Genomic DNA, 57,671 nt, shown 5'->3' with positions numbered 1-57,671 from the left:
CGGTCTTCTCCTTGGCGGCGAGCGCGTCCCGCCGGTGCTCGATCGTCGAGAGCTCCTTGCCCGACGCGATCCACCGCTGCACGGTGTGGAGCAGCGTCGTCTTGCCGGGCGCCGGGATCGCCTTGAGGAACGCGGCGATCGAGGGCTCCTCGTCGAGGAGCCGGGCGATCCGCGCCGTGTTGCCCGACTCCGCGGTGGGCGACGCCTTGATGATGGCGAGCCCGGTCGGGAACAGGCTGGCCTGGGCCTGATCACACGCCTCCGCCCGCCCGACGTCCGGCGGCTCCTCCGCCAGACAGTGCTCGCGGTGCGCGTCGATGCCGTACGAGACCGCCTTGGCCAGGTGATCGTGGCGCTCGTCGACCCTCGAGATCTCTTCGTTGAAGGCCGTCATCCCGGCCGACACGCCCGTCTTGGTCGGGCGAACCGCCAGCACGGCGCCGTGGACCTCGGCCACCTTGTCGTGCAGCCCGGCGATCTCCGGGATCGACAGGAACAGCCGCTTCCGCTGGGCATCCTCGATCCACGGAGCGACGAGGGCGACCATCTCTTCAATCATCAGGTGTTTCAACATGGGACAGACCTCCACGTGGGGGACAGCGTGTCGTGCCAGGGAAGCGCCGGTCTCGTGTCCTGTCGATGACACCCGATTACAGGAGCAACCGCGGAGCGCGCAGCGCGGCCCCAGGGCGCGCCTCGGGGTGACCGACGCGACGTGACGGCCCTCACCGGCGCCCGTCATGGGCCGAGGCTCACAAAAGCCGGAGGAAGGCGGCCCCGATCTGGCGCGGAGCGTAATTTTGAAGGGAAGCCCAGGTGTGGACCTGGGCTCCGCGAGCCTGGCAAGGTCCTGGGAAGGTCGCGATCTTGCCGGCGCGTCGAGCTCCTGCGCTCGGGCAGATCGCGACCTGGGCGAGCGCCTGACGACGTGCGTCAGCTCAGGTCGCGTTCTCGGCGGGACACCCGAGCTCGAGCGTCCTCCCAGATCGCGACCTGCCGGAACGCCGGACGGCGAGCGTCAGCCCAGGTCACGTCCTTGACGGCGGGTCGCTGTCGACCGCTTTCCCAGATCGCGACCTGCCGGAACGCCGGACGACGAGCGTCAGCCCAGGTCACGCTCTCGACGGCACATCGATGTCGAGCGCTCGCCCAGATCGCGACCTGCCGGAACGCCGGACGGCGAGCCCTCGGGTGGATGGAGGGGGACTCCGGCCAAAGGTAAGGTCTTTTGAACCGCCAAGAGACGCCCAAAGACGCCAATTTTTTGTGTTTTTCTTGGCGTTTCTTGGCGTCTCTTGGCGGTTCCATCCTCACGGCTTCGCGGAGCCCGACGCCGACCACGGCCCGCACGTCGGCAGGCCCACGGTCTTCTGGACGCACGCGGCCGTCACCGGCGACGTCACGACGGCCGCGATCTTGCCGGCGGCCACCTGATCACAGACGGCGGTCGGCAGCTGGATCCGCCCGTCCTCCGCCACCCGGAAGCCATCGGCGCTGCCGGCGTCGAGCGCCACAAGGCAACGGTCGGCGTCATCGCAGATCCCGTCTCCCGCGGCGGTCTCCAGCGCCACGTTGAGCGGGACCCCGCCCTCGCCCGCGATCGAGCACGCCGCGTCGACCTCCGCAGGCGTCGTGCCCTGGAAGCAGGCCGTCACGTCGAAGCAACCGCCGTCGCCGTCGCCGTCGCCGCCGCCATAGACGTCCCCGGGCGCGTAGTCGGGGAGCGCGCCCGCGTCGACCTCGCTCGACGCGCACGCCCCCGCGACGCAGGTCTGCCCCTCCGAGCAGTGCTTGTTCACCACGCCGCCGCTCTCGTCGCTCTCGCCCGAGTCGTCGCAGAGGAAGTTGAGCGGCAGCGTCAGCAGCGCGACGCGGTTCTTCGGGATCCTCGTGACCGCCTCGCGCAGGATGCGTATCGCGCCGAGCTCGTCCCCGATGAGGGCGCTGACCTTGATCCGGATCGAGTCGCCCCCGCCGCTCGAGGAGTAGAAGCCGATCGTCGCCGGCAGGCGCGCGGCGGCGTCGGGCTTGCCGAGCCGCTCGTAGGACGCCGAGAACTTGGGGGTGCCGCCCTCGAACACCTGCACCTGGAGGGCGCTGAAGTCCTTGGGCACCTCGAGATCCGTCGAGACGGCGAGCATGATCTCGTCCGGCGGAGAGCACCCGCAGGCAGCGACGGCGGCGAGCGCGGCGAGCGCCGCCCGGGCGGCGGCGCTCATCGGCCACCCCCGAAGGGGATCGTGAACGTGGCGCCGCCCTTCCGGGCCAGGGAGACCGAGCCGGGCGACGTGCGGCCGTCGACCGGCGGCTCCGGGCCGAAGACCCCCGTGGCGACCAGGACCGCGCCCGCGACCACCAGCACGCCGCCGCCGATCCAGAGCCAGGTCTCGACGTTCCCTTGCCTGGGCTGCGGGACCAGCGTGACCTGCACGCGGCGCGTCTGGTCGTCCTGGATCATCACCTCGGACTGGTGCGTCACCATGCCGGACGCCGTGACGCGGAGCGCGTGACCGCCGCTCGGCACAGGGCCGTCGTAGCCGCCGCGGCCGACCACGCGACCGTCGATGGAGATGACGGCGTCCGGCGCCGCCGTGACGATGAGCCGCCCCTGATGGACCTCTTTCACCAGCGTGGCCGTCACCGTGACCTCGCCGCCGCCCGTCACCTGCTGGGAGACCTCGACGTCCTTGAAGCCCTTCTTGGTCACCCGGATCTTCCGGGTGCCGACGTCGAGCAGCACGGGCTCGCTCAGCGGCGTCTTGCCGACCTCCTCGCCGTCGACGAAGACCGTGGCCCCCGCCTCGCTGGCCTTCAGATCGAGCCGGCTCACGTAGGCCTTCGTCGCCTCGATGAGCGCGGCGGCGTCCTGGCGATCCTGCTCCCCGAGCTGGGGGCCGGCGTCCCTGAGGAGCCTCTCGACCGTCCCGAGGAGGCGCGCGTAGCGCTTCAGGTTCTTCTGGCAGAGGGCGATGTTCCAGAGCAGCCGCGGGTCGCCGGAGAGCTCGAAGGAACGCTCGAACTTGATGATGGCGTTGCGGTAGTCGCCGTCGTTGAAGAGGATCCGCGCCGCCTCGTACTCGGCCTTGGCCTCGCCGGTGAGCGTCGCGGACAGCGGCCCCTGGACGGCAGGCGCGCCCGCGGCGGGCGCCGGCTGCGCCCCCGCGGGCGCCGGCTGCGCTCCCGCAGGCGCCGGCTGCGCCCCCGCGGGCGCCGGCTGCGCCCCCGCGGGCGCGAGGGCCGTCAGCACGGCGCCGCCGAGCGCGACCGCGGCGCCGGTACGCCGGCCCCTGCGGCTCCACAGCGGGAGCCGTTCGCTTCCTGGCCAACTCATCTGGGCTTACCTTTGTCGTTCAGCACATCGAAGATGCTCCCCGGCTGCGCGGCAGTCGCGGTCGCGGTCGCGGTCGCGGTCGGCGCGGCGGTCGCGGCCGGTGGGGCCGAGGGCGCGGCGGTGGGCTTCGGCCGAGGGCCCGTGGCGACCGGCGTCGCGCTCGCCGGCGTCTTCGGCCCGGCGGTCGGCAGCGGCGCCGCGGTGGCCACCGGCGCGGCGGTCGCCACCGGGGACACGGTCGCCGACGGCGCAACGGTCGCCGGCGGCTGCGGCTCCGCGGTCACCTCCGGAGGCGCGACCGGCGGGGGCGGGGCCGGCGTCGCGGGCGCCGAGGGCTCGGCGGAGGCGGTCGCCGTCGCGGCGGACAGGTCGGCGGGAGGAGCGTCCGCGCCGCCATGGAACGTGACGAAGCGCAGGACCCCGCCGATCACCACGGCGGCGCCCACCACGGCCAGCGCGAGCACGACGCCGCTCCGCGCGCGCGCCCCGGGCGCGGTGCCCGCCGGGCCAGCCGTGTGGCCGGCCGCGCCGCCCGCCGTCGCGCCGGCGGGCGGCGCCGCGCTGTGCCGCGCGGTCGCCGCGGGGACGCCGCTCACGCGCTCCTGCGACGTCTGCCAGGGGGGCGGCGTGCTCATGCGCTCGCGCACGGAGCTCGCCCGGTCCCGGAAGGAGACCGCGGGGACGAGCCCCAGCGTCCGCTCGATCCGCTCCAGCGAGGCCAGCGCGAGCGGAGGCCCGAAATCGACGATGGCGCCCGCGAGCTCGGCGACCGACTTGAAGCGCTTCGTGACGTCCCTCTCGAGGCAGCGCAGGATCGCCGCCTCGAGGCCCGGCGGCAGGTCGCTCCGGAACGTGCTCGGGGGCGGCGGCGGCTCGGTGTTGATCATCAGGATGAGCTCGGACAGCGAGCTCGCGTCGAAGGGGACACGCGCCGTGACCAGCTGGTAGAGGATGGCGCCGAGCGACCAGATGTCGGCGCGCGCGTCGACCGAGCGCGCCGAGCGCATCTGCTCGGGCGCCATGTAGAGGGGCGAGCCGAGCACCATCGCCGTCTTCGTCAGCCCGAGCTCCGGCTCGGCCCCGGCCGTCGACGGGTCCGCGAGCGCCTTCGAGATGCCGAAGTCGAGCACCTTCACCATGCCGCTGCCGTCCGCCGCGCGCGTGAGGAAGAGGTTCGCCGGCTTGAGATCGCGGTGGATGATGCCGGCCGCGTGCGCCTCCGCGATGGCCTCGCAGGCCTCGAGCACGTAGCCCACGGCCTCCTCCAGCTCGAGCGGGCCGCGCTGCCGCAGCGTCTCCTGGAGGTCGCTGCCGTCCAGGTACTCCATCACCATGAACGGCGCGCCCGTCTCGAGCGTCCCGACGTCGAGCACGCGCGCGACGTGCTCGCTCTTCAGGCGCACCGCCGCGCGCGCCTCGCGCACGAAGCGCTCCACCATCTCGTCGTTGGCGCCGGGATGGAGCAGCTTGATGGCGACCCGCTGGTGGAGCTGCTCGTGCAACGCGGCGACGACGACGCCCATGCCCCCTTGCCCGAGGATGCGCTCGACCCGGTATTTCCCCGATAGAATTTGACCTTCGGTGACCGGTGAGCTCACGGACGCTCCCGCGCTGGGGCTGCCTCCAGGGCGCCACCACCGCCACGTTATCCAGGGGGCCACCTTATGCGATCCGGCGCTCGCGTCCAAGGCCATTGCCGGGTCGCCCGTCACGTCATCGGGATCACGCCGCTTCCCTTGCCGCCGAGGGCGACTACCCTACGCGCCATGCCCCGCATCGCCAACGTCGAGCGCAAGACGCGCGAGACCGACATCCGCATCGAGATCGATCTCGACGGCCAGGGCCGCTCGGAGATCAAGACGCCGCTCCCCTTCCTCACGCACATGCTCGATCAGATCGCCCGCCACGGCCTGTTCGACCTCGCGATCCACGCCGAGGGCGACGTCGAGATCGACGGCCACCACACGACCGAGGACTGCGGCATCACCCTGGGCACGGCCGTGCAGAAGGCGCTCGGCGACAAGGCGGGCATCGCCCGCTACGGCGAGGCGACGCTCCCCATGGATGAGGCGCTCGCGCAGTGCGCGCTGGACCTCTCCGGCAGGCCCTACTTCGTCTGGCGCGTGCCGCTGCCCAAGGCGAAGCTCGGCACCTGGGACGTCGAGCTCGCCCCGGTGTTCTTCGAGGGCTTCGCGCGCGGCGTCGGCGCGAACCTCCACGTCCGCCTCATCGAGGGGGACAACCTGCACCACATCGTCGAGATCTGCTTCAAGTCGTTCGCCAAGGCGCTGATGAAGGCGACCCGGTTCGAGCCGCGCGTCGCCGGTATCCCGTCCACCAAGGGGAGCCTCTGAGCCATGCAAGCCGTCGCGCTCGTCGATTTCGGGATGGGCAACCTGCGCTCCGTGGAGCGGGCGCTCCAGAAGGCCGCCGAGGACGCCGGCGCGCCGTGCGCGGTGACGCGCACGGGCGACCCGGAGATCATCGGCCGGGCCGACAAGGTGGTGGTGCCCGGCCAGGGCGCGTTCCGCGACTGCGCCGCGGCGCTGCAGCGCGGCATCGGCGAGGCGCTGCGGGGGCAGATCCGGAAGGGGACGCCCTACCTCGGCATCTGCCTCGGCATGCAGGCGCTCTTCGACGGGAGCGAGGAGGCGGAGGGCGCGCGCGGGCTCGGCGTGTTCCCCGGCACCGTCGAGCGCCTCACCGCGCAGCCGAGCGCGGCCGGGGCGGACGCGGCTCCCGGCGAGCCCTGGGTCGGGATCAAGATCCCCCACATGGGCTGGAACCGCATCGCGTTCGCGCGCGAGGTGCGGGGCCCGCTCGCGGTGTTCGCGGGCGAGCGCCCCTTCGTCTACTTCGTCCACAGCTACCACGCCGTCCCGCTCGACCCCGCGCTTGTCGCGGCGACGACGGAGCACGGCCCGCACCGCATCACCGCCGCGATCGAGCGGGACAACGTCACAGCGACGCAGTTCCACCCCGAGAAGAGCCAGGCCGCCGGCCTGCGCCTGCTCGCCCGCTTCCTGAACGGCTGACCCGCCCGCGCGTCAGTGCGGGCGCAGCAGGCGCTGGTGCACCTGCTTGACCTGCGCGAGCTTGAGGTGCGCGCCCAGGGGAAGCTCGGACGCGCGCGGCGCGCCCACGCCGCGCCCGCGCCGCGCCCGGCGCGGGCGCGAGGGGGGAACCGGCGCGGAGATCGGCGAGGAGCGCCGCGCCGCCCTCCCCCGCTGCGGCCGCCGCGGGGCGAGCGGGAGATCGACGATGAAGGCCGCGCCGCAGCCGAGCTCGCTCTCGACCCGGATCGCGCCGCCGTGCGCGCGCGCCGCGACGTGCGCGATGTACAGGCCGAGCCCCAGGCCGCCGAAGCGCTCCACCGGGACGGCCCGCTCGAAGCGCGCGAAGATCCGCGCCTGGTCCTCCCGCGCGATCCCCATGCCGCGGTCGCGCACGATGAGCCGCGCCCGCGCGCGCGTCGCGCGCACCTCGATCGAGATCGGCTTGCCCTCGCCGAAGGTGAGCGCGTTCTTGATCAGGTGGAACGCCATGCGCTCGAGGTGAGACCGGTCCCACCAGCCGATCACCGGGCCCTCGGCCGCGACCGAGATGGCGCCGCACGCGGCCGGCCGGTGCGCGACCGCCGTCGCGATCACCTCGCGGATGAGCCCGACGAGATCGACCGGCTCGCGCGCCGGGGCGCCGCGGGCCAGGCCGCCGTGCCTCGCCTGGAACATGTCGTCGCAGAGCCGGGCGAGACGGCCGAGCTGACGGTCGAAGACGATCAACATCGCCGCCGCCCACGCCGGGGTCTTCTCCGGCTCCTGCTGGCTCATCCGCTTCGTCAGCTGGAGCTGCAGGAGGAGCGATGTCACGGGCGTCCTGATCTCGTGCGCGGCGAGCACGAGGAAATCCTCCCGGATCCGGGCGGTGTCGTCGCGGATCGGGACAGCGGGGAGAGGAGGGTCGAAGTCGTCCAAAAACGCGGTCATGGCAGAGCCTGCTGGGCGGAGTTGTGGTGTGCCTCCGCGCCCGCGAAAGCACGGGGTGTGCCGCCCCAGGATGGCCCGCAGATTGCCACTTCTGGCGGCAGGCGAGCGCCCCATCTGCCGAGCGGACGCGCGTCAAGGCGTCGCATCGCGCCGTCCACTGCGCAAAAAACCAGCGAAGGTGAGCCGAGCCGCCTGGGCCGTTCTGCAGCGGGCGGCGCCTCGGGTCACGCCGGAGCGCCGCCAGGCCGCTGCGGTACACGGGTCAGGGTGCGCCCCTGCTTGCGGGGCAGGGTCCGCGGAGCAGCTTTGTCCGCATGCAACACCAGAGTGGAGAGCAACACCGGAGTATGGAGCCGGGGGCCAGGGCTCAGGTACGCGGATCCATGAGCGAGCTGCACGCGCTGCTCAGGGAGTTCGACACCGCCATGCTCGTCACGATGACGCCGGAAGGGCTGATGCGGGGGCGACCGATGGAGATCCAGGAGCCGGCCGAGCTGATGGATTGCGATCTCTGGTTCGTGACGGAGGACGAGGCGGCGAAGACAGGCGAGATCGCCCGCGAGCACCAGGTGGCCGTCTGCTGCTACAGGCCGCGGGATCGGGCGTACATCTCGATCTCGGCGCGCGCGACGATCGAGAGGAACGAGGAGAAGATCCAGAGCCTCTGGAAGCCCTCGTGGAAGGCGTGGCTGCCGGCCGGCCCCACCCACCCGCACGCCGCCCTCCTGAAGCTCTATGTCGAGCGCGCCGAGTACTGGGAGCCCGAGGGCGGGCGGCTGCGGGTCCTCTACGAGAAGGCCAAGGCGCTCGTCCAGCGGAGGTCGGCGGAAGACAAGCTGAACCCGCCGAAGCACATCTGAGCCGCGCCGCGCCTGCGGCGGCGATCGAGCAGGCGTGACCCGGAGCGAGAGGGCCCTTGGGCTGGAGGAACCTCGGATGGATCAGCCAGGCGGCGGCGTGGCGTCGGCCGCGCGCTCCCCGCCAGGGGCGCTGCTCTCGAGCGCCGCGCAGATCTCGGCAAAGCCGTCAAAGGGTGTGCACGGTATCCCGTCGCGGGAGCAGAGCACGTCGAGGGCGCTGTCCCGCACCGCGAACACGCGATCGCAGCGCCGCGCGGCGGGGTAGTCCAGCCGGCCGTCGCCGATGTAGACCGTGGAGGTCTCGCCGGTGGCCGCCTTCAGCTGGTCGAGCACGCGGATCTTGAAGTCCTCGCCGGGGCCGAGCGGCACCGTCTCGGGCACGGTCACGCGCCAGCGCCCATCGAAGACCGCATCGAAGCAAGAGAACGCGGTGCCCGGCGGCAGGAACTCGCGGATGTAGAACGGCAGGCCGTGGCTGATCACGTGGAACTCCCACGCGCGGCGGGCGCACAGGGCCAGAAGATCCCCGAAGCCCGACCGCAGCTCGGCGTGCGGGCGCAGCGCGGCCAGGAGCTCGGCGGCCGGGCGATCCACGTCGGCGTAGCCGCGGCGGAGGAGCTCGAACGGCGTGATCTCGCCGCGGGCGGCAGGCGCGAGCAGCACCTGCCGCCAGTCATAGCGAAGGTGGGCGTCCCAGATCCGGTTCGTCAGGTCGTCGCGGGTGATGGTGCCGTCGAAGTCGCAAAGAATGAGCACGACCGCTCATTTGCACGCCGCCACGCCGGACGCCACCGCCGTGCTGCCCTGGTCCGACCAGCGCCCGTCCATGACCGCGGCCGCCGATCGCGCCGGGGGCCGCGGCCGTCACAGCGCGACAGGGAACGGGTTGCGCTCGCTGAACCCGGTCTGGTGAAAGTAGGGATAGGGCAGCTTCGCCTTGCTCGCAGCATCCAGCTTCGCGATGTGCTCCGGCGCGAGGTTCCAGCCGACGGCCCCGAGGTTCTGTCGGAGCTGCTCCTCGTTACGAGCGCCGATGATCACGTTCGCGACGCTCGGCCGCTGCAGCAGCCAGTTGAGCGCGATCTGCGGGACGGTCTTGCCCGTCTCCTTCGCCACCTCGTCGAGCGCGTCGACCACACGATAGAGGTACTCGTCGTCGATCTGCGGCCCCCCCTCGACAGACAGCTTGTTCCGGAGCCGGCTGACCTCCGGCAACGGCTGCCCGCGCCGGATCTTCCCCGTGAGCCGCCCCCAGCCCAGCGGGCTCCAGACCACCGCGCCGACCTTCTGATCGAGCGCCAGCGGCATCAGCTCCCACTCGTAGTCGCGCGCCACCAGCGAATAATAGGCCTGGTGCGCCACGTACCGGGAGAGCCCATATTTCTCCGACACCGCGAGCGACTTCATCAGGTGCCAGCCGGAGAAGTTCGAACACCCGAGGTAGCGGATCTTCCCCGCTCGCACGAGATCGTCCAGCGTGCCGAGCGTCTCCTCGAGCGGCGTGACCGCGTCGAAGCCGTGCAGCTGAAAGAGATCGATGTAATCCGTCTGCAGCCGGCGCAGGCTCCCCTCGATCGACCGGATCAGGTGGTACCGCGACGAGCCGACGTCGTTGGGGCCCTTGCCGCTCCGGAACGTCGCCTTGGTGGAGAGGATGACCTTGTCGCGCCTGCCCTTGATCGCGTGGCCGAGGATCTCCTCGGCGAGCCCGTCGGAGTAGATGTCGGCCGAGTCGAACATGTTCATCCCGGCCTCGAGCGAGACGTCGACCAGCCGGGTCGCCTCGGCCACGTCGCTCGCGCCCCACCCCCGGAAGAACTCGTTGGAGCCACCGAACGTCCCCGTCCCGAGGCTCAGCACCGGTACCTTGAACCCTGACCCGCCGAGCTGTCTGAACTCCATGAATCGCCTCCGCGCCAAATGGGGACAACCTCTGAGCGCAGGGGGAGGAGCGCCGGACATCAGGCTCTCGCCCCCTTGCCGCGGTCGTGGAGGGGTAGGAACTCCAAAGCGATCCGGAAGTCAAGCACCGCCGTGGCCAGCGCGCGGCGCTGCAGGGAGCGCCGCAGCGGCCCGCCAGCACGGCCCGTCTGGCGCGCTCCGCGATCACAGCCCGAGATCGAACCGGAACGCCCGCAGCGCCTCCGCGCTCGCAGAGCACCGGAGGCGCTCGTCACGAGGCATCTGCCCGAGCGTGCGGGTGTGCCCGGCCGGGATGAACATCGGCTCCCAGTGGATGCCCTCGTCTCCCCGCTGCTCGACGGCGATCTCGCCGGGGACGCTGCCCGTGTAGACACGCAGCGTCCGGCCGTCGCAATAACACACCTTCTGGACCACGTGCGCCGCGCGCGACTGCCCCGGTGGGATGAGGGAGCAAATCCGGTCCTGCAGCCGCTCCCAGAACGGCATCGCGAGCGGGCCCGGGAAGCCGTTCAGGTGCTCGATGAAGAGGCCGCCGTGCTCGACGAAGAGCGGCACGAGGGAGAGCCGGTAGGCGGCGAGGGCCTCCTCGCGTACGACGGTGTCGAGATCCGAGGAGAGGATCTGGGGCACGTCGAGCCGGAGGACGCGGAGCGGCGTCGGGGCGTCCTTCCATACATAGGTCATGTCCGCGAGCTTGCGGTGGTTCGAGGAGACGAAATAGACCGTGACCATCGCCGTCACCCGTCCCCTCGCCCGTCCAGAGCGTCGAGCAGGGCCACGACGCTCTTCGTCTTGTCGTTCGGGTCGAGCTCGATCACGTCGATGTGCCAGTCCTCGAGCAGCGCCGGCTGGACGAGCCCGGCGCCGAAGGTCGCCCAGTAACCGCGGCGGTTCGACGCGCGCCTCGCGAGCTGCGGGCTGCCCTCGATGCGCATCTGCTCCATGCGGTACCAGATGTACCGGATGTCGACGTCGCCGAAGCTGTAGCCGAGGAAGAGGAAGCTGTTGCTGAGCAGATCGGCCCGCAGGCGCTGATCGGGCGCCGCCTCGAGCCGGAGGCGGCTGAAGTACTGCGATTCGGTGAGCACCACCGTCTCGGGCCAGTCGAGATCTCCATGAAACTTGATGACGTGGCACGCCCCCTGCGCCGGGCACCGCGCGAAGTCGTCGAACCTGGCGAGCGCCACGGCCTCTTTTCCTGCGTCCCGCAGCGCCTCCTCGATGTGGTGCTCGAAGTTGGTCGTGTAGATGGTCGAGAAGTCGCGGCGCGCCAGGGCCTTGTGCTGGCAGGAGCTCCTGCGCCGCTCGTCGACCTCGCGCGCGTGGAAGCGCGCGCGCATCTCGGCGATGAAGCTGTCGAGGCCGCCCGCGCACTCGCGGGCGAAGAAGCCGGCGAGCTGCGGGGGCAGGCCGTGCAGCTCGAAGAGCGCTGGCTCGAACCCGAGCGCGGCGCCCATCCACCCCATCAGCTCCTTCCACATCGGCAGCCGGAGCGGGGCAGAGAAGCCCGCGCCCAGAAAGGGAATGAGGCGACGTTCCCGGTACGCCTGCCGGAGCGGGATCGCCGCTTGCTCGAGCGTGAGTACAGCCATCTTCAGCGAGCGATGGTATCTGCCCGACGACCTCGCGCAACCAGCGCCCGCCGGGCCGGAACGCCTCGCCCCGAGCGGATGGCGGCCGGCGCGCCAAGGACAGAAGCCGCGATGCAGCGGGACGCACGCGGCAGCACGCGGCAGAGCTCGGCGCTGCGGAGGAGGGCGCCGGTCGCACCTCGCTCCCCACGGCGGCAGAGCGGCGTCGAGCGGGCCCTCTCGCGAGGCGAAATGTCAGTAGAATCCCGCGCATGGAGATCCTTGGAATGGCCGCCTGGCGTCCGCTGCGCGCGGTGCGGTCCGCGCCGGTCGAGCGCCTCGGAGCGCGGCGCTGATGCAGATCGCAGCGTCTGCCGTGGCGACGTGGACGGGGGCATGCCTCGTGATCGGGGGCTGCACGGCGATCGCGGGCGTGGACAAGCCGTACCACCTGGCGGACGGCGGAAGCGGAGGCGGCGCCGAGACGTGCGCGCCGGAGGAGGTGCGGTGCGCGCAGAACAGGCCGCAGACGTGCGACGAGGCCGGAGCGTGGCAGGAGGAAGCCGAGTGCCCGGCGGAGGCGCCCCTGTGTGACGGCGGGCGCTGCGTCGTCCCCCGGAGCTGCGCCAAGATGGACGCGATCTGCGGGCCGCGCGGAGACGAGGGCTGCTGCGGGAGCCTGGCGGTGCCCGGAGGCACGTTCGATCGGGGCGACGCCGAGCCGCGCCTGGCGACGGTGAGCGACTTCCGGCTGGATCGGTTCGAGGTGACGGTGGGGCGGTTCCGCGCGTTCCTGTCGGAGTACCCGGCGAGCTGGCCCGTGGTGGGGGCAGGAGCGCACCCGAAGATTCCGGACAGCGGGTGGCGCGCCGCGTGGGACGCCAACTTGCCCGTGGACCGGGCGGCGCTCTCGGCGTCGCTGCACTGCGAGGATCCCTATTTTTCATGGACCGACGAGGTGGGCGAGCACGAGCTCCTGCCCGTGGCCTGCGTGAGCTGGTACGTGGCGTTCGCGTTCTGCGCGTGGGACGGCGGCCGGCTGCCCACGTCAGCAGAGCGGCGCCACGCGGCCGCCGGCGGGGACGAGCAGCGCGCGTATCCATGGTCGAGCCCGGAGAGCGCGCCGGAGCCCGACGAGAGCTACGCGGTGTACGGTTGCGGCCTCGACGGGTCGTGCGAGATCGCGGACCTCCAGCCGGGCGGGTCGAGGTCGCCGCGGGGCGACGGGCGGTGGGGACACGCGGATCTGGGGGGAAACGTGTGGGAGTGGGTGCTGGATTCGTTCGCGGCGGACGACCCGATCGCGTGCGACGACTGCGCCGTCCTCACCCCCGACACGAACCACATGATCTGGGGCGGGGGCTGGCGCAGCGGGAAGGAGACATTGCTCACCTCCGCCTTCCAGGAGCGCTCGCCGGAGGGCCACTTCGCCGGCGCGGGGCTGCGGTGCGCACGAGCGCGGTGATGCGCGCAGCTGGGCATCGCGGCGTCGCGGCCGCCGCTCCGCGCGGCGCGCGCCGCCCTTCGGGGGTCCCTGGAACCTTGACGCGACAGCCGCCGCGCGCGACCCTCCCGCCGTGTCGGGCACGCTCGCGGACGGAACGGTCTTCACGCACCGCTATCGCGTGGCGCGCCTCCTCGCCGTGGGCGCGATGGGGTCCGTCTACGAGGTGGTGCACATCGAGACGAACCGCCGCCGGGCGCTGAAGGTGATGCACGCGTACCTCTTCCAGAGCGAGGAGATGCGCAGCCGCTTCAAGCGCGAAGCGCAGATCACGGCGGACATCGAGAGCGAGTACATCGTCGACGTCTTCGACGCGGGCATCGACGAGGCGACAGGCATGCCGTTCCTCGTGATGGAGCTGCTCCGCGGCGAGGAGCTCGGCCAGCGCCTCAAGCGCCTCGGCAGGCTGCCTCCCGGCGAGGTCGCGACGTACCTCCAGCAGACCGCGTCGGCCCTCGATCGGACCCACGCGGCGTCCATCATCCACCGGGATCTCAAGCCGGAGAACCTGTTCGTCACCCAGCGGGACGACGGGACGCCCCGCATGAAGATCCTCGACTTCGGCGTGGCGAAGCTGCTCGCCGAGGGCGGGACGGCGGCCGGCATCACGCGGAGCCTCGGGACGCCCATCTACATGGCGCCCGAGCAGTTCCGCACCGACACGAAGCTCACCAGCGCCGTCGACATCTACGCGCTCGGGATGATCGCGTACACGCTGCTCGTGGGGGCGCCGTACTGGAGCCCGGAGGCGCTCAGCGCGAACGACGTGATCGCGTTCGCGCTCGTGGCCGTCCAGGGGCCGCAGGAGCCGCCGGTCCACCGGGCGATGTCGCAGCGGGTGGTGCTGCCGCAGAGCTTCGATGGCTGGTTCGCTCGGGCCACGGCCGTCGATCCAGCGGCGCGGTTCCGCCTCGCGAGCGATGCGGCGCAGGCGCTCTCCGAGCTGCTCGGCCTCGCCCCGGCCAGCAGCGGGCGTTCGCCCCGCCCGACCACGCCGCCCTGGGCCCTGGCGAGCCCCTCGGCGCACGCGCTCGCCACGCCGGCGCCCGCGCTCACCGCGCCCGCGCTCACGGCGCCCTCGATGATGCCGCCGGTGGCGACGAGCGTCGGCCCGATGGGGCCGGAGCACCCGTCTCGCTCCCCGGTCGCGCCCCTCGCGGCGACCATGGAGACGTCGGTGACGTCCGTCCCTTCAGGGAACATCACACCGATCGCGCCAAACCGAGCCCCGCTCGTCGCCGCCGCGGTCGTCCTCGGGCTCGGGGTGCTTGGCGCAGGGACCTGGCTCCTGATCCACGCCGGGGCCCAGGCCGATCCGGCCGTGGCCGCGCCGCCTTCGGCCCCTGCGCCGGACGCCGCCTCGGCGAGCGCCGCCGCCACCGCTGCGCCGGACGCCGCCTCGGCGAGCGCCGCCGCCACCGCTGCGCCGAGCGCGACGCCGCCGGCAGCGCCGCCCGCGCCGCCGCCCAGCGCCTCCGCGCCAGCGCTCGCCGCGGAGCCCACCCAGCCCGCGACCAGCGCGAGGCCGGCCGCGCGCGGGGCGGCGGGCGCTCCCCCGAAGGCGACGCCGAGGCCCGCTTCGACCGGGCGAACAGGCGCCGCCGCTCGCCCCAAAGTCCCTTTGCTCGGACGAGATTGAGACCGATGTCCGCCGCGCCGCCGGTCCGACCCTCGCCGGCAGCGGTTGACACCTTCGCCCGTGGATGCCCCAGAACATGACACGTCGCCTGCGCCGGATGGCTCCCCTCGCTCTCGTCCTCTGGCCGCTCGCCGCCGCGACGCCCGCCGCGGCGCAGGACAGCGCGGCCGCGGAGGCCCTCTTCGACCGGGGCCTCGCCGAGATGGAGGCGGGCCGGTACGAGACCGGCTGCGACGCGATCGCCGAGAGCCATCGGATCGAGCCCAAGCCGGGGGCGCTCTTCACGCTGGCCGTCTGCGAGTCGAGGTGGGGCCGCGTCGCGAGCGCGTTCACGCACTTCGGGGAGTACCTCGCGCTCCACGAGCAGCTGACGCCGGAGCAGAAGCGCCGGCAAGGCGAGCGGCCCAAGGTCGCCAAGGAGGAGCGCGAGAAGCTGGCCCCGCTCGTGCCGGAGCTCGCGCTCTCCCTCCCGCCCGGAGCCCCCGCGGGGACGGCGGTGAAGCGCGACGGTCGCGCGGTGGACAGCGCCGCGCTGGGCGCGAGCGTGCCGGTGGATCCGGGAGAGCACGTCGTGTCGACGCAGGCGCCGGGAGGGCCTGTCCAGGAGACGCGGATCCACCTCGCTCACGGCGAGAAGAAGCGCGTCGAGCTGCGGGTGAGCAGCGCGCCGGCGCCGTCCGCCGAGGGCCTTTCCGGCCGGCGGGCGGCCGTCTACGCGGCCGGCGGCGTCGGCGTCGCGGGGCTCGTGCTCGGCGCGGTGACGGGCGCGCTCACGCTCGGCAAGAAGAGCGCCGTCCGCGACCACTGCGGCAGCGGGATCGGCCTGAGCGACCCGACGGCCTGCGACCCGACGGGCCTGGACGCGGCGGAGAGCGCGAGCACCACAGGGCTCGTGAGCACGATCGGCTTCGGCGTGGGGCTGGCCGGGCTCGGGGCGGCGGCGGTCCTCTACCTGACCGAGCCGAAGCAGAGCGACATGACCGCCGGCGCGCCGTCAAGGCGGATCCGCGCAGGGGTGCTCGCGGCAGGCCCGGAGGGGGTCGTGCTCGGGGCGAGCGGGTCGTGGTGACGCGGCGGCGCCGCGGGCCGTCGCCGCCCTCGCCGCCTCTACCCGCCGGCGCGGAGGCGCGCTAGACCCGCCGCGTGCAGCTCATCCCCGCCATCGATCTCCTCGGAGGCCAGGCCGTGCGCCTCCATCAAGGGCGCTACGATCAGGTCACCGTCTACGACCAGGACCCGGCGGCGCTCGCCGCGCGCCTCCGCCGCGCCTGCGCTCGGCTGCACGTGGTCGACCTGGAAGGGGCCCGCGCCGGCCTGCCCGTCCAGGCCGACGCCGTCCGCGCCGTCATCGCGGCCTTCGGCGCGGAGGGCGGCAGCGTGCAGGTGGGCGGCGGCATCCGCTCCGCCGCCGCGGCCGAGAGCTACCTCGCGCTGGGCGCCGATCGCATCGTGCTCGGGACCGCCGCGGTGAACGACCCCGCGCTCGTGCGCGACCTCGCCGGCCGCTTCCCGGGGCGCGTCGTGGTCGCCGTCGACGCCAAGGACGGGCGCGTGGCCGTGCAGGGCTGGGAGCAGGTCTCCTCCGTCACCGCCCTCGACGTCGCCCGCGCGCTCGCCGGCGCCCCCGTCGCGGCGCTCCTCTACACCGACGTCTCCCGCGACGGCACGCAGGTCGGCCCCAACCTGGAAGCCACCCGCGAGCTCGCCGCCGCGTGCGGCTTCCCCGTCCTGGCCTCCGGCGGCGTCGGATCGCTCGCTCACCTGCGCGCGCTCGCGCAGATCCCCGGCGTCAGCGGCGTCATCGTCGGCCGCGCGCTCTACGAGGGGGCCTTCACGCTCGCCGAGGCGATCGAGGCGGCGAGCGCCTGACGGCGTGTGTGGGTTTTCGTGTACGATCCCCCCGACAATGCACGAGCGCGACGACCCACGGCCCTCCACACGCGAAGTCGCGGCGGAGGAGTTCCTGTTCCACCTGCACCGGGGCAGCGAGCTCCTGCAGGACAACCGGGTCCACGCCGCGAAGGCAGAGCTCGAGCGCGCGCTGTCGCTCCAGCCGAGCGATCCCAAGGGGCAAGACCTGCTCGGGATCGTCTACTTCCGGCTGGGGCTCTACCCGCGGGCGATCGCGATCTATGAGCGGCTGATCCAGGCCCACCCGGATGCGGTCGAGCCGCGCATCAACCTCGCGCTCTCGTACCTCAAGACCGGGCAGCCGGCGCAGGCGCGGGCCGAGCTCGAGAAGGCGCTCGAGCAGAACCCGAAGCACCAGCGCGCGTGGGGCTACCTGGGGCTCGCGTTCCAGCGCATGGGCGACTACGAGCGCGCGAGCCACGCGTTCGCGGCGGGCGGCCACGACGCGATGGCGCGCCGCCTGCTCGACATGACGAGCGGCGCCGCGAGCCGCTACGCGATGGATCCGCCCGACACCGAGGATCAGCCGCCGATAGAGGCCAAGGCCGAGGTGCAGCGCGCCGCAGGCGAGGCGGTGCAGGCGCTCGATCGCGCCGGCGCTGGCTTCCGGCACGACTCGGATCTGCCGCGCATCCCGTCAGGGACATGGTCGGCCATCGAGCCTGGCCGCGAGACGATGCCGACCATCCCGGCGCCGCCGTCGTTCAAGAGCCTCGGGGCGGACGGCCGCGCGGGGGGCGCGACGAGCCCGCCCGGCGCGGGCAAGGCTCCCGGCCCGAGGGTCGGCGCGGCGCCGACGGTCCCGTCGATGCCGGCGGTGCAGGCGCCGCTGGGAGGGAGCGTGGCCCCGACCGTGCGCCGCAGCACGGTGGCGCCCGAGGAGCCTTCCGCGACGGGCCGCTTCGCGATCGCCGTCCCCGCGGCGACGGACGCGGCGGCGGCGAGCAAGAAGGCGGCCGGGCGGACGTCGTCGTCCTCGCTGCCGCCGGCCGCCGCGGCGCCCGCCGCGCCGCCGCCGGCCGCGGCGCCGCCGCTGGAGACGCTCTCGGCGCTCGCGCGCGAGCGGCTGCTGGTCTTCCCGCGCGAGGCCGCGATCACGCGGCACCCGACCGGCGTCGTGCTCGTGCAGTCGTCGAAGGGCTTCGTCGCCCGGCTCGACGCGCTGCGCACCATGAGCGTGCACTCCGGGACCGCCACGCATGTACTGAAGCGGCAGGCGCGCGGGCGCATCTTCGACGAGCCGCTCGGCGGGCCGAGCACGCCCTTCATCGAGATCGGCGGGCGCTGCGAGCTCGTGCTCGGCGCGCCGGAGGGGCGGCGGCTCCACCCGGTGACGCTCGGGGAAGAGTCCATCTACCTGCGCGAGGACGTCCTCGCCGGCTTCGATCTGCCGATCGGCTACGAGAACGGCCGCCTGCCGGCCGGCGAGGGCGAGGCGGTCGCGATGGTGCAGCTCCGCGGCCGCGGCCACATGGTCCTGTCGGTGCCCGAGCGCGCCGCCGCGCTGGAGATCACCCCGTCGCGGCCGACGTCGATGCGCGCGACCGCGGTGCTCGGGTGGATGGGCCGGCTCCTGCCGCGCACGCTGCCCGCCTCCGAGGCGCCCGGAGGGATGCAGGGCTTCGTGACGTTCGGCGGAGAGGGGATGGTTCTGGTCGATGGTCGCTAGCGCGGGCACGTCCCTGCGGGGCATCAAGGCGCAGCGGCGGCGCACGCTCTGGGAAGACGCGCGGAACCTCCCGAACCTGCTCACGTTCGCCCGGATCCTCATGATCCCGGCCGTCCTCTTGCTGCTGTCGAGGGGCGCGCCGCGGGACTGCTTCTGGGCCGCGGGCGTCTACTCGCTCGCGGCGATCACCGACATGCTCGACGGCTACCTGGCGCGGCGGCAGGGCCTCGTGAGCGTGCTCGGCAAGTTCCTCGATCCGCTCGCCGACAAGCTCATCGTGGCCGCGACGCTCGTGTGGCTCGTGCCGATGGGCCGGATCCCGGCGTGGGCGGTGGTGCTGCTCATCTCGCGCGAGATCACGATCACGGCGCTCCGCTCCATCGCCTCGACCGAGGGGCTCGTCATCGCGGCGGGCGACGGCGGGAAGATCAAGACAGCGCTGCAGATGATCGGGATCGTCTGCCTGATCCTCGGCTACCCGTACCACATCCACCTCGGCGTCGACTTCGGAGAGGTCGACGTGGTGCACGTCGGACGGCTGCTCATCTATCTATCGCTCGTCTTCTCGATCACGAGCGCCGCGCAGTACATGGGCCTGTTCATCGACGCCATCGACGCCAAGAACCGGCCGGCGCCTCCGCAGTAGATGGGCAATAGGCAAGCCCGCCTGGTTCTGCTAGACCAGCGCGCGTGAAAGCCTCGAAGACATCGCGCAACGCCTTGCGCCCCGCGCTCCTCCTGGCCGCGCTCGCCGCGGCGCTCGTCGCCTCCGCCGCGAGCTGCAGCCGGCAGCAAGAGGGCGAGCCCTGCGAAATCGCGAACGGCAACGATGACTGCGCCGATGGCCTCGAGTGCATGGGCATCGGTCAGCAGCAGCAACAACATCGTTGCTGCAGACCGGATGTGATCACGCAGGTCTGCGATCCCAACCAGAATCCGACGACGAGCGGCACGGGCGGCAGCGGCGGTGGCGCGGGCGGTGGCACCGGCGGCAACGGAACGGCCGGGGGCGGCGGTACAGGCGAGGGCGGAAGCGGGGGCGGTACGGGTGGCGCCGGTGGTACGGGCGGAGGCGGGGGCGGCGCGGGTGGCGGCACCGGCGGCGCGGGCGGCACCGGCGGCGCGGGCGGCACCGGCGGCGCGGGCGGTACCGGCGGCGCGGGCGGGCGCTAGCGCAGCGAAGACAGCCCCCGCATCCCACCCACAGAAGCGACAGGCGCGAGCGCTCCACGCCTCGCGCTTGCGTGGAGGGCAGGCGCCACGGCGGCGCGCGTCGATGCGCCGCCCGCCGCGCGACGCCAGCGGCCTCAGGCCCTCAGGCCGTCACTTCAGCCCAGCGCGCGACCCGCACGCGCACGCCGCCTGAGCACGGCAGCTCCGGCGAGCGCGACCCCGGCGAGCGCCGTCCACGGCGCGACGGGCGCGCTCGGCTCACCGGCGCGGCAAGCGCACCCCACGACCTCCGGCTCGGGATCCTCGACCGGATCGATCGGATCCGGCGTCGCGCCGCCCGCGGAGCCGGCGGGCTCCGGCTCGACGGGCTCCGTCGGATCGACCGGCGGCTCCACCCCGAGATCGTCGCTCTCCACCGTCACGGACGAGGACGGACAGTTCTTGTGACCGATCACCAGGTAGTACGTCCGCGTGGGATCGAACGGCGGATCGGAGGTCTCGTCGATGACGAGCTCACCGCTCGTCTCCGTGATCCCCTCGACGCTGTAATCGTAGTTCGTGGCCTCCGGCAGGATCTCGCCCAGCGTGAAGCCGACGTGCCGGCCGGCCCTCACGTAGATGCTCCACTCGACGTCGTTGCCGCGGTCGGGCTCGAGCTCCACGGTGAAGCGGACGCCCTTCGCGGCCCGATCCGGCTTGCTCTTGAAGTGAAAGAGGCTCTGCAGGCTGAGCTGCGAGCGGTAATCCGCGCACGACGCCCCCGAGCCGAAGACCAGCGAGTCGATCCCGAACATGTTGGTCGTCTGCGACTTGCCCCCGGTCAGATCGAGCACCTCCTCGCAGTCGTCGAGTCCCCGGCTCTCGATCAGCGCGTCGACGGCGCCGGCGTCCGCCTCCGTGAGCTCGCCGGCGGTGACCAGCTTGCCGGTCGCCCTCTTCAGCGCCTTGGCGAAATCGCCGAACGAGGCGTTGGGGGTCAGCAGCGTCACGGTGCCCCAGACGAGCTTGTCACCCACCTTGGCCCCGAATTTCTCGCGCAAGGACCACGCGAGGCTGCCGATCAGCTCGCCGTCCTCGTGCACCTCGCCCACCAGATCGCCGGGGCACGTCTTGGTGTCCTTCGCGAGGTCGCGCGCCATGCCGAAGGGCGCCAGCGTCGCCTCGCCGAGCGTGGAGTCGCCGTTCACGGTGCAGGCGAAATAGTCCGCGATGCCCTCATCGATGCTGCCGGCCCAGGGGGAGAGGCCATATTCGTTGATCGCGAACTGGCCCCCATTGTAGCCGACCGCGTTGGCGGAGACGTAATGGGTGAACTCGTGGAGGAACACGTCGGAGTCGTCCGAGAAGTCGAAGAACGAGCCCTGGCCGATGGCGATGAGGTTCGGCGCGCTGAAGGGCTCGCCCACGCCCTCTCCCGAGAAGAAGGCGTTGTCCATCGGCCGGCCCGCCTCCAGCATGTTGGCGACCGCGACGAGCTTCCAGCCAGGCGCCCCCATGTCGATCTGGTGGGTCGACACGAAGTAATCGCGCATCCGGGTGAGGTGGTAATAGATGCCGACCTGCGCGAACTGGTCGTGCGCATCCTCCGCGCTCGTGGGCGGGTCGTAGAGGAAGTCCTCCCCCGCGTTCGGCCCGACGCTCTGCTCCAGGGTGAGCGGGACGCCGGCGGTGAGGTTGCCATCCACGTAATTCACCACCTTGAAGTTGCCGTTCCAGCCGCTCAAGGTCTGGGGGTCCGCCGCGTCGAGGCTGCTGAGCTCGAGATCCTGGACCTCGGGCGTGACCGCCGAGCTGATGGGGTAAACGCGCCCTCGCGCGTGCACGGCCAGCGAGCGCCTGTGGACGACCTTGCCCGCGTGCGCGTCGACGAGGTAGCGCTCCCCGCCGCGATCCGACCGGACATCGACGACCCAGACGAGCTTGCCGCCCGTCTCCGCCTCGGGAAACACCGCGAGCGCCGCGCTCGGCCGCTCCGCGAGCGTCATCCCGTAGGTCGCCTCGACCGCGCGCAGCGCGGCCTCCTCCCCGTGAGTCGGCGTCGTCGCGACCGACAAGCCCCGCGCCACGTCGAGCACCACGACCTCCGCGCGGTTGTCCCGGGTGAGATCGATCGCCACCGCGGCGCCGAGCACGGGCAGTCCGGCGTGGACCTGCGCAAACCGGACAGTGCGGTGATCGCCGTCCACGAGCTCGCTCTGGTAACGCAGCGAGACGCCCTGGAGGCGGAGGTCTGAAGCGGCGTGCTTCAGAGCCGCCTCCGCCGCGCCCCGCGCGCCATCCGTGCCGCGGAAGGACAGCGCCGCTCCTGGCGAGCCCTGCCGTAGCGTGTGCCACTCCGACGCGGCGGCGGGCCCCGCAGCGGCCAAGGCTGCGAGTGCGGTCAACGGAAGCAAGAGCGGCAGTCGTCTCATGGGTTCATCTCTCCGGCTGAATTTCTGCTGGCTTTCTGCAAGCAGCGCTCGCGTGAGGCGCGGCAGGGCCGGACCGACGAGCGCGACCAACGTAACGAGTTGCGTTGGCTCATCAAGGAGAAGCGACGCGACGTCCTCGCGGAAAATCAAGGAGTTGTGGCCGCGATTGCCTCGTTACGTGACCTCCCTGGTCAACCTGCGTGGTATGTCTCCGGCACCTTCAACGCAGGCTGCCGTGGCTCTCTCTGAAACAAACACCTCCATTGGATTCCCGGCGACGTTCGCCCCGAGCGACATCGTCTCCGCCTGTTCCCCGCGCCCCGCCGGTCCCTCCGGTGCGCCGCTGCCCCGACGGGTTCGCGTCGGCGGCCGCGTGCTCGAGGTCGCGGAGGGCGCGATCGTCGTCGGCGACGCGTTCAGCGCGCTGCGCGTCGCGCTCGAGGGCACGCCCGCGCCGTCGCTCGAGGTCGGCGATCTCGCGATCGTCGAGGGCGCGCCGGCGCCGGCGCCGGCGCCGGTCAACTGCGCGCTCGCGTCCGCGCGGCTCGTCGAGCGGATCGCGCCCCGGAGGCCGCCGCGGGCGCGCGCCGGCGCCGCGGCGCCGCCGTCGAGCGAGACGGAGCGCGCGCTCCATCGCGGGCGCGGCGCGGCGCTCGCGCAGCGCGCGGCGGCGCTCGCCGCGGTGCGGGCGCTGTTCGCCGAGCGCGGCTTCCTCGAGGTGGAGACGCCGAGCATGGTCCCCTCCCCCGGGCTCGATCTGCACCTCGACGCGTTCGCGGTGCAGGCGGCGCGCCCGACGTTCCTGATCACGAGCCCGGAGTACCAGATGAAGCGGCTGCTCTCGGGGGGCGTCCCGCGCTGCTTCCAGCTCGCGCGCTGCTTCCGGCGCGGGGAGCTCGGGGACAGGCACAACCCGGAGTTCACGATGCTCGAATGGTACCGCGCCTTCGCCGGCGTGGACGAGGTGATGGCCGACACCGAGGCGATCGTGCAGCGCGTCGCGGGCGCGCTGGGCGGGGAGGGCACGATCTCGACGTCCGCCAAGCAGGTACGTTTGGAGCGGCCGTTCCCGCGCATCTCGATCGGCGAGGCGTTCGCGCGCTGGGCGGGCGTGCCCGCGGACGACGCGATCGCGCTCGCGTCGAGCGACGAGGAGCGGTTCTTCCGCCTGCTCGTGGACGCGGTGGAGCCGGCGATCGCCGCGCTGCCCCACCCGGTGTTCCTTGTCGATTTCCCCGCGCCGCTCGCGTCGCTCGCGCGGCTCAAGCCGAGCGATCCGCGGGTCTGCGAGCGGTTCGAGCTGTATGTCGCGGGCGTCGAGCTCTGCAACGGCTTCGGCGAGCTGACCGACCCGGTCGAGCAGCGCGCGCGGCTCCTCGCCGATCAGGCGGCGCGGGCCGCCCAGGGCAAGCCGGTCTATCCGATCGACGAGCGCTTCCTCGACGCGCTCGAGGAGGGGATGCCGCCCGCGGCGGGCAACGCGCTCGGGGTCGATCGCCTCGTCGCGCTGTGCCTCGGCGCCGCGTCGATCGGCGACGTCCTCGCGTTCCCGCACGGCTGGCTGTGACCGGCGCGGGGGTCCCCGACGGCGACGCGCGCCTCTCCCCGGAGGTCCTGTCGCAGCTCGCCCGCAAGTACCTCACGCTCGCGGAGCTCCGGCGCGCGCGGGCGGCCGGGGAGCCGATCCCCGGCAAGGAGGTGTTCCGCGCGCTCGCGGGGGAGTTCCCCGGCGCGCTGAACGAGCTCGACAACCTGCCCTTCGACGAGATCGAGCGGCGCCGCGACGCGCTCTCACGGGCCCTCGCCGGGGGCCCGGAGGAGCGCTGGATGGCCTGGATGCACGGCTATCACGCGCTGATGCGGGCTGCGCTCTACGTGAAGATCCGCGTCGCACGGCGGGAGGAGCTGTCCGACGCCGCCGCGGCGGCGCTCGCCGAGCGGGCGGCGAGGCACGCCGGCGCGCCGATCGACGCCGCGTTCGTGATCGCGGTCAAGGCGCCGCCGGACGGCCGGCTGAACCGCCTCGTCCTCGGCCGGCTCGCGGCGACGTTCGGCACGTCGATGGCGGAGATCCGGGGGACGATCTTCCCGCGGCGGCGGGCGGAGGGAGGCTGACGCGCTGCGCGCTCGGCCGAGCGCCCCCGTGACGAGCTCCGGCCATCGGCTAAGCTCCGCGCCCGATGGAACGTCTCTTCTTCCTGCTCTCGGGCGTTTACGGGTTCCTCGCGGTGGCGCTCGGCGCCTTCGGCGCCCACGGGCTCAAGGCGACGCTCGACGCGGCGCCGGACGGCGCGCTGCGCCTCTCCTGGTGGCAAACGGGCGCCCAGTACCACCTCGCCCACGCGCTCGCGCTGGCGCTCGCCGCCCACCTCGCCGCGCGCACCGGCGGCGTTGCGGCGACGGTCGCCGGCTTCTGCTTCGCGGGCGGCGTGCTCTTCTTCTCCGGCAGCCTCTACGTGATGACCGTGACCGGCGTCCGCGTCCTCGGCATGGTCACGCCGTTCGGCGGGCTGCTCCTGCTCGCGGGCTGGGGCGCGGTGGCCGTGGCCGCGCTCGGGCTCGCGAAGGGCTGAGGCGCCCGGCAGCGGGCGCCGCCGCGCCTACGTCGTCCTGCGCGCGAAGAGCCGGCCGAACCGCGCCGACGCGCGCTCGCGGAGGGATGCCATGCGGGACCGGACCCGCCCCCAGCGCTCGCTGCGCGCGAGATCGTCGAGCAGCGAGTACGAGACCGGCGTGACGATCAGGGTGAGCAGCAGGCTCAGGGACTGGCCGCCGATGACCACCACGGCGATGGTCTGGCGCTCCTCGGCCCCGGGCCCCGTGCCCAGCCAGAGCGGGAGCATGCCCGCGACCAGGGCCAGCGTGGTCATCAGGATGGGCCGCAGCCGATCGCGGTTCGCCTGGAGGATCGCCTCCTCGCGCGGCACGCCCTCGCTCCGGAGCTTGTTCATGTGGTCGACCTGGAGGATCGAGTTCTTCTTCACCACGCCGAACAGCACGAGGAAGCCGAGCGCAGAGTACAGGTTCAGCGTGTTCCCGGTCGCCCACAGGCTGAGCAGCGCGAACGGCACCGACAGCGGCAGCGAGAGCAGGATCGTCACCGGGTGCACCAGGCTCTCGAACTGCGACGCCAGGATCATGTACATGAGCACGATCGACAGGAGGAACGCCCAGATGAACTCGCCGAACGTGCGCTCGAGCTCCGCGCCGCGGCCGCGCACGCTGGTCGTGTACGCCGCGGGCATGTCCATCTCCCGGGCAGCGCCGCGCAGCGCCTCCAGCCGGTCGGCCAGCGCGTAGCCGGGGGCGACGCCGGCGCGCAGGCTCGACACCCGCTGGCGATCGAGCCGGTCGATGCGCGACGGGCTCCTCGCCTCCTCGATGCGCACCAGGTTGTCGAGGCGCACGAGGTCGCCCCGGAGCAGCGGCGTCGCGGCCGAGGGCGCCGCCGCGCCGCCCGGCTGCGGCGCGGCCGGCGCGCGCGCCGTCCGGGGCACGTACAGGCGGCGGACGGCCGCCACCCGATCGCGATCCTCCTCGATGACGCGCAGCTGCACGTCGTAGTTCTCGTTCTCGGCCTCGTCCCGGAAGCGCGAGACCGCCTGATCTCCGCCCACCATCAGGCGCAGCGCGGTCGCGATGTCCTGCGTCCGGACCCCGAGCTGCGCCGCGCGCTCGCGCTCGATGAGCACCCGGAGCTCCGGCCGGTCGATCTTCAGCGTCACGTCGGCGTCCACGATGCCGCCGAGCTGCGCGGAGCGCTCGCGGAGCTCGTTCGCATAACGCTCGAGCTGCTCGATGTCGGGGCCCTGGATCGCGAAGTCGATCTCGAAGTTCCCGCCGCCGATGTTGAACGACGGCACGTTGCGCACCGAGATCCGGAGATCGGAGTACTTGCGCAGCTTGCGCCGCACCTCCTGCATCACGTCCTTCTGCGAGTAGTTGTCCTTGAAGGCGCGCCATGGATGGCCGTAGAGCGTCTCCCGGAGCAGCCGCGTCAGGGAGAACGTGCGCTCGTCGTGCGGGGCGATCCGCACGAAGGCCTGGCCCGCGCTGACGCCGCCCACGAAGCCGCCGCCCGCGGTGGCGAGCACGCTCCGCACCCCGCGCACCCCGCGGACGTCGTCGCCGATCTGCCGCATCACGTCGTCCATCGCGCCGATGCTCGCGCTGAGCGGGGCCGTGACGCGGATCTCGAACTGCGCGTCGTCCGCGCCCGAGGGGATGTACTCCTGCTTCACGAGCCCGTAGAGCGGCACGGCCGACGCCATCACCAGCGCGCCCGAAGCGGCGACGAGCGCCCGGTGCCGCATCGCGAACGCGAGGGCGCGCGTGTACCTGGCCTCGAGCCTCCCGTAGAAGCCCTCCCGCGTCGCCGCCTCGCCCCCGCCGCCCGGCCCCCCCGCCTCGCCCGCCCCGTGCGCGCGGGCGCCCTCCTCGCGGAGCAGGCGCGCGCTCATCATCGGGGTCAGCGTGAAGCTGACGAGCAGGCTCACGAGGATCGCGACCGTGGCCGTGATCCCGAACTGGAACAGGAACCGCCCCGAGATCGACGACATGAACGACACGGGGACGAAGATGACGACGAGCGACAGCGTCGTCGCGAGCACGGCGAGCCCGATCTCCTGCGTCGCGGCCCTGGCGGCCTCGAAGGAGTCCATCTTCTTCTCCTCGACGAAGCGGAAGATGTTCTCGAGGACGACGATGGCGTCGTCGATGACGATGCCCACCATCAGCACGAGGGCCAGCATCGTCACGCTGTTCAGCGTGAAGTCGAGCAGCCACATCATGCCGAACGTCGCGACGACCGACGTCGGGATGGCGACGCCCGCGATGATCGTGGACCGCCACGACCGCATGAAGAGCAGGACGACCGCGCACGCCAGGATGCTGCCGAGGACGAGGTGCACGTTGATCTCGTGCAGCGCCGTGTAGATGTAGCCCGACTGATCGCGGATCACCTCGAGCCGCACGTCCTCGGGCATCTGCTCGGAGAGCTTCGCCAGGTTGGCCTTCACGGCCTCGATCACCGCGACGGTGTTGGCGCCCGACTGCCGCACGACGTCGAGGACGACGGTGGGCTTGCCGTCGAGGCGGGCCAGCGAGCGCTGCTCGTAGGTGCCGTCCTCGGCGCGGCCGATGTCGCGCACCCGGACGGGCCGCCCGTCGACGGTGGCGACGACCAGATCGTTGAACGCGCCCGCGTCCTCGATGCGGCCCATCGTGCGCAGCGTCCGCTCCTCCTCCTTCCCCGTGACGTTCCCCGCGGGGATGTTCGCGTTCTGCTGCACGATCGCGTCGCGGACGGCGGTGATCGGCAGGCCGTACGCGGCGAGGCGGTCGGCGTTCAGCCAGATCTTGATGGCGCGCTCCTGCCCCCCCACGACGCGCACCTCGCCGACGCCCGACGACCGCTCGAGCTGGACCCGCACGAGCTTGTCGGCCACCTCGGTGAGCTCCCGGATCGAGCGATCGGCCGAGAGGGCGATCGACATGACCGGGGTCGAGTCGTTGTCCTGCTTCGCGATGACGGGCGGGTCGGTGCCCACCGGGAGCCGGCGCAGCGCCGCCTGCACGCGATCGCGGACGTCCTGCGCCGCCGAGTCGATGTCCCGGTCGAGGTTGAACGTGGCGATGACGACGGAGGTGCCGCTCGTCGAGATCGAGCGGAGCTCGGCGATCCCCTCGACGGTGTTGACCGCCGCCTCGATCTCCTCGGAGATCTCCGACTCGACGTCCTCGGGCGCGCCGCCGGGGAGCGTGGTGCGGACCGAGACCGTCGGCAGGTCCACGGCGGGGAAGCGATCCACGCCGAGCTTGAAGTACGCCACGGCGCCGACCACCACGAGGGCGAGCGTCAGCATGGCGGCGAACACGGGCCGCTGGATGCAGATCCTGGCGAGCGCTTGCACCCTAGCCCCCCTCCACCACGCGCACCGGCTGCCCCTGCTGGAGCGACCCGGGCCGGGCGACGACGGACTCCCCCGCCGCGACGCCGGACACGATCTCGATCCGATCCCCCGACGTCTTTCCGGTGGTGACCTGCTTCTCCTTCGCCTTGCCGTCCTCGACCGTGATGACCTTCGCGAGGCCGGCGAACCGGACGACGGCGGTCGCCGGCACGGTCGGCACGGGCCTCGAGCTCACGACGATCTGCGCGCTGACGAGGCTGCCCGGCCGCAGGTGGCCGGGGTTCTTGATGTCGCTCTCCACGAGCAGGGTGCGGCTCTGCGGGTCGAGCGCGGGCGCGAGGCGCGCGACCGTCCCCGGATAGGTGGCGCTGTCTCCCTGGAGGGTCACGCGCACGGGCTGGCCCGCGCGCACGCTGGCCGCCTCGAGCTCGGGGATGGCCACGCGCAGCCTCAGCGGGTCGATCCGGACGACGTCCACGATCGGCGCCCCGGCGGCGAGGTACTGGCCGACGTTCGCTCTCCGCACCTGGACGACGCCATCGAGCGGCGACCGCACCAGGGTGTCGGCGAGCTGCTGCCGCGCCATGCGCAGCTCGGAGCGCCGCTGGCGGACGGCGGCCTCGCGGATGCGCACCTCCTCCCGCGCCGACTGCACGGCGGCCTCCGCGCGGACCGCCGCCGCCTCGGCCGCGTCGAGGTCCATGCCCGACATCAGCCCTTCCCTGGCGAGCCCCCGCGCCCGGACCTGGTTGGCCTGCGCTTCCTTGAGCGTCGCGAGGGCCTGCCTCACGACCGCCGTGCCCTCGATATCGAGCTCGCTGCCTGGCCCGTCCGGGGGCAAGCCGAGCTGGGCGCGGCTCTGCGCCAGCGCGGCCGTGGCCTGCTCGATGCGCAGCTCGTAGTCCCGCGCCTCCAGCTGAGCGATGACCTGATCTCGCTGGACCGGGCTCGCCAGGTCGACCGAGATCGAGGCGAGGCGCCCGGCCACCTTGGCCCCGAGCGTCACCTGCTCGTCGGCGTCGAGGGTCCCCGAGATGTCGATGGCCTGCTCCATGACGAGCTCCGTCACGGGGGCGAGCGTCACCTCCTTGACGCTGGCCGCAGGCTTCTCCGCCTTCGCGCCGCCGGGCTGGGACGCTCCCTGATTGCACGCGAGGCAGTGCAGAGCGACCGCGAACGCGACCGCCGATGCCCAGAGCCCCCTTGGCGGGCCGGAGGCGCGGTGACGGGAGTTTTCGGGCTGGCGAAGCTCGGAAAGGACGGTCCACATGGCGGCGGCCTCAGATGACCAGGAACGCCCCCCCGAGCGCGTGTTCGCCGCAGGATATTGGACGCATCAGGGTTGGAGCGCAACGTGCGCGTGGGCACGCCGCAGCGGTGTCCGCTTCGCGAAAGTGGCTGGGATCGGGCTCTCGACGTGTCGGATCGCTCTGCCGTCCTATCGGATCGCGCTCCTGGCGAGCCCGATCGCGCTGCCAGCGTGTCCGATCGCGCTACCGTCAGGTCGATTCAGGCGCAGGCGCTGCGGGTGTCTCGATCAACGAGATCGGTGTCCTAGTTCCGCCCGCCAGGGATCCGGAGAGAGAATTCAACGCAAAGGCGCAAAGGCGCAAAGGCGCAAAGCGCAAACGAAAGAACAATCGTCGTGCATTCTTGCGTCTTGGCATCTTGGCGTTGAATTCTCTCCGCTGGCGAGGCGAGGCGAGAAGGCTGGGTCGTCGCCCTCACATCGCTGCTCCCGCGGCAGCGGACATCGCCTCTGCCGGCGCGGCCGCAGCCGCGGCCACGGGCAGGAGCGGCACGCCGTCGCGGTAGATGACGACGTTCCCGAGCGCGGCCGGCACCCGCGGCCCCGGCGTGACGATGCCGACCAGGTTCAGCGGGTCGCACGCCGAGAGCTGCACGATCTCGCCGGACAGGGGCTCTCGCCGGACGGCGCGGAGCGCGTCGAGCGCCTCGGGCAGCGCGAAATGCTCGCCCACGAAGCCGGCGACGAGGTGCCCTCCCCGGAGCTGACCCGCCATCTCGAGCCGCCGGTAGACCCGGAGGAGGTCGCGCCACGCGGGCGGCCGCGGCTCGCGCGCGAGCAGCTCGCGACAGACCACGCCGTAGCGGCGGAGGTACTGGTGCGCGAGCGCCTCGACAGCGTCGGGGCCCTCGACGCCCTCGCCGGCAGCGGGCGCGAACGCGTCCGGGCGCGATCGCAGGAGCGACCACCTGCCCGACGCGACGGGGCCGCCCCGGCGCGCCCCGCCGCGCAGGCGGCCCGCGCCCAGCGCGACGGCCGCGCCGCCGAGCAGCGAGCGCAGCGCCGCGAAGCCGTCGCCGGTCACGAGCCCCGCGGCGACGAGCTCCCAGAGCGCCTCCTCGACCTCGTCCCGGGAGCGGCCCGCGCCGCCCGCGCCGCCCACGCCGACGGCGAGGTCGTCGAAGAACGACGCGCCCGCGCGCGTCAGGAACGACAGCACGCCCTGCGCCGCCTCGGAGAGCGACGCCGGCGGCGGCGCGCCCTCGGCCTCCCGCGGCGCGAGGAGCCACGGGAGATCGCGGCGCAGCGCGAGCGTGATCGGCGCAGCGCGCGTCGGCGCCGCCGCGTCGCGCGGGACCACGCGACCCCACGCCACCTCGCCGGACAGGCAGAGCGCGTCGAGCAGCCCCTCGTCGTAGCCGGCCACGCGCGCGGGCAGCACCGCCTGCTCCCACGCGCCGGCGGCGAGCTCGAAGCCCTGCAGCTGCTCGATCACCCGCCCGAGGCCCCCCGGCCCGCGCGCCTGCGTGCCCGGCCGCACGCCCTGCCACGCCAGGAGGAACCGGAGGAGCTCCGCCGCGGTCGCGGGCTCGATCGCCTTGCGCAGGCCGGTGACGGTGCGGCGGTGGATGCGGGCGAGGAGACGGCGATCGCACCACTCCGTCGACAGATCGCCCGCGCCGCCCGCGGCGGGCTGCGCCGGCCGCGAGGGCGCGCTCGGCAGGAAGCGCCCGCGCAGCGCGCCGCCGGCGAGCTCGATCCGCGCGAGCGCGGACAGCGCCTCGTACGCGGGCACGTCGAGCCGCGACGCGAGCTCCTCGGTCGAGATCGGCCCCGCGGCGCTCAGGAAGCCGCGGACGAGCGCCGTGATCGCGGCGCCGCGATCGACCGCCCCGGCGGCCCCGCGTACGGCGGGCGGCACCGCGACGTCGGGCGCAAACACCGCCTCCGGCCAGATCACCTCGACGAGCGGCCTCCGCTCGGTCGCCACCCAGCGCGGCGCGCGCGGCGCGCCGGCCCCCGCGCCCGGAGCAGCGCCCACCTCGGCCGCGCGCCCCGCGGCGCAGAGCGCCTCGAAGTGCCTCGCGAAGCCGCTCCGGATCCCCTCCTCCGCGGGGAGCGCGACCCGGTCGAGCAGGAGCTCGTGCAGCTCGTCCGCGTCGCGCACGTCCGGCCGCGCCTCGGCGACCACCTCGGCGACGAGCGCCGGATCGAGCCCGCCCAGCCGCTCGGCGACCTCCGCCGGGAGCCCGCGCCGCACCCGGACCGCCCTCGCGCGGCGCTCCTCCAGCGGGGCGTCGTCGAGGAACGCGTAGGGGTTCGCGTTCAGGATCTCGTGCGAGAAGACGCTCGGCTCCGGCGTGTCGAGCGCGACGACGCGGATCGCCCCGCTGCGCAGGCCGACGAGCAGCGCGCGCAGCCCCTCGACATCCATCAGCTCGGTCAGGCAGTCGCGCAGCGCCTCGCGGACGAGCGGGTGATCCGGCGGCTCGACGTGCGCGAAGAGCCCGTGGTTGTCCTGGCAGCCCTGCTGCTCGGGGAAGATCGAGAGCAGGAGGTCGTCGGCGCGCATGCGCTGGAGCGCCGGCGGCACCCGGCGGCCCCCGCGGAACCGGAGCAGCGCGAGCGCGCGGGACGCGGCCCAGCGGAAGCGCGTGCGGAACATCGGGCCCTGGAGAGCGGCCTGGACGAGCACCTCCTCGAGGCCCTCGGGGCGGACCAGATCGAGCACCTCGTCGATCGGGAGCCCGTGCTCCGCCGACAGCGAGAGCAGCACGCCGTCGTCGGTCGCCGCCGCCTGGAGCTCGAAGTCGAACGAGCGGCAGAAGCGCTTGCGCAGCGCGAGCCCGAGCGCGCGGTTCACGCGGCCGCCGAGCGGCGTGTGGACGACGATCTGCTGCCCCCCGGCCTCGTCGAAGAAGCGCTCGACAACGACGGTCGCGCCGCCCGGGACCGCGCCGAGCGCCGCGCGCCCCGCCTCGATGTAGTCGCGCACGAGCAGCGCCCCGCGCGCGTCGAGCGCGCACGCCTCCATGAGCCAGCGCGCCGCCCGGGACCGCGCCGCCCGCGCCTCCTCGCCGCCCTGGCCCCGCTCGGCCGCCGGCCGCGCCCCATCGGCCCGCTCCTCGTCGAGGCGCGCCGCGACCTCGGCGCGGAGCGCGGCGACCTCGGCCGAGAGCTCCGGCGTGCGCGCCGGCGCCTCTCCGAGCCAGAACGGCACCGTCGGCGCGGCGCCGTGGGCGTCCTCGACCCACATCTGGCCGCCCTCCAGCCGGAGCACCCGCCAGGAGGTGTTGCCCAGCAGGAAGACGTCGCCCCCGGACGACTCGATCGCGAAATCCTCGTCGAGCGTGCCGACCTTGGTGCCGTCGGGCTGGAGCACCACGTCGACGGCCGCGATGTCGGGGATCGCCCCGCCCGAGGTGAGCGCCGCGAGCCGCGCGCCGCGCCGCCCGCGCAGCCGGCCGCCGATCGCGTCGCGGTAGACGAGCGACCCGGCCCGCTGCCGCGCGCCACGGGCCGCGGACGCGCCGTCGTCCGCCGCGGCGGCGCCGCCCGAGACCATGGCCACCACCGCGTCGAAGTCGCGGCGCGAGAGGCCTTCGTAAGGCGCGGCCCGGCGGACGAGCGCGTAGAGCCCCTCCTCGTCCCGCTCTTCGCACGCGCACGCGGCGATGATCTGCTGCGCGAGCACGTCGAGCGGCCCCTCGCGCGACGCCATCCGATCGAGCTCGCCGCGGCGCGCCGCGCGCACGATCGCCGCGCACTCGACGAGCTGGTCGCGCGTCAGCGGGAAGAGCCGCCCGCGCGGCGTCGCGGCGAGGGCGTGGCCCGAGCGGCCGATGCGCTGGAGGGCGACGTTGATCGACCGCGGCGAGCCGACGAGGCAGGCGAGGTCGACCGCGCCGACGTCGATACCGAGCTCGAGCGACGCGGTCGCGACGACGACCCGGAGCTCCCCGGCCTTGAGGCGCCGCTCCGCCGAGAGGCGCCGGGCCCGCGAGAGGCTGCCGTGGTGGGCCGCCACGACGTCCTCGCCGAGCCGCGCGCCGAGCGCGTGCGCGACCCGCTCGACGAGGCGGCGCGTGTTGACGAACACCAGCGTCGACCGCGCCCCCTCCGCGAGCGCCGCGATGCGGTCGTAGATCTCGGTCCACTGCTCGTGCGTACAGACCGCGCCGAGCTCGTCGCGGGGCACCTCGATGGCGAGATCGAGATCCCGCCGCTGCCCGACGTCGACGATCTGGGGCAGCTCGCGCGCGCCGGCGACGAGCCGGGCGGCGATCTCGATGGGGCGGACCGTGGCGCTGAGGCCCACGCGCTGCGGCCGGGCGCCGCCCTGGCCGATCACGAGGTCCTCGAGCCGCTCGAGCGAGAGCGCGAGGTGGGCGCCGCGCTTGTCGCCGGCGATCGCGTGGACCTCGTCGAGGATCACCGTGCGCACCCCGGAGAGCGCGCGCCGCCCCGACGCGCTGGTGAGCAGGATGAACGCCGACTCCGGGGTCGTGACGAGCACGTGCGGCGGCCGGGCCGCCATGGCGCGCCGCTCCGCCGCAGGGCTGTCGCCGGTCCGGACGAGGGCCCGGATGCCCGGCGCGGGCAGGCCCGCCGCCTCCATGGCCGCCGAGATCTCGGCGATCGGCTGCTCGAGGTTGCGGTGGACGTCGTGGGAGAGCGCCTTCAGCGGCGAGATGTAAAGGACGTCCGTGCGGTCCTCGAGGGCGCCACGCGCCGCGTCACGGACGAGCCGGTCGAGGCAGAAGAGGAAGGCCGCGAGCGTCTTGCCGGCGCCGGTCGGCGCGCTGATCAGCGCGTCGCGGCCGGCCGCGATGACCGGCCAGGCGCGCTCCTGCGCGGGGGCGGGGGCGCCGAAGCGGTCGCGAAACCACCGGTCGACGACGGGGTGAAACATCGCGTCGAGGGTAGCCCGCCGGGGGGAGAGGCGGAAGCGAGAGGGGCGGGCGGTTGGCGTGGGGGAGCGGCGCTGGGCGAAGGCCCGCGGCGACCTGGGCGAGCGCTCGACGAAAGAAATCGACAGATGCCTGTCGGGTTCTCTGGGCGGCGCGCTTCGCCTCCAACATCCGGCTCGTCGCGTTCGACATGAACGAGCTCGCGAAGTCGGCTGGCCTGGACGCCGTCGTCGGCCTGGACGAGCTGAGCTTCAAGAAAGAGATGCTCTGCGGGCAATTCACCCTGCGCGATCGCTCCTGAGCCGGCTGCGCCGCTCCTCCCGCTTGCATGAGGCGTCCCGGAGATCCCTCGTCTGGGCGCTCGCTTCATTGAGCCTCCAGCTGACGTCGTCGAATCCTCGGATTCGAACGCAAAGGCGCAAAGGCGCAAAGGCGCAAAAAGGCGAGGAGAATGACCGAGGAGGGCTCCGGCTCTGGGCGCATCCGAAGGATAGTGGAGCGCTGCACGCCCCGCCGTGGCGGAGCGCGGGGGTGCAGCCCGGCGCGCCTCCTATGCAGCTCCGCGCCTCTCCAATGCAGCTCCGCGCCTCTCCAATGCAGCCCCGCCGCCTCTCCTATGCAACCCCGCCGCCTCTCCTGCGCAGCTCCGCGCCCCTCCAATGCAGCTCCGCGCCCCTCCAATGCAGCCCCGCCGCCTCTCCTATGCAACGCGGCCGCCCCTCCTGCGCAGCTCCGCGCCCCTCCAATGCAGCCCCGCCGCCTCTCCTATGCAACGCGGCCGCCCCTCCTGCGCAGCTCCGCGCCCCTCCAATGCAGCCCCGCCGTCCCTCCTGCACGCCCATTTCAGTGTCCCGCATCACGATTGTGCGGCTCCAGCGCAGCCCCGCCGCCCTCCTGCGCCCCCATGCTTGTGTCCTGCGCAACCATGAATCAGCGCCTGCGTCGCCCCGACACCCTCCTGCGCGTCCCGTTCTGTGTCCTGCTCACCGCTTTCCCCTCCTGCGCCCCTACTCAGCGCCCGCCGCGGCCTCGCCGGGCTCCGCGATCCGCCTCTTCCTCGCCGAGCTCCTCCGATTCGGCCTCGTCCGCGTCGAGCGGCGCGATCCGCGACCTCTTCGACGCGCCTTCAACCGGCGGCGGCGGCGGAGCGCTCCCGCGGATCTCCTGCGCGATCCGCGAGAGCACCGTCGCGACCCCCTCCTCGACGGCGTGCCCGAGGTCCGCCGCGCTCTGCTCGAGGCGCTGCTTGCGCTCGAGGTGCTCGGCCCGGCGCTGCTCCTGCAGCCGCCGGTGCTGCTCTTTCCGCGCCTGCTCCGCGCTGCGCTCGAGCTCCCGGCGGATCTGCCGCGGGGACACGTCGCTGGAGAGCGCGCCGAGCGCGTGGAAGGCGAGCCCCAGGCCCCACCCGAGCAACGGCCAGAAAAACCACCACGGCCCGTCCGTGAGCGCGTTCACCGCGAAGAGGAACGCGTTCACGAGGAGGTACGAGAACAGGTGCGAGCGGAACTCCTTGCGCCGGCGCGCGCGGATGGCCGCGCGCGCCTCCTCCTCGCCCCGGACATGCTCGATGTCGCGCGACGCGGCCTCGATCGCGCCCCGGGAGATGCCGATCTCCTCGGCCGCCGCGACCAGCTCGTCATGGCTCACGCCACGCGCCTGCGTGTCCCGGAGGGCGCGCTCCAGGATGGCCCGCACCTCGGCCTCGGTGTACTGCCGCCCGCCCTGCTTGCCCGGTTTCCCCATCGCTCTCCTCGCGACCGCGCGGAGCATACGCTTGACCGCGTGCGGCCGCGCCGCTTCCATGAAGGCAAGGACCCCATGAGCAGCGAGACCGCCTCACAACGCGTGGGGACCACGATCCGCAACAAGTGGACGCTGGAGCGGCTGCTCGGCGCGGGCGGCATGGCCGCCGTCTACGTCGGCGTCCACCGGATCGGCCGCCGGGACGCGCTCAAGATCCTGCACCCGCAGGCCGCGAAGTCGAAGGAGATCTGCGACCGGTTCGAGCGCGAGGCCCAGGCCGCGAACCGCTTCCGCCACCCGGGCGCCGTCGAGATCCGCGACATCGACGTCGCCGAGGACGGGGCGCCGTTCCTGGTGATGGAGCTCCTCGAGGGCGAGTCGCTCGCCGAGCGCGAGCGCCGCCTCGGCGGCCTCCCGCTGGCCGAGGTGCTCCGCTTCACCGCGCAGGTGCTCGACACGCTCGCCGCGGCGCACGCGCAGGGGATCATCCACCGCGACATCAAGCCGCCCAACCTGTACGTCGTCGGCGACGGCGCAGCGGACACGCCCGCGCACGGCGGCGCCCCGCGCATCAAGGTCCTCGATTTCGGGCTCGCGCGGATCCGCCAGGACTCCAGCCTCCAGGGGGAGCTCACGCGGATGGGCCTGGTGCTCGGCACGACGCCCTACATGCCGCCGGAGCAGGCGAAGGGCCGCGACATCGACACCCGCGCCGACCTCTTCGCGGTCGGCGCCACCATGTTCCGGCTGATCGCCGGCCGCCATGTCCACGAGGCGAGCACCGACTTCGACCTCCTCCTGAAGATGGGCAGGGAGCCGGCGCCGCCGCTCGCGCAGCGCGCGCCGCACGCGCCGCGCGACGTGTGCCTCGTCGTCGATCGCGCGCTCGCCTTCGACCGCGATCAGCGCTACCCCGACGCGCGCCAGATGCTGGAGGACGTGCGCGCCCTCCTGCGCAGCGAGCCGCCGCCGCGCGCGTCGCGGTTCGCGCACGCGCTCGCTCCGGACGCGATCACGCTGCGAGAGCAGCCGTCGCCCCGGGGCGCCGCGGACGAGGGCGGGCCCCCCACGATCCCGGTGCACCCCGCGAGCGTGTCGATCTCCCTCGATGGCATCGCCGTCGACTGGAGCGACGAGCCGCCCGTGAGCGGCGGCTCCATCACCAAGGAGTGGGTTCGCCCCGAGGCCGCGAAGGAGGACTCGATCGCCGTCGACTGGAGCGACGAGCCGCTGGACGCGGGCGCGCCCGCCTCGCGCCCGGCGCGGCGCTGACCTGGCGGCGGGCGGGTCCGCCAGCCGGGGCGAAAGCGCCGCTGCCGCCCGAGCAAGACGGGAGCCGCTCGGCTAGGATGCGCCGGCCATGCTCGGCGAAGCGAAGCGGATCTACCTGGCCACGCGGAAGAAGCACGATCAGCTCTTCAACACCTACCTGATGCGCCCGCTCGCCGGCGGCGTGGTCGCGCTCCTCGCGCGGACCGCGATCACGCCGAACCAGGTGACGCTGCTCAACCTCGCCGTGTTCGTCGTCGCGGCGGCGCTGCTCGTCGCGCTGCCCACGGCGGCGGGGGGCCTCGTCGCCGTCGCCGTGCTCGAGCTGAGCTACCTGCTCGACTGCGCCGACGGGATGCTGGCGCGCCACAAGCAGCTCGCGTCGAAGGAGGGCCACCTCTTCGACTTCTTCACGGACGAGCTCAAGGCGGTGCTCCTCTCGGGCGCCCTCTCGATGCGCCTCTTCAGCGCCGGCGGCCTCGGGCTGGACGGCGGCCGGTGGCCCGGCGGAGACCCGCGCTTCCTGCTCGCCGGCGTCGTCGGGGTCGCGGTGATCGCCTCGGCGATCTCGCTGACGAACTTCGTCCGCCGCCCGGAGATCAGCGGCAAGGAGACCTCGGTCTCCGCCTATTACGAGACCGCCACGGAGGAGCGGCCCCGGTCGCCCGCCGCCCGGGCGGCGGCGCTCGTGATGACGTTCCTGCGCTTCCTGAACCACTATCCGAGCCACATCTGGGCATTCGCGCTCGCGGACCGGCTCGACGTGTTCTTCTGGATGTATGTGCTGATCAACCTCCTCTACCTGGCGAAGGGCTGGCTCGGGCTGCTGCTGAGGTTCGGACGGTCATAGCCCCTCATCGCCCCCCGCCGTAGGGCCATGTCACAGGGCGAAGGCGTCAATGCGACCCACCCTGCGTTCCTGTGTGTGATGACCGAGCAGCGTGATTCGCACCGACGGACTGGTGGAGATCCTGGGCCCGGTTGCGGTATGAACGCCCGATGGAGATCCAAGATCTGTCCGACTTCCTGCGCGCCGATCCTCGCTTCACCACCCGTCGCAAGTGGCTGATCCTGAGCGAGTTCGTATACACCTCTACGGGTGAGAAGGTGGAAGAAGGCTTCCGCTACTTCACGTGCCCGATCGGAGCGCTCACCGCCGCCCTGGAGAGGCGGGACTTCGCCGCCATCGCGAAGCTCCCCTTCGCCTTGGATGAGGACGGCGACCCGGACACCTCCGCGGTGCGCCTGGATCTCGCCTACACCGCGTCCGGTGCGCTCGCCGCCTTCCAGCCCGTGGAGTTTCGTGACCACGCGCCCACGTGCCTATCGGCGCCCCTGATCCTCGAGCGCGCCGAGGCCCAGGCGCTCCGCGACATCCTGCGAGAGCTCGACCAGTCCGCCTAGCGAGGCGCCGCTTCGTCGTCCAGGCCGTCTCCGAGGTGAGGCGCCGAGAGCCCACCTCCAGCCGACCGCCGAAAACTGGCCCTCCTCCCCCTCCTGTGCCTACGGTCGGCGCGCCATGGACACGCCGCCTCGAACGCGCGCCGCAGCCACGCTCGCGGCGAACCGCCATGCGCTCGCGCTCCTCGCGCTCGCCGCGTTTCTCTCGGCCTGCGGCCGCTCCGGGAGCGCCGCCGACGCGCCCGTCGAGCTCCCCGGCGCCGCTGGAAGCCAGAAGGCCCAGGGCGCCTCCCCCGCCGCCCTCGCCTCCCCCGCCGCCCTCGCCTCCCCCGCCCCGGCCGAGGACGAGCCGCCGCCCGGCCTGCCCGAGGGCCCGCCCATCGTCTCGCTCGGCGGCGTCGCCACCCTGCCGGCGCCGCTCCCCGAGGGCCGCCCGCGGCTCGCCAGCACCTCGATGCTCACCCGCGTCCTTGCGCGGCCCAGCGCCGACGCGAAGCCCGTCGGCTTCCTGCGCGCCGGCGCGGTCGTGGAAATGGATCCCGAGCCCGCCGGCACGTCCGGCTGCCCCGGGGGCTTCCGCAAGGTCAAGCCGTTCGGCTACGTGTGCGTCGGCCCCGACGCGACGCTCGACCTCGACGACGAGATCGTCCGCGCCACGGCCCGCCGCCCCGACGTCACCCACAAGCTCCCGTACATGTACGGGACCGTCACGCGCGGCGGCCCGGCCTACGCGCGCCTCCCGACCGAGGACGATCTCGCGCGCTTCGAGCCGAGCCTCAAGAAGCACCTCGATCGCTGGGCCAAGGACGAGGAGAGCGGCGCCACCTACGGCCTCGACGTCTGGCTCAAATGGAGCGCCGAGCCCGCCCCGCCCGCGCTCGACGCCCTCGCGCAGCGCATCACCGATCGCGAGATCCCCTGGTACCTGCGCGACGGCCGGCGCGCCCCCAACCTCTCCGGCCTCATCAAGACCGGCGACGCCGTGAAGATCGACGAGGTCTCGCGGCGCAACGGGATGGCGTTCCTCGAGTCGTTCCTCCACGAGGGCCGGCGCTACAACGTCACCACCGATCTGCGCGTCGTCCCGGCCGACAGGTTCCGCCCCATCCGCGGCTCCGAGTTCCACGGCGTCGAGATCGGCAAGGACGTCGACTTCCCGTTCGCGCTCGTGCGCCGCGCCGGGGGCAAGCGATGGCGCGTCGTGGGCAAGAAGCTCGTCGACGGCGGAGAGCTCGAGTGGCGCTCCGCCGTGCCCCTCACCGGCAAACAGCAGTTCTTCGGCGGCAAGCTGCACTACGAGACGAAGGACGGCGACTGGGTCGACGACCGCCACGCCGGCCGCATCGACCCTGCCAAGAAGATGCCTGCCTGGGGCAAGAACGGCGAGAAGTGGCTCGACGTCAACATCACGAAGCAGGTGCTCGTCGCCTACGAGGGCACGAAGCCCGTCTATGCGACGCTGATCTCGAGCGGCGAGGCGGGGCTCGGTGACCACGAGTCCAGCACCGCGACCAAGCGCGGGATCTTCCGTATCCACACGAAGTTCGTCACGAGCACCATGGACTCGGACGCTGTCGGTGAGGAGTTCGAGCTGCGCGACGTGCCTTACGTGCAGTATTTCGAGGAGGGGTATGCGCTGCACGGCGCGTACTGGCACGACAAGTTCGGCCGGCCCAAGAGCCACGGCTGCATCAACCTGTCTCCAGAGGACGCCCGCCGCCTGTTCTTCTGGACCGAGCCGGCCGTCCCCCCGGGATGGCACGGCGCAGCGCGCTCGCTGACCGGCACCGTGGTGTTCGTCCACCCCTGAGCCGCGCGGCCCCTCTGCCGTGGAGCGCCCGCCAGGCCCTCGGCTCAGGGAGGGCAAGGGCAGCACGAACGCTCGGCGCGCTCCCACGCGAGAGGAGCGGGACAGATCGATCGGAGGTCACACGCCGTGCGACTGCCGGCTCGAACGGCGCCGAGGTCGTGGTAGCGTCCCGCCCATGCAGCTTGCCGTCGTGGGAACAGGGTATGTCGGCCTCGTCGCCGGCGCGGGGTTCGCGGATTTCGGGAATGACGTGGCGTGCGTCGACGTGTCCGCTGCCAAGATCGAGATGCTGAAGCGCGGAGAGGTGCCGATCTACGAGCCCGGCCTCGACGTGCTGATCGCGAAGAACACCCGCGACGGCAGGCTCCGGTTCTCCACCGACGTCGCCAGCGCCATCCGCGACGCCGAGATCGTCTTCATCGCCGTCGGTACGCCCCAGGCGGACGACGGCTCCGCCGACCTCTCCGCCGTCGAGGCCGTCGGCGAGACGATCGGCAAGAACCTGAACAATTTCAAGGTGATCGCCACGAAGAGCACGGTCCCCGTCGGGACGGCGGACCGGCTCCGGCAGATCATCGGCGCGAACGCCACCCAGCCGTTCGCTGTCGCGTCGAACCCGGAGTTCCTCAAGGAGGGTGACGCGGTCAACGACTTCATGAAGCCCGACCGCGTGATCATCGGCTCGGACGACCCGAAGGCCCGCGAGATCCTGCGCCACCTCTACAACCCGTTCGTGCGGGCGAGCGACCGCATCCAGCTCATGGACGCGCGCTCGGCCGAGCTCACCAAGTACGCCGCCAACGCGCTGCTCGCGTCGCGCATCTCGTTCATGAACGACCTGGCCGTGCTCGCGGAGAAGCTCGGCGCGGACATCGAGCTCGTGCGCAAGGGCGTCGGGGCCGACCCGCGCATCGGCACGAAGTTCCTGTTCGCCGGACCGGGGTTCGGCGGGTCGTGCTTCCCCAAGGACCTCTCGGCCATCCTCTACACCGCGGGCTCCGTCGGGCACGATCTGGAGATCGTCCGGGCGACCGAGCGGATCAACGCGCGGCAGAAGCAGCTGCTCGCCAGCAAGGTGAGCGCCCACTTCGACGGCGCGCTGAAGGGGAAGACGATCGCGGTCTGGGGGCTCGCGTTCAAGCCGCAGACGGACGACATCCGCGAGGCGCCGGCGCTCACGCTCATCGACGCGCTGCTCGAGGCGGGCGCGACGGTCCAGGCGCACGACCCGCAGGCGATGCCGAACGTGCGCGCCATCTACGGGAGCCGCATCCTCCTGAGCGACGGCATGTACGGCGCGGCCGAGGGCGCGGACGCGCTGGTCGTCGTCACCGAGTGGCACGAGTACCGGCGCCCGGACTTCCACCGGCTGAAGCGCATCCTGAGCTCCCCGACGCTCTTCGACGGGCGCAACATCTGGGAGCCGGACGAGCTCCGCGGCATGGGGTTCGCCTACACGGGCATCGGCAGGAAGTAGCGCGCGACGCCGGTGGCGCGCGCTACGCCGGCGGCGCCGCGCCCCTCAGGCGTCGTCGTGGTCTGGCGGCGGCGCCTGGCGGCGGGTGCTCGGCGCTTCCTCGCCGACGTACCGCGGCAAGCTCACGGGCGTGTGGTTGCGGTTGCCCGGCAGCTCCTCGCCGAGGTGCCGCGTCCCGTTCGCGGGCGTGTGCCGCCGGCTGCTCGGCGGCTCCTCGCCGAGGTGGCGCGCGGCCATCGACGTCGGCATCGACATCCGCCGGCTGCTCGGCGGCTCCTCGCCGGTGTGCCGGTCCCAGCGCCGCTCGAGCATCTTCCGATCGACGCCGATGAGCCGCGCCGCGGCCGCCTTGTTGCCGCCGCAGCTCTCGATCGCGTGGTGCAGGACGGCGCGCTCGATCACGCGGAGCTTCGATCCCAGCCGCTCGGGCAGCGCGAGCAGGGCGCGCGCCAGCCGGTCGATCTCCGCGGTGGCGTCCACCACCGGCCGCTCGCGCGCGAGCTCCTCGAGCGTGGGGACGTCGATGAGATCGTCGTCCGCGAGCAGCCCCAGCCGCTCGACGACGTTCCGGAGCTCGCGCACGTTGCCGGGCCAGGGCCGCCGGACCAGCCACGCGATCGCGTCGTCGGTGTAACGCAGCTTGCGCGGGAGCTCCGCGCTGAACGCGAGCAGGAGCTCGATGAGATCGGCGTCGCGCTCGGCCAGCGACGGGACGTGCACCGTGACGACGTTGAGCCGGTAGAAGAGGTCCTCCCGGAAGCGCCCCTCGCTGATGCGCTTCTCCAGGTCGACGTGGGTCGCGGCGAGGACGCGGGCGCGCAGCGGGATCTCCGACTCGGCGCCGAGGGGGCGGAAGCGGCGATCCTCGACGACGCGGAGGAGCTTCGCCTGGAGCTCGCCGGGCATCTCGGCGATCTCGTCGAGCAGGATGGTGCCCGCGCCCGCGAGCTCGAGCTGGCCGCGCATGCGCTTCTCGGCGCCGGTGAAGGCGCCGCGCTCGTGCCCGAAGATGAGCGACTCGATGAGCGTCCCCGGCAGCGCCGAGCAGTTCACCGCGATGAACGGCTCGCCGCGGCGCGAGCTCATCTCGTGCAGCGCGCGGGCGACCATCTCCTTGCCGCTGCCGGTCTCGCCGCGGATGAGCACCGTCTTGCTCGACTCGGCGACCCGCTCGATGATCCGGCGGACGCGCTCCATCCCCGCGGACGAGCCGAGGAGCGCCTTCGTGCCGAACGTGCGGTCGACCCGCTCGCGGAGCCGCACCACCTCGCCCTTCAGGAGCAGCCGCTCGCGCTGCCCCTCGATGATCGGCAGGAGCATCTCCGGGCAGAGCTCGTCCTTCAGCACGTAGTCCTGCGCGCCGAGCCGCATGGCCTCCCGGATCTCGGAGAGCTCGCTGACCGACGTGACCATCAGCGCCGGCGTGCTCCGCCCCGAGGCCCGCACCCGCCGCAGGATCTCCAGGCCGCCGCGGTCGCGCGGATCGTCCGACAGGCGCACGTCGAGGAGCAGGAGGTCCGGCGCGCTCCGCTCCACGACCGCCATCGCGTCGTCCAGGCCGACCGCCTCGAGCACCTCGACCTCGTCGAGCGCGGCCAGGATCTGCCGCAGCGTGCGGCGGCCGCTCCGCTGATCATCGACGATCAGGATCTTCACGCGACCTCGTCCTCCGCGGTCATGGAGACGTCGGCGGCGGGGATCGAGATCACGAACCGCGTCGTGCCGTCGCGCCGCTCCGGCTCGATCAGCCACCCGTGGGCCCGGACGATGCGGTGCGTGATGGCGAGCCCGAGCCCGGTCCCGCGGGGCTTCGTCGTGTACCAGGGCGCGAAGAGGCGCGACGCGTCCCCCGAGATGCCGGGCCCCGTGTCCCACACGACGAGCTCGGCGCCGCTCTCGGTGGTCTCCCAGACGACCCCGATCGTCCCCTTGTCGCCGGCCGCGTCGAGGCCGTTCGAGAGGAGGTTGACGAGCACCTGCGTGGCCTGATCGGGATCGCAGCGGAGCCTCGATCCAGCGCTCACGCGCGCCTCGATCCGCCGCTTCCCGAGCTGATCGCGCAGGAGCATCTCCGCCCGGCTGACGAGCTCCTCGACCGCGAGGCGGCGGCGCTCGAGCTTCCTGTGCGTCACCCGGCGCAGCCCCATCACGAGGCGCTCGAGGCGCTCGACCTCCTCGCAGCCGATGTCGACCTCCTCGGCGTCCAGGCTCTGGTTCTTCGACCCGCGCTTGAACACGGAGCGGAAGAAGTTGATCGGGTAGCGCACCTCGTGGGTGATCTCGGCCGCGAGCGTCTCGATGAGCGCCGCGCGCTCGTCGCGCCACGCGGCGGCCTGCTCCCGCCGCCGCCGCTCCAGCTCCGCGTAGCTGTGGGCGTGCGCCATGGCGAGCGCGGCCTGGTTGCCGATCGTGCGGAGCAGGTCGAGATCCTCGCTCGTGAAGAGGGCGCCGCCGCGCTTCTTGCCCACCTCGAGGACGCCGAGCAGCCGGCCGCGGAACATGACGGTCAGCGAGAGCTCGCTCGCGCTTGCGTCGGGCGGCTCGACCTCGATGACCCGCTCGCCGCTCGACTCGTCCGCCCTCGGCGCCGGCTCGCCGGGCGCGGCGCCGGCGTTGCCCGCGCTCGCGCCGTCGGCCGCGTCGATCGCGATGCGACGGAAGGTGACCCGCTCGCAGGAGAGCCAGCGCGCCACCGTGCGCTCGACCGCGAAGGCGACCTCGTCGGGGTCGGCGACGAGCGTCAGCTCCTCGCTGAGCTGCTCGACGGTGGGCTTGTACTCCGCGCGCGCCGGGAAGAGCTTCCGATCGCCGGCGCCGAGCGCGAACACGACGAGCGCCGCGCTGACGACGGCGGCCGGCGCCACGACCTTGATCGCGCCGAGCAGCGGGAGGCCGGCGTACCCCGCGCACGCGGAGCAGAGGATCACGGTGAGCGCGACCATCATGCAGGCGATGATGACGCGCGTGAGCGGGCGCGACAGGAGCGCTCGGCTCCCCCAGAGGTCGTAGCGGATGAACGCGACGACGCTCGAGACGGGCGTGAGGGCGAGCGCGGGGATCGCGAACCACGCGAGCGTCGACGCCGGGGCGCCGAGCATGGCCAGCATGAAGCCGAGGGCGATCACCACTTGCGGCGGCGCCATCGCGAGGAGCAGAACGCGCAGCGTGCGGCGGCGATCGCCCTCCGCCGCGGCGACGCGGAGGATCAGCGTGGCCGCGAAGAAGAAGAACGACGCCACGAAGAGGATCGCGCAGACGCTCCGGAGCGCGACGGTGGTCCAGCCCATGGCGTGCGAGGCGAGCAGGGCGGCGGCGAGCAGGCCGCCGAGCCCGTGCGCGATCCGCGCGACGACGGGGTAGCGCGCGATGAACGGGACGTCGTCCGGCAGCCGCAGCGCCAGCGTGAAGAGGCTCATCGGGACGAGCGCGTAGGCGACGTGGAAGAACGGGACGAGGTTGCGCGAGCTGTGGTAGTCGAACAGCGCGAACTGGAAGAGCGCGGCGAACAGCGCGGCGCTCGCGAAGGTGCGGGCGAGCTTGCCGTGGGGGCTCGCGCTGAGGGCGATGAGCGCGGCGCCCACGTGGAGCGAGGCGACGACCATCAGCCCGCCGGCGTAGAACCACCAGGCGAGCGCGTCGAAGGGGACGAGGGAGAGCTCGACGTCGCGCAGCCCCTCCGCCGTCTCGACGCGGGCGTGCACCGAGCTGTGCCCCTCGCGCGCCGCCCGCTCGACCGCGGCGTCCCAGGCGCTCGCGCGGTAGCGCCCCGCGGTGCTCTCGAGGCGCCAGCCGTCGACCTCGACGACGCGATCCGGGTACCGGAGGCCCTTCTGGAAGCCCTCCCAGGACGGCAGGCCCACGCTCGAGACAACGCCGTCCGGATCGACGAGCACGCCAGGGAACGGGCGCTCGTACCAGCTCAGAGCGCTCCTCATCCCCGAGCCGCCCAGCACGAGCGCCGCGAGGACGACCACCGCGAGGAGCCAACGGCGATTCTCGATAGCTGGCATCGGGAGAGCCGACGGCGCGCAAATTGCGCCGCCAGCCACCCACGATACGCTGGAACTCCGGGTGAACCAACGGGGCTCGCGCGCCGGACGGGGCGCAACGCGCCCGTCACCCGCGATCCCGGCGCCGCAGCGGCGCTACTACGCAATTATTATTACGTTTTCCCGCGGAGATGAGGGCGGGATCACCCCGCGGCGGGACGGCAGCGCGCTCAGGCGGCGCCCTCGTGCGCATCGCCGTCCGTGGCGTCCGCGAACACGACGTCCGCCAGCGCGCCGAAGCGCGACTCGACGTCGGCGACGGCGGCGGCGTCGGTCGCCGATCGCTCGAGCCGGTCGAGCAGGGCGGTGATTTCGTCGCGCACGCGCGGCGAGGGCGGCGGCGCCGCGCGGCTCGCGGCGAGGGCGCGGACGAGGAGCGAGAGCTGCCTCAGCACGGCGCCGGCGCCGTGGGCGCGCCGGCGCCGCGGGTCGCCCGCGGTGAGGCGGGCGTGGCGCACGAGCGCGCAGACGCCGTGGCAGAGGCTCGGGTCGACGAGCAGCGCCCGGACCGCCCAGCGCGCGAGGCGGCGCGAGTACAGGCGGCGGACGAGCGGCCCCTCGGCGCGGGCGTCGTGCCAGATGCGCGCGGCGCCGTCCTCGCCGACGGACACCAGCGCGAGCGCGATGGGATCTCCGGCGGCGAGGCAGGCTCGACCGGCGTCGATCCGGCCGTAGCCGTGCTTGGCGTTGTGGCCGTCGCGATCGCGCCCGTCGGGGAGCACGTCCCACGCGTCGGCGATCGGCTCGGCCGACGCGGGCGCCGCGGGAGGCACCGGGGCGAGCGTGCGCATCACGAGGGCGTCGAGCTCGGGCAGGCGGAGCGACGGGTTCTGCGACAGCACGAGGAGCAGCGAGCCCGCGGCGAGGGCCGAGGCCCCGCTCGACTCGGCGTGGCAGAGCCGCTCGAGCGCGGGGGTCGCGCTGGACGCGGGCGGCAGCGGGCAGGTGATGTCGTCGCCCGGCGCGAGCCACCGCACGGCCGGGCCGCGGTTGGCGAAGGGGCGGCTGCGCCCCCGCCGGTCCCGCCAGAGGAACCACCCGTCGCCGCGGGCGCCCGGGCCGACGCAGAACACGCGCGGGTCGCTCGCTGGCTCGCCGAACCCGAGCGAGAAGCTCGCGTGCAGCGACTCGGGCGGGCTCGAGGCCTCACGGCCCGTGGGGAACACGACAGGGCAGCCCCGGCCGCGGCGCCCGAGGCGGGCGGCGAACTCGAGCGCGTCGTCGAGCATGGGCGTCGTCGAGCCCTCGACGTACGCGGCGCACACCACGACGTCGGCGCCGTCGCTGACCGCCCGGACGATCGCGACCGGCAGGGCGAGGACGCACGATCCAGGCTTCGGGATCAGGTAGAGCCGGGGCGACGCGTCCGGCGCGACGCCGCGGAACCCGCCGGGGTGACGGCCCCCGACGGCCCACGCGACCATGAACGCGCCGTGCGCCTGGCTGCGCGGCGGCCGCTCCATCATGACGAGCACCTCGCGCTCGAGGCCGAGCTCGTCGGCCGTCCAGGCGTCGTCGTCGATGACCCCGAGGCGCATCCCGGCGCCGCCCCCGCAGCGGCGGCGATCGACGCCGATCCCGCCGCCCTCGTCGCGCAGGAACCAGCGGCCGGGGGTGACGGGCTCGTCCTCGACCGATGCGCTGCGCGCCTTCCAACCCTCAGGGCGCGCCGCGGCGCCGGCGGCCGCGTCGAAGCGCGGAGCGACGGCGGCGCTCGGGCGCCGGGCCGACGCGACGTAGCGCACCGGCAGCGCCGCGGCCGAGAGCGCCGCGGCGACGTCCGCGCGCCGCCCGCGGTCGGGGGAGCGGACGCGGAGCCAGAAGATGGGCGTCCGTTCGATGACGCGCTCGACCGCGACGCCAGACCAGCGCGCCCCGAGCGCCGCGGCGACCGCGTCGGGCGCGACGGGGCACCGCGAGGCGACGACGATGTCGAGGGGACCATCGTCGTCGTCGCCGGCGGCGGTGGGGACCGGGGCATAGCCGAAGTCCCACGGCGGGCGCCGCGGGCGCGCCCTGGGCGCGGCGGACGACGCGGGGGGCGGCGCGCTCTTGCGGCCGGGCGCCGGACGCGCGCGCGCGGACCCCTCCTCCGGAGAGCCCGCCCCCCCTCGCGCGGCCGCGCCGCGGCCGCGGCTCATGCCAGCACGGCCCTGGCCCACGCGTTGAGCGCGTGGGCGCGGTTCGCGAAGCCGGGGCTCTCGGCCTCGCACCGCGCGAGCTCCTGCGCTTGCGCCGCCCTCCCCTCCGCCCAGGCCGCGACGCGGCGAGCGCCGAGCACCGCGGCGCGCCGCCGCGCGGCGCGGAAGCACCGGCGCTCGCCGTCGAGCATCGCCGCGAGGACGCCGGACTCGAGGACCATCCGGCGGACGGGGAGCAGGGACGAGGGCGCGTCGGGGGTCGGCGGCTCGCCCTGCGCCCTGGGCGTCACCGCGATCCCCCAGGGCGGCGTGCCGAGCGGTCCGTACGCGACCGCGCCGCGGTGGCGCGGCTCCGAGGCGCGCTCCCGATCGCGCTCTTCGGCCCCGGGCTCTCCGTGCGCGCGCGATCGGAGCTCCGAGGCCAGGACGACGGCCCAGGCGCCGCCTCGCTGGTAATCGTCCTGCCAGTCCATGACGTCGTCGTGGAGCTGCAGCCCGAGCCCCACCGACGACAGCAGCCGCGCGAGCACCTCGCGCCGCTCGGCCGTCCAGCCTGCGGCGTGAGCGAGGGCGATCGACGCCGGGAAGCCGACGCTCTGCTTGCCGAGGGAGAGCGCGTAATAGCGGCTGAACCCGGCGGGCCCGCCGCTCGCGAGGAGGCTGCGCTCGGTCTCGATGGCGAACAGCGTCGCTTCGTCCGCGCGCGCGAAATCGATGGCCGGGTCGTCGACGCCTGGCGCGACGCGGCGGAGCGCCTCGTCGCGCGCCCGCCGAGCGTGCGCCAGGATGGCCTCGATCTGCCATGTCGGGCGGACCTGCTTGTCCTTGATGCGATCGGTGCCGAACGCCTCGATGACGGCGAGCAGGTGCGCGAGGAGCGCGTCCTGCACCGTGGCCCCGCGGACGCCCGGCATGGCCTCCGCGAGCAGCGCGGGCGCGGCCAGCGTGAACTCGTTGCTGAACAAGGCGCTCCAGGGCACGTCGCGCGACGGGGACAGGCCGAGCGTGTAGGCCAGCCCCTGCGCGTCGGCGTGCAGCATCCCGGGGAGGGTCCGCCAGAACGCCTTGTAGAGCTCGTCCACCCAGAGGGCGTCATCCATGCGCGGGCACCTCCATCACCCCGCGCGGCGCGCCGGGCTCGGCGCTCGCGGTGCGCGGCGCGCTCCGGGCGCCGGTAGATGGCACCGGGGCAGAGCCGCGCCGGTGAGACGTACGCCGATGGCGGTGCAACCCCGCCTGTCGCCTGCGCCGCAGCATCAATAGACGTTCGACTCCTTCCAGGGCGACAGGCACACGTTGAAGCGCTCCTCGACCACGATCGCGCGCCACTGGAGCACCTGGGAGGCGCTCAGCCCATCGAAGAAGCCGCCGATCCAGGAGCGGATGCGGCCGTTGAGCTGCGCGCGGATCCTGGCCGCGTCCACCGGCTCCTCATCTGCCTCGGGCGCGACGATGTAGAGGGCGAGCAGCTGCTTGAACTCGTCGAAGTGCTCCTGGTTTCGGAGCAGGGAGATGTAGAGCGCGCGCAGCTGTGCGTGCGGGTCGATCGAATTTACCGTTTGCATGGGCCTCCGCCGCCGGTCCACCGCCGGCGTCGGACGGCACATTGCACGTCACGGGCCGCCGTGAGCCAGCGCGTAAGCCATTGAAATTACTCGATCGCCAGCGGCGGCCGGAGCGGCGCGATACCCGAAACCGACCATCATCTGCCCGAATCCGACCGCTCCGCTCGACGCGATGTCGCCTTTCCACGGAGGTGGACATAGACATGTCCAGCGCTGCACGTGCCCGACTCGACACCAGCGGGGATCGCAAGAGACGAACCGGCACAGGCCGTTCATTTCATACGCAGCCGAATCGATCAGTGGAGCTGGATCACTTCCCGCCGCCGAAGCTCGGGCTGCCCCCACCGCTCGGAATGAAGATGACGCCGCCGCCGCCCCCACCGCAGTCGCTGAGCGCGATGAGAATGAGGAGGACGACGATCAGGACGACGACGATGGCGACGACCCTTCCGGCGCCGGCGCCCGTCCCGTCGCCGAACGAGGGGCTCGGCGGGGGTGGCAGGTGGAAGGCGGCGGCGAGCTCCTTCCCTGGAAGCGGTGAGCAGAACGACACGCTCACCTCGGTCGGGGCCTGCTCGACGCTGACCTTGCCGCCCTCGCCCTGGTACTCCGTGGCCTGCACGGCCTCGCCGATCTCGACCTTCCAGTAGAACTCGCCGATGACGTATTCCACCTCGGCGTGGACGCTCTGCTTGAGCGCATACGTCCGCCCTTGGTAGCTCGCCGTCGAGCCCATCGGCTGGACCTCGCCGGGCGAGAGAGGCGTCACGAGCTGCCACGCCCCGTCCTCTTCCATGAGCCACAGGTAGCCAACGCTCGGTCCGCCGTAGAGCAGGTACTCGCGCCAGCGGTAACGCTCGCCCTCCACGGTGCAGCCCCGGATGACGAAGCCGATGCAGAGCACGCGCATGCCGCGGAGCTGGCCCTCGGCGCCGAGCGGGACGTACGGCTCCATGGGCGGCCTGGGGACCTGGCCGAGCGCGACGAGCGCGCCCTTCGTGAGGTCGCTCGCCGTACCGCAGTACCGGCAGACGATGCGCTCCGTCGTGCCGGGCGCGGCGAGCGGCAGGTTGCCGCCGCAGCTCGGGCACGCGACGGCCGACACCTGCGCCGTGGGCTGGTCCACAGGGGCCCCGGTGTCGAGCTTCATGATGGCCGGGTCGATCTGCCGGCCCAGGTAGAGCTTGGGCGGGATCGTCCGCCCGTCGCCGTAGTCGAGCGTCCCGAACTCGCCCCTCGGCCCCGCGATGTCGACGAAGCCCGTCACCACGCCCGGCGCGGCGACGTGGGGCATCTCTCCTTCGGCCGAGATCACGCGCCGGCGGCCGACCTCGACGACGGTGAACATGCCGTGCCCCTCGAGGTGGACACGGCCGCCCGGCTGGAGGGAGCTCCACTGCGGCAGCCCGTTCAGCGGGAGCGGCGCCTCGGTGGTGGCGTACCAGCGCCCCTGGGCGAACGCGACCCACGTCCAGCGGCCGCTGGCCGGGAACGCGACGAAGATCTCCTGCCAGGGCGCGCCCGGCGCGCTGGCCCGATCGAGCTGGACGCGGCCGTCGACCACGAACGGCTCGTTGCCCCAACGCCCGGTGACGCCGAGCTGGAGAGGCGTGGGGATCTCGACCAAGTCGGCGACGCGGCCGACGGCGCGGAGGTCCCGATCGGTGCGCGCGACGACGAACTTGCAGTGCTTGCACACCTGCGCCATCGCGCCCGCGAAGCGAAACGTGATCGGCGCGCCGCAGGAAGGGCACGCGGCAGCTCGGTCGAAGGGCGTGCTCACGCGAGCACCATACTAGAGGCCTCGACGACGGAAGAGGAAGCGTTTCGGGCGCGCCGGCGAGCCCGAACAGGCTGTGGTCCAGCGCGAGCGGTGCTAGGACCGCGCCGATGCCGGCCACCGAGGAGAGCCCTGCGGGAGCTCGGGGCGCCCCTCCCGGGGACGCCCTGGCGCCCTTCCCTGCGGCGCAGCCGCTGCCCCGGCTCGTGCACCCGGCGCTCCTCGCGAGCGTGTTCGTCATCGCCACGTCGGGGCTCGTCTACGAGCTCATCACCGGCACGCTCGCGAGCTACGTCCTCGGCGACTCGGTGACGCAGTTCAGCTTCGTCATCGGCCTTTACCTGTTCGCGATGGGGATCGGCTCGTACCTCTCCCAGTACATCGAGACCCGGCTCCTCGAGCGCTTCGTCGAGATCGAGCTCGGCCTCGCGCTCGTCGGCGGGCTCTCCGCGCCGATGCTCTTCCGGGTCTACACCGCGCTCGGGTCGTTCCGCGCGCTGCTCTACTCGCTCGTGCTGCTCATCGGGATGCTCGTGGGGCTCGAGATCCCGCTGCTCATCCGGCTGCTCAACTTCTCGCTGGATCTCAAGCGGCTCGTCGCGCGCGTGCTCACGCTCGACTACATCGGCGCGCTGGCCGCGAGCCTGCTCTTCCCCTCGCTCCTCCTGCCGCGCCTCGGGATCCACCAGACGAGCCTGTTCTTCGGCGTGCTCAACGCGGCCGTCGCGCTCACGAGCACGTTCCTGTTCCCGCTCGATCGCGCCGTCGTCGTCCGGCTGCGGGCGCTCTGCCTGATCGTGATCGCCGGGCTCGGGGTCGCCTTCGCGCTCGTCTCGCGGTTCGTCGAGCGCTCGGAGGCGCTCTATTTCGGGGCGCCCATCGTCTACGCGGCGCAGTCGCCGTACCAGCGCCTCGTCATCACGAGGAGCACGCGCACGACGCGCCTCTTCCTCAACGGCAACCTCCAGTTCTCGTCGGACGACGAGCACCGGTACCACGAGGTGCTCGTGCACCCGGCCGTCGCCGCGCTGGGGCGCGAGCCGCGGCGCGCGCTGATCCTCGGCGGCGGCGACGGGCTCGCCGCGCGCGAGCTGCTCCGTTACCCGTCGGTCGAGCAGATCTTGCTCGTCGACCTCGACGGCGCGGTCACCGGCGCCTTCCGCGATCTGCCGCTCGCCGCGGACCTGAACCAGGGCTCGCTGCGCGACCCGCGCGTGGCCGTCCGCAACGAGGACGCGTTCAAGTACCTCGAGGAGTCGACCGAGTCGTTCGATCTCGCGATCGTCGACTTCCCCGATCCCGGCAACTACGCCGTCGGCAAGCTGTACACCGACGCCTTCTATCACCTGCTCCGGCAGCGGCTCTCCGTGCGCGGGCTCGCCGTCGTCCAGGCGACGTCGCCCCACTACGCGCGCGAGTCGTTCTGGAGCGTCGTGACGACGCTCGAGGCGGCCGGCTTCAAGACCGCGCCGCTCCACGTCTACGTGCCGAGCTTCGGCGAGTGGGGCTTCATCCTGGCGGGCGGCGAGGGGCTCGCCGCGCCCGGCGCCCTCCGGATCGATCCGTCGAGCCTCCGCTACCTCGACTCGAGCGGCCTGCCGGAGCTCTTCCGGTTCCCCCGTGATCTCGGCCGCGTCGAGGCGCCGATCAACCGGCTGAACGACCAGAAGCTCGTCTCCGTGTACACGCGCGAGTGGGCCGAGTGGACCCGGTGATCCGGTGAACCGCCGCGGCTTCCTGAGCTCCGTGGCCGCGGGCTGGGTCGTGCACACGGCCTCGCCGGGGCGCGCGCCGCTCGCCGGCGAGATCGTCGGCGCGGCCCACGGCGCGGGCCACCTGCTCCGCGGCGGGCCGCTGCCCGCGGCGAGCGGCCCCGCCGAGCGCGCGGACGTCGTGATCGTCGGCGGCGGGGTGAGCGGGTTGTCGGCCGCGTGGCGGCTCGCCGGCGCCGGGCTCGATCTGCGGGTCCTCGAGCTCGAGCCGAGGCCGGGCGGCACGAGCGCGTGGGGCGACGACGGCGTCGTGCCGTACCCGTGGGGCGCGCACTACCTCGCCGCGCCGAACGTCGAGGCGCGCGCGACGCTGCGGCTGCTCGAGCAGATGGGCGTCGTCACCGGGTGGGACGCGGCGGGGCGCCCCGTGTTCGATCCGCGGCGGCTGTGCCACGCGCCGGGCGAGCGGCTGTTCTACGAGGGCGCGTGGCACAGCGGCCTCGCGCCGGTCGACGCGCTCTCGAGCGAGGCGCTGGACGAGCTCGAGAGGTTCCACGCGCTCGAGGAGGAGCTCACGGAGCTCACCGGCAGCGACGGGCTCCCGGCGTTCCAGATCCCGCTCGATCGCTCCTCCCGCGACCCCGATCTCCTCCGGCTCGACCGGATGAGCATGGCGGCGTGGCTCGATCGCGAGGGGTACCGCACGCCGTTCCTGCGCTGGTACGTGCGCTACGCGATGCTCGACGACTTCGGCGGCGCGCCCGAGGAGATCTCGGCCTGGGCGGGGCTGCACTACTTCGCGGGGCGCAAGGCGCGCGCGCCCGAGCTCGCGGGCAGCCGCTACCTCGTCTGGCCCGAGGGCAACGGCCGGCTCGTGAAGGCGCTGCTCGAGCGCGCGGCGCCGCGCGTGTCGCTCGGCGCGCTCGTCACGTCGGTGCGCCCGCAGCCGAGCGGCCGCGTCGAGATCGACTACGTCGACGTGCAGCGCGGCGAGGCGCGCCGCGTCGAGGCCCGCGCGGCGATCCTCGCGGCGCCCGCGTTCGTCGTGCGCCGGATCTTCGCGGGGAGCGCGGCGGGCGAGCTGCCGGAGCGGGTCGCGTCGGCGTGGCTCGTGGCGAACCTGCACGTCGAGCGGCCCATCGACCCCAACCACGCGTGGGATTCCGTCCTCTACGGCGCGGAGGGGCTCGGCTACGTCGATGCCCGCCACCAGCTCACCGATCTCGCGGCGGCGACGACGCAGCGGTCGCGCCTCGCGACGCCGGTGCAGCGCACCGTGCTGACGTACTACCGCGCCTTCGGCGGGCCGGACGTCGCCGCCGCGCGCGCGGCGCTGCTCCGCGCGCCGTGGGCGTCGCTCGCCGACGGCGTGCTGCGCGATCTCGCGCCGGCGCACCCGCACCTGCGCGACGACGTCGAGCGGATGGACGTCATGATCTGGGGGCACGCGATGCCGCGCCCGCGCCCCGGCTTCCTCGGCCCGCGGCCGTTCGAGCCGCGCTGCGCGCTGTCCGAGCGCGTCGCCTGGGCCCACGTCGATCAGCCGGGGATGGCGCTCTTCGAGGAGGCGCACGCCTGCGGCGTGCGCGCCGCCGAGACGATCGCGGCCTCGGCGGGGATCGCGATCGGCGAGAGCTGGCTCTGAGCTCGAGCGCCCGTCGCCTCGGCGCGCGCCGCGCGGAACCCCACGTCCTCTCCCATCTTTCAAGAGCAAAGTGCGTCCGGCGAGCGAGCGCCTCCGGAACTGTGCTTTGCCCCTGCCGCCGGCCGCTTCCAGCGGCCACAGAGCGGCCGCTGTGGGAGATCCGGCCCAGGATTTCAGCTTTGCCCTCGCCTTGAACTTGCGCTGCCCCCCTGCTCCGCGTCTACTCTCTGCCCATGTTGCGGACCCGGTTTGCCGGGATGACGGATACCGGGCTCCTCCGGGACCACAATGAGGACAACCTCCTCGTCAGCGAGGAGTACCGTGTCGTGGCCGTGGCGGATGGAATGGGCGGACACCGCTCGGGCGACGTCGCGAGCCAGCTTGCCGTGAGCACCCTCTCGGACTTCCTGTCCGTGACGGTCGGGAGGGACGCCACCTGGCCCTTCCCTGCCGATCCGAACCTGACCGAGGAGGAGAACTACGTCGTCACCGGCCTCAGGCTGGCGAACCGGCGCATCTTCGATCGCTCGCTCAAGACGCTCGCCGACTTCGGCATGGGCACGACGATCGTGGCGGCGATGTTCTCCAAGGACGCCGAGCACGTGACGGTGGGTCACGTCGGGGACAGCCGCTGCTATCGCCTGCGCGACAGCCAGATCACGCAGCTCACCCGCGATCACTCGCTCGTCAGCGACGCGGCGCACATGGCGCCGTGGATGACCGAGGAGGAGGTCAGGCAGCTGCCGGCCAACGTCATCACGCGCGCGCTCGGCATCCGCGAGGACGTCCTCGTCGATCTCGTGACGGACGAGACGCGGCACGGTGACGTGTACCTCCTCTGCTCGGACGGCCTGTCGGGGCTGGTGAGCGACGATCAGATCCTCGAGCTCGTGATGTCCAGCGGCTCGCTGGACGCTGCGTGCAAGGCGCTCATCGATCGGGCGAACTACTTCGGCGGCACCGACAACATCACGGTCGTCCTCGCCCGCGTCGAAGAGGTGCCCGACGGCAAGCGCCCCTTCAACGACGAGCCCACCCAGGAAAGCCGCTAGCCCGCCGCGCAGCGCCGCTCTGCGGCCGCGCGCGAGCTCCCGACACCCCCGCCGCGCAGGCCTCACCTCCTGCGCGGCGCGCTCTCGCCCGGAGCAGCGAGCGAGCGCCCTCGGGCCGGGCAGCTCGGCGCCACGATCCCGTCGAGCGCAGCGCCGCCATCACCCGCGCGCGCACGACGCCCCGGACGTCCCCGCGCCGATGCGTCGGCTACAGGACGAAGTGATCCATGAGCTGAAGGACCTCCAGGTTCAGCCCCTTCAGCGCGGCGCACTCCCGCTCCACCTCGGCCTGGAAGACCGGCTTGATGTGGTAGAGCATCGTCGGCAGATCCCTCGGCGCGCGGAACTTCTGGAGCTCGAGGGCGAGCGTCTGCGGCGTGTGGTGGCCGCTCACCGTGGCGAGGCGCTGCTCCCGGTTGGGGAAGCTGACCTCCATCAGCAGCGCGCGGAGGTCCTGCTGCTGGTTCAGCACCTCCCACAGCCGCTCCGTGGGCCCGGTGTCGCCGCTGTACGCGATCGCGCCGCCGTCCCCTTCGATCACGAACGCCGACGCGTCGATCGTGTGCGTCACGTGGACCGCGCGCACGAGCCGCCCGGCGACCGGCGTGGGGCGCTCCGGCTTGAGCTCGAGGTACTGGATGGTCGGCTGCCCGGCGCTCGGGATCACCGCGAAATCGGGCCAGAGCACGTTGTTGAAGAAGTGCTTCTTGAGCGTGCGCAGCGTCTCGCGCGTGCCCGCGATCACGAGCGGCGGGCACCCGAGCTGGCAGCGGTTGTCCGCGATCGTGGCCAGGTCGCGGATGTGATCGAGGTGCGCGTGGCTCACCAGGCACGCCTCGATCCGCGCCTGGTCCTTCACCTCGAGCCCGCTGGTCAGCGAGCCGGCGTCGATCGCGAGGACGTCGTCCACGACGAACGCGCACGTGCGATGCCTGGGGGTCTCCCCGCCGTGGCAGCCGATGACACGGAGCTCCACTGGTTCAGCTCTCTCCGCCGAACTTCTGCGGCATGTCCAGGAACTCGATGAAATCCCGGAACCTGCGCATGTCGGTCACCATGATCGCCGCGGGTCCAGGCGGCCCGTACGAGAGGAGCTTCAGCCGGCGGAGCCGCTTCATCACCTCGTCCACCGTCTCTCGCTCGACGTCGACCTCGCGCGCGATGTCCTCGGGAGAGGAGCGGACGCGTATGCCTTCGGGCGTCTCCTCGCCGAAGGCCTCGGCGTGGCGCGCGAGCGCCAGCATCACGCGCGCCTTCGGGTCACGGTGCATGAGGATCTCGACCAGCGAGTTCGCCGCGTCGAGCCGCTTCGCCAGCTTCTTGAGGAGACGGAGCGCTATCTCGACGTCGCGCTGCAGCATGACCTCGAGCTTCCGCGCGTCGATCACGACGCAGCGGGACGGCTCGCTCACGGTGGCCGTCGCGTTCCGAGGCTTGCCGTTCAAGATCGCCATCTCGCCGACGAACTCGCCGGGCCCGAGCACCGCGAGCACCTTGTCCTCGCCGGCGACCGATTTCGTGATCCGCACGGCGCCCGACTGGATGACGAACATGACGTCGCCGGAGTCCCCCTCACGAAAGAGCACGTCGCCCGGCACATACTCGCGGCCATAGCGGGCGAACGACGACTCCGACATTGCCCGGGAGTCTAGCGCCCCACGTGACCGCGGGTCAAAAACCCGGGCAAGAGCGCTGGCGCTCACAAAACTCGAGGGGCCCCCCGAGCCAGCATGCTTTGGAGGACCCCTCGGCCCGCTTCGTCGGGGCAGCGCGCCCGGCGGGCCGGCGCCGCGCGGAGGCGGCGGCAGCCCGGGAGCGGCGCGGATGGGCGATCAACCCATGTCGAAGTCGCCCATGCCGCCCATGCCGCCCATGCCGCCCATGCCGCCCATACCCCCCATGCCGCCCATGCCGCCGGGAACCCCGCCGGCCGCGGCCTTCTCCTTCTTGGGCTTCTCGGCGACGAGGGCCTCGGTCG

44 protein-coding genes (2 of these 44 running past the window's edge) are annotated in these 57,671 nt (G+C 73.0%); 21 read left to right on the top strand and 23 right to left on the bottom strand.

Annotated features, from left to right (window positions below):
• From WMF27_RS14360 to WMF27_RS14345, 4 genes are all read right to left on the bottom strand, one after another.
• Positions 1–574: the 5' portion of a hypothetical protein gene (locus tag WMF27_RS14360; protein ID WP_437768310.1), read on the bottom strand. It extends 272 nt beyond the left edge of the window; 574 of the gene's 846 nt are visible here — the first part of the coding sequence; it begins with the start codon at positions 572–574; its stop codon lies beyond the left edge, outside the window.
• 736 nt (positions 575–1,310) lie between these two features.
• Positions 1,311–2,219: a hypothetical protein gene (locus tag WMF27_RS14355; protein ID WP_437768311.1), complete on the bottom strand. Its 909-nt coding sequence runs from the start codon at positions 2,217–2,219 to the stop codon at positions 1,311–1,313.
• Positions 2,216–3,331: a PEGA domain-containing protein gene (locus WMF27_RS14350; RefSeq protein WP_437768312.1), complete on the bottom strand. Its 1,116-nt coding sequence runs from the start codon at positions 3,329–3,331 to the stop codon at positions 2,216–2,218. The genes WMF27_RS14355 and WMF27_RS14350 overlap by 4 nt, the downstream gene beginning before the upstream one ends.
• Complete coding sequence (locus tag WMF27_RS14345; RefSeq protein ID WP_437768313.1) at positions 3,328–4,929, bottom strand: serine/threonine-protein kinase; 1,602 nt, start codon at positions 4,927–4,929, stop codon at positions 3,328–3,330. The genes WMF27_RS14350 and WMF27_RS14345 overlap by 4 nt, the downstream gene beginning before the upstream one ends.
• Positions 4,930–5,097: 168 nt before the next feature.
• On the opposite strand from WMF27_RS14345, the gene hisB reads away from it, so the two are divergent.
• Entirely contained in the window at positions 5,098–5,685 is a 588-nt protein-coding gene (gene hisB / locus WMF27_RS14340; RefSeq protein ID WP_437768314.1) for an imidazoleglycerol-phosphate dehydratase HisB, read from the top strand.
• 3 nt (positions 5,686–5,688) lie between these two features.
• On the top strand, positions 5,689–6,366 hold the full coding sequence (gene hisH / locus WMF27_RS14335) for an imidazole glycerol phosphate synthase subunit HisH (protein WP_437768315.1): 678 nt from the start codon (positions 5,689–5,691) through the stop codon (positions 6,364–6,366).
• A 12-nt stretch (positions 6,367–6,378) separates the two neighbouring features.
• Here hisH and WMF27_RS14330 read toward each other — a convergent pair whose 3' ends face one another.
• Positions 6,379–7,317 carry a sensor histidine kinase gene (locus WMF27_RS14330; protein ID WP_437768316.1) on the bottom strand — a complete coding sequence of 313 codons (939 nt, stop codon included), beginning with the start codon at positions 7,315–7,317 and terminating at the stop codon, positions 6,379–6,381.
• 383 nt (positions 7,318–7,700) lie between these two features.
• Between WMF27_RS14330 and WMF27_RS14325 the strand changes: the two genes are divergently transcribed.
• Entirely contained in the window at positions 7,701–8,177 is a 477-nt protein-coding gene (locus WMF27_RS14325) for a pyridoxamine 5'-phosphate oxidase family protein (RefSeq protein ID WP_437768317.1), read from the top strand.
• A gap of 81 nt (positions 8,178–8,258) precedes the next feature.
• Here the strand turns inward: WMF27_RS14325 and WMF27_RS14320 are convergent, their stop codons facing one another.
• The 4 genes from WMF27_RS14320 to WMF27_RS14305 form a co-directional block, all read right to left on the bottom strand.
• A complete protein-coding gene (locus tag WMF27_RS14320; protein ID WP_437768318.1) occupies positions 8,259–8,933 on the bottom strand; it encodes an HAD-IB family phosphatase in 675 nt (224 codons plus the stop codon).
• Between the two features lie 108 nt (positions 8,934–9,041).
• Positions 9,042–10,079, bottom strand: coding sequence for an aldo/keto reductase (locus tag WMF27_RS14315; RefSeq protein ID WP_437768319.1), 1,038 nt, complete (start codon positions 10,077–10,079; stop codon positions 9,042–9,044).
• Positions 10,080–10,283: 204 nt separating this feature from the next.
• A complete protein-coding gene (locus WMF27_RS14310; RefSeq protein WP_437769848.1) occupies positions 10,284–10,832 on the bottom strand; it encodes a non-canonical purine NTP pyrophosphatase in 549 nt (182 codons plus the stop codon).
• 5 nt (positions 10,833–10,837) lie between these two features.
• Positions 10,838–11,692 (bottom strand): SIR2 family NAD-dependent protein deacylase, encoded by an 855-nt coding sequence (locus tag WMF27_RS14305; protein ID WP_437768320.1) that lies wholly within the window; start codon positions 11,690–11,692, stop codon positions 10,838–10,840.
• A 334-nt stretch (positions 11,693–12,026) separates the two neighbouring features.
• On the opposite strand from WMF27_RS14305, the gene WMF27_RS14300 reads away from it, so the two are divergent.
• The 7 genes from WMF27_RS14300 (at position 12,027) to WMF27_RS14270 (ending at position 19,567) form a co-directional block, all read left to right on the top strand.
• Positions 12,027–13,136 carry a formylglycine-generating enzyme family protein gene (locus tag WMF27_RS14300; protein WP_437768321.1) on the top strand — a complete coding sequence of 370 codons (1,110 nt, stop codon included), beginning with the start codon at positions 12,027–12,029 and terminating at the stop codon, positions 13,134–13,136.
• A gap of 112 nt (positions 13,137–13,248) precedes the next feature.
• Positions 13,249–14,814 (top strand): protein kinase domain-containing protein, encoded by a 1,566-nt coding sequence (locus WMF27_RS14295; protein ID WP_437768322.1) that lies wholly within the window; start codon positions 13,249–13,251, stop codon positions 14,812–14,814.
• Positions 14,815–14,911: 97 nt separating this feature from the next.
• Positions 14,912–15,883, top strand: a complete 972-nt coding sequence (locus WMF27_RS14290; protein ID WP_437768323.1) for a hypothetical protein — start codon at positions 14,912–14,914, stop codon at positions 15,881–15,883.
• Positions 15,884–15,957: 74 nt separating this feature from the next.
• Positions 15,958–16,683: a 1-(5-phosphoribosyl)-5-[(5-phosphoribosylamino)methylideneamino]imidazole-4-carboxamide isomerase gene (hisA, locus tag WMF27_RS14285; RefSeq protein ID WP_437768324.1), complete on the top strand. Its 726-nt coding sequence runs from the start codon at positions 15,958–15,960 to the stop codon at positions 16,681–16,683.
• A gap of 37 nt (positions 16,684–16,720) precedes the next feature.
• Positions 16,721–18,394 (top strand): tetratricopeptide repeat protein, encoded by a 1,674-nt coding sequence (locus tag WMF27_RS14280; RefSeq protein WP_437768325.1) that lies wholly within the window; start codon positions 16,721–16,723, stop codon positions 18,392–18,394.
• Positions 18,384–19,040: a CDP-diacylglycerol--glycerol-3-phosphate 3-phosphatidyltransferase gene (gene pgsA / locus WMF27_RS14275; protein ID WP_437768326.1), complete on the top strand. Its 657-nt coding sequence runs from the start codon at positions 18,384–18,386 to the stop codon at positions 19,038–19,040. The genes WMF27_RS14280 and pgsA overlap by 11 nt, the downstream gene beginning before the upstream one ends.
• A 44-nt stretch (positions 19,041–19,084) precedes the next feature.
• Positions 19,085–19,567: a hypothetical protein gene (locus WMF27_RS14270; RefSeq protein ID WP_437768327.1), complete on the top strand. Its 483-nt coding sequence runs from the start codon at positions 19,085–19,087 to the stop codon at positions 19,565–19,567.
• Positions 19,568–19,722: 155 nt separating this feature from the next.
• On the opposite strand, the gene WMF27_RS14265 is transcribed toward WMF27_RS14270, so the two are convergent.
• Positions 19,723–21,933, bottom strand: a complete 2,211-nt coding sequence (locus tag WMF27_RS14265; RefSeq protein WP_437944194.1) for an MYXO-CTERM sorting domain-containing protein — start codon at positions 21,931–21,933, stop codon at positions 19,723–19,725.
• Between the two features lie 418 nt (positions 21,934–22,351).
• Here WMF27_RS14265 and epmA point away from each other — a divergent pair, with 418 nt between their 5' ends.
• The 3 genes from epmA (at position 22,352) to WMF27_RS14250 (ending at position 24,551) form a co-directional block, all read left to right on the top strand.
• A complete protein-coding gene (gene epmA / locus WMF27_RS14260) occupies positions 22,352–23,545 on the top strand; it encodes an EF-P lysine aminoacylase EpmA (RefSeq protein ID WP_437768329.1) in 1,194 nt (397 codons plus the stop codon).
• A complete protein-coding gene (locus WMF27_RS14255; protein ID WP_437768330.1) occupies positions 23,542–24,093 on the top strand; it encodes a hypothetical protein in 552 nt (183 codons plus the stop codon). Before epmA ends, WMF27_RS14255 begins: the two co-directional genes overlap by 4 nt.
• A 65-nt stretch (positions 24,094–24,158) precedes the next feature.
• Positions 24,159–24,551, top strand: coding sequence for a DUF423 domain-containing protein (locus WMF27_RS14250; protein ID WP_437768331.1), 393 nt, complete (start codon positions 24,159–24,161; stop codon positions 24,549–24,551).
• Between the two features lie 27 nt (positions 24,552–24,578).
• Here the strand turns inward: WMF27_RS14250 and WMF27_RS14245 are convergent, their stop codons facing one another.
• The 4 genes from WMF27_RS14245 to WMF27_RS14230 all read right to left on the bottom strand — a co-directional run bounded on the left by WMF27_RS14245 (position 24,579) and on the right by WMF27_RS14230 (position 35,792).
• Positions 24,579–27,890 carry an efflux RND transporter permease subunit gene (locus WMF27_RS14245; RefSeq protein ID WP_437768332.1) on the bottom strand — a complete coding sequence of 1,104 codons (3,312 nt, stop codon included), beginning with the start codon at positions 27,888–27,890 and terminating at the stop codon, positions 24,579–24,581.
• Between the two features lies 1 nt (position 27,891).
• Complete coding sequence (locus tag WMF27_RS14240) at positions 27,892–29,160, bottom strand: efflux RND transporter periplasmic adaptor subunit (RefSeq protein ID WP_437768333.1); 1,269 nt, start codon at positions 29,158–29,160, stop codon at positions 27,892–27,894.
• Positions 29,161–29,614: 454 nt separating this feature from the next.
• On the bottom strand, positions 29,615–34,051 hold the full coding sequence (locus tag WMF27_RS14235; RefSeq protein WP_437768334.1) for a DEAD/DEAH box helicase: 4,437 nt from the start codon (positions 34,049–34,051) through the stop codon (positions 29,615–29,617).
• 1,009 nt (positions 34,052–35,060) lie between these two features.
• Positions 35,061–35,792 (bottom strand): 2TM domain-containing protein, encoded by a 732-nt coding sequence (locus WMF27_RS14230; RefSeq protein ID WP_437944193.1) that lies wholly within the window; start codon positions 35,790–35,792, stop codon positions 35,061–35,063.
• A gap of 75 nt (positions 35,793–35,867) precedes the next feature.
• Between WMF27_RS14230 and WMF27_RS14225 the strand changes: the two genes are divergently transcribed.
• From WMF27_RS14225 to WMF27_RS14205, 5 genes are all read left to right on the top strand, one after another.
• Complete coding sequence (locus WMF27_RS14225) at positions 35,868–37,064, top strand: serine/threonine-protein kinase (protein ID WP_437768336.1); 1,197 nt, start codon at positions 35,868–35,870, stop codon at positions 37,062–37,064.
• An 88-nt stretch (positions 37,065–37,152) separates the two neighbouring features.
• Positions 37,153–37,911 carry a CDP-alcohol phosphatidyltransferase family protein gene (locus WMF27_RS14220; protein ID WP_437299833.1) on the top strand — a complete coding sequence of 253 codons (759 nt, stop codon included), beginning with the start codon at positions 37,153–37,155 and terminating at the stop codon, positions 37,909–37,911.
• Between the two features lie 149 nt (positions 37,912–38,060).
• Entirely contained in the window at positions 38,061–38,465 is a 405-nt protein-coding gene (locus WMF27_RS14215) for a hypothetical protein (RefSeq protein WP_437944192.1), read from the top strand.
• A gap of 115 nt (positions 38,466–38,580) precedes the next feature.
• A complete protein-coding gene (locus WMF27_RS14210) occupies positions 38,581–40,272 on the top strand; it encodes a L,D-transpeptidase (RefSeq protein ID WP_437944191.1) in 1,692 nt (563 codons plus the stop codon).
• Positions 40,273–40,447: 175 nt separating this feature from the next.
• The gene (locus tag WMF27_RS14205) at positions 40,448–41,749 is read left to right on the top strand and encodes a UDP-glucose dehydrogenase family protein (protein WP_437768339.1); all 1,302 of its coding nucleotides are present in this window, start codon (positions 40,448–40,450) and stop codon (positions 41,747–41,749) included.
• Positions 41,750–41,794: 45 nt separating this feature from the next.
• On the opposite strand, the gene WMF27_RS14200 is transcribed toward WMF27_RS14205, so the two are convergent.
• The 6 genes from WMF27_RS14200 to WMF27_RS14175 all read right to left on the bottom strand — a co-directional run bounded on the left by WMF27_RS14200 (position 41,795) and on the right by WMF27_RS14175 (position 51,287).
• Positions 41,795–43,405, bottom strand: coding sequence for a sigma-54-dependent transcriptional regulator (locus WMF27_RS14200; protein ID WP_437944190.1), 1,611 nt, complete (start codon positions 43,403–43,405; stop codon positions 41,795–41,797).
• Positions 43,402–45,759 carry an ATP-binding protein gene (locus WMF27_RS14195; protein ID WP_437944189.1) on the bottom strand — a complete coding sequence of 786 codons (2,358 nt, stop codon included), beginning with the start codon at positions 45,757–45,759 and terminating at the stop codon, positions 43,402–43,404. The genes WMF27_RS14200 and WMF27_RS14195 overlap by 4 nt, the downstream gene beginning before the upstream one ends.
• Positions 45,760–45,968: 209 nt before the next feature.
• Positions 45,969–47,939: a S8/S53 family peptidase gene (locus tag WMF27_RS14190; protein WP_437768342.1), complete on the bottom strand. Its 1,971-nt coding sequence runs from the start codon at positions 47,937–47,939 to the stop codon at positions 45,969–45,971.
• Positions 47,936–49,039, bottom strand: coding sequence for a hypothetical protein (locus WMF27_RS14185; protein WP_437768343.1), 1,104 nt, complete (start codon positions 49,037–49,039; stop codon positions 47,936–47,938). Before WMF27_RS14185 ends, WMF27_RS14190 begins: the two co-directional genes overlap by 4 nt.
• A gap of 156 nt (positions 49,040–49,195) precedes the next feature.
• Complete coding sequence (locus WMF27_RS14180) at positions 49,196–49,504, bottom strand: hypothetical protein (protein WP_437768344.1); 309 nt, start codon at positions 49,502–49,504, stop codon at positions 49,196–49,198.
• Positions 49,505–49,814: 310 nt separating this feature from the next.
• Entirely contained in the window at positions 49,815–51,287 is a 1,473-nt protein-coding gene (locus WMF27_RS14175; RefSeq protein ID WP_437768345.1) for a DUF4178 domain-containing protein, read from the bottom strand.
• Between the two features lie 107 nt (positions 51,288–51,394).
• Here WMF27_RS14175 and WMF27_RS14170 point away from each other — a divergent pair, with 107 nt between their 5' ends.
• The 3 genes from WMF27_RS14170 to WMF27_RS14160 all read left to right on the top strand — a co-directional run bounded on the left by WMF27_RS14170 (position 51,395) and on the right by WMF27_RS14160 (position 55,693).
• Complete coding sequence (locus WMF27_RS14170; RefSeq protein WP_437768346.1) at positions 51,395–52,999, top strand: polyamine aminopropyltransferase; 1,605 nt, start codon at positions 51,395–51,397, stop codon at positions 52,997–52,999.
• Between the two features lie 4 nt (positions 53,000–53,003).
• Complete coding sequence (locus WMF27_RS14165) at positions 53,004–54,641, top strand: FAD-dependent oxidoreductase (protein WP_437768347.1); 1,638 nt, start codon at positions 53,004–53,006, stop codon at positions 54,639–54,641.
• Positions 54,642–54,874: 233 nt separating this feature from the next.
• The gene (locus tag WMF27_RS14160) at positions 54,875–55,693 is read left to right on the top strand and encodes a PP2C family protein-serine/threonine phosphatase (RefSeq protein WP_012235416.1); all 819 of its coding nucleotides are present in this window, start codon (positions 54,875–54,877) and stop codon (positions 55,691–55,693) included.
• Positions 55,694–55,901: 208 nt separating this feature from the next.
• Here WMF27_RS14160 and WMF27_RS14155 read toward each other — a convergent pair whose 3' ends face one another.
• The 3 genes from WMF27_RS14155 to groL all read right to left on the bottom strand — a co-directional run.
• Positions 55,902–56,669, bottom strand: a complete 768-nt coding sequence (locus tag WMF27_RS14155) for an MBL fold metallo-hydrolase (RefSeq protein ID WP_437717768.1) — start codon at positions 56,667–56,669, stop codon at positions 55,902–55,904.
• A gap of 4 nt (positions 56,670–56,673) precedes the next feature.
• Positions 56,674–57,330: a Crp/Fnr family transcriptional regulator gene (locus WMF27_RS14150; protein ID WP_437768348.1), complete on the bottom strand. Its 657-nt coding sequence runs from the start codon at positions 57,328–57,330 to the stop codon at positions 56,674–56,676.
• Positions 57,331–57,525: 195 nt separating this feature from the next.
• Positions 57,526–57,671, bottom strand: partial view of a chaperonin GroEL gene (groL, locus tag WMF27_RS14145; RefSeq protein WP_437768349.1) — the final stretch only. Its footprint extends 1,543 nt past the window's final position; 146 of the gene's 1,689 nt are visible here — the last part of the coding sequence; its start codon lies beyond the right edge, outside the window; the stop codon is at positions 57,526–57,528.

Origin of the sequence: Sorangium sp. So ce281, from assembly GCF_051527395.1 — a bacterium.
GTDB classification, from domain to species: Bacteria; Myxococcota_A; Polyangia; order Polyangiales; family Polyangiaceae; genus Sorangium; species Sorangium cellulosum_B.
This window is presented reverse-complemented; position numbering and strand designations above follow the sequence as displayed.

Bases quoted from the DNA above. Each gene is read 5' to 3' on its own strand.
- WMF27_RS14355 (WP_437768311.1), bottom strand. From the start codon at position 2,219: ATGAGCGCCGCCGCCCGGGCGGCGCTCGCCGCGCTCGCCGCCGTCGCT.
- WMF27_RS14350 (WP_437768312.1), bottom strand. From the start codon at position 3,331: ATGAGTTGGCCAGGAAGCGAACGGCTCCCGCTGTGGAGCCGCAGGGGC.
- hisB (WP_437768314.1), top strand. From the start codon at position 5,098: ATGCCCCGCATCGCCAACGTCGAGCGCAAGACGCGCGAGACCGACATC.
- hisH (WP_437768315.1), top strand. From the start codon at position 5,689: ATGCAAGCCGTCGCGCTCGTCGATTTCGGGATGGGCAACCTGCGCTCC.
- WMF27_RS14330 (WP_437768316.1), bottom strand. From the start codon at position 7,317: ATGACCGCGTTTTTGGACGACTTCGACCCTCCTCTCCCCGCTGTCCCG.
- WMF27_RS14325 (WP_437768317.1), top strand. From the start codon at position 7,701: ATGAGCGAGCTGCACGCGCTGCTCAGGGAGTTCGACACCGCCATGCTC.
- WMF27_RS14315 (WP_437768319.1), bottom strand. From the start codon at position 10,079: ATGGAGTTCAGACAGCTCGGCGGGTCAGGGTTCAAGGTACCGGTGCTG.
- WMF27_RS14310 (WP_437769848.1), bottom strand. From the start codon at position 10,832: ATGGTCACGGTCTATTTCGTCTCCTCGAACCACCGCAAGCTCGCGGAC.
- WMF27_RS14305 (WP_437768320.1), bottom strand. From the start codon at position 11,692: ATGGCTGTACTCACGCTCGAGCAAGCGGCGATCCCGCTCCGGCAGGCG.
- WMF27_RS14300 (WP_437768321.1), top strand. From the start codon at position 12,027: ATGCAGATCGCAGCGTCTGCCGTGGCGACGTGGACGGGGGCATGCCTC.
- WMF27_RS14290 (WP_437768323.1), top strand. From the start codon at position 14,912: ATGGCTCCCCTCGCTCTCGTCCTCTGGCCGCTCGCCGCCGCGACGCCC.
- WMF27_RS14280 (WP_437768325.1), top strand. From the start codon at position 16,721: ATGCACGAGCGCGACGACCCACGGCCCTCCACACGCGAAGTCGCGGCG.
- pgsA (WP_437768326.1), top strand. From the start codon at position 18,384: ATGGTCGCTAGCGCGGGCACGTCCCTGCGGGGCATCAAGGCGCAGCGG.
- WMF27_RS14250 (WP_437768331.1), top strand. From the start codon at position 24,159: ATGGAACGTCTCTTCTTCCTGCTCTCGGGCGTTTACGGGTTCCTCGCG.
- WMF27_RS14240 (WP_437768333.1), bottom strand. From the start codon at position 29,160: ATGTGGACCGTCCTTTCCGAGCTTCGCCAGCCCGAAAACTCCCGTCAC.
- WMF27_RS14235 (WP_437768334.1), bottom strand. From the start codon at position 34,051: ATGTTTCACCCCGTCGTCGACCGGTGGTTTCGCGACCGCTTCGGCGCC.
- WMF27_RS14230 (WP_437944193.1), bottom strand. From the start codon at position 35,792: ATGGGGAAACCGGGCAAGCAGGGCGGGCGGCAGTACACCGAGGCCGAG.
- WMF27_RS14225 (WP_437768336.1), top strand. From the start codon at position 35,868: ATGAGCAGCGAGACCGCCTCACAACGCGTGGGGACCACGATCCGCAAC.
- WMF27_RS14220 (WP_437299833.1), top strand. From the start codon at position 37,153: ATGCTCGGCGAAGCGAAGCGGATCTACCTGGCCACGCGGAAGAAGCAC.
- WMF27_RS14215 (WP_437944192.1), top strand. From the start codon at position 38,061: ATGGAGATCCAAGATCTGTCCGACTTCCTGCGCGCCGATCCTCGCTTC.
- WMF27_RS14210 (WP_437944191.1), top strand. From the start codon at position 38,581: ATGGACACGCCGCCTCGAACGCGCGCCGCAGCCACGCTCGCGGCGAAC.
- WMF27_RS14205 (WP_437768339.1), top strand. From the start codon at position 40,448: ATGCAGCTTGCCGTCGTGGGAACAGGGTATGTCGGCCTCGTCGCCGGC.
- WMF27_RS14195 (WP_437944189.1), bottom strand. From the start codon at position 45,759: ATGCCAGCTATCGAGAATCGCCGTTGGCTCCTCGCGGTGGTCGTCCTC.
- WMF27_RS14190 (WP_437768342.1), bottom strand. From the start codon at position 47,939: ATGAGCCGCGGCCGCGGCGCGGCCGCGCGAGGGGGGGCGGGCTCTCCG.
- WMF27_RS14185 (WP_437768343.1), bottom strand. From the start codon at position 49,039: ATGGATGACGCCCTCTGGGTGGACGAGCTCTACAAGGCGTTCTGGCGG.
- WMF27_RS14180 (WP_437768344.1), bottom strand. From the start codon at position 49,504: ATGCAAACGGTAAATTCGATCGACCCGCACGCACAGCTGCGCGCGCTC.
- WMF27_RS14170 (WP_437768346.1), top strand. From the start codon at position 51,395: ATGCCGGCCACCGAGGAGAGCCCTGCGGGAGCTCGGGGCGCCCCTCCC.
- WMF27_RS14160 (WP_012235416.1), top strand. From the start codon at position 54,875: ATGTTGCGGACCCGGTTTGCCGGGATGACGGATACCGGGCTCCTCCGG.
- WMF27_RS14150 (WP_437768348.1), bottom strand. From the start codon at position 57,330: ATGTCGGAGTCGTCGTTCGCCCGCTATGGCCGCGAGTATGTGCCGGGC.